We start from the raw sequence: 56,853 nt of genomic DNA, 5'->3' as shown, positions 1-56,853 counted from the left end.
GAGCGCGCGCAGTTCGCCGCCTACCAGGCGTCCTTCGCGGACGGGGAGGTCAAGTAACCATGGCTGTACAGAAACTCCCCCTCGCCAAGGCGCTCAACGAGTCGCTGCGCAAGGCCCTGGAGACCGACCCCAAGGTTCTCGTCATGGGCGAGGACGTCGGCAAGCTCGGCGGTGTGTTCCGGGTGACCGACGGACTGCAGAAGGACTTCGGCGAGGAGCGGGTCATCGACACCCCGCTCGCCGAGTCCGGCATCGTCGGCACCGCGATCGGCCTGGCGCTGCGCGGCTACCGCCCGGTGGTGGAGATCCAGTTCGACGGGTTCGTCTTCCCCGCGTACGACCAGATCGTCACGCAGCTGGCGAAGATGCACGCCCGCGCGCTGGGCAAGATCAAGATGCCGGTCGTCGTCCGCATCCCCTACGGCGGCGGCATCGGCGCGGTGGAGCATCACAGCGAGTCGCCCGAGGCGCTGTTCGCGCACGTCGCGGGCCTCAAGGTGGTCTCGCCGTCGAACTCGTCGGACGCCTACTGGATGCTCCAGCAGGCCATCCAGAGCGACGACCCGGTGATCTTCTTCGAGCCGAAGCGGCGCTACTGGGACAAGGGCGAGGTCGACACCGAGGCCATCCCCGGTGAGCTGCACAAGGCCCGCACGGTGCGCGAGGGCACCGACCTGACCCTCGCCGCCTACGGGCCGATGGTGAAGCTGTGCCTGGAGGCGGCTGCGGTCGCCGCCGAGGAGGGCCGGTCGGTGGAGGTCCTCGACCTGCGGTCGATGTCCCCGATCGATTTCGACGCCGTCCAGGCGTCGGTGGAGAAGACCCGCCGGCTGGTCGTCGTGCACGAGGCGCCGGTCTTCTACGGCTCGGGCGCCGAGATCGCCGCCCGCATCACCGAGCGGTGCTTCTACCACCTGGAGGCACCGGTCCTCCGGGTCGGCGGCTACCACGCCCCGTATCCGCCGGCACGGCTGGAAGAGGAGTACCTGCCGGGCCTGGACCGGGTGCTCGACGCCGTCGACCGCTCGCTCGCGTACTGAGGAGACCCACTGTGATCCGCGATTTCAAGATGCCGGACGTGGGCGAGGGCCTGACCGAGGCCGAGATCCTCAAGTGGTACGTCCAGCCCGGTGACACCGTCAGCGACGGCCAGGTCGTCTGCGAGGTCGAGACGGCCAAGGCGGCCGTCGAGCTGCCCAGCCCGTACGACGGCGTCGTCCACGAGCTGCGCTTCCCCGAGGGCACGACGGTCGACGTCGGCGAGGTGATCATCTCGGTGAACGTCGGCGGTGACGCCGATGAGCAGCCGCAGACCGCCCAGCCCGCCGCCGCCGAACCGGCCGCCAAGGACGCCGCCACCGAGGACGCCCGGCCGGCGGGCCGCCAGCCCGTGCTGGTCGGCTACGGCGTGGCCGAGTCCTCCACGAAGCGCCGCCCCCGCAAGGGCGCCGCGGCCCCCGCGGAGCAGGCGGTCGCCCAGGCCGCCGTCCAGGGCGAGCTGAACGGCCACGCGGGCGCCGCGACCGCGGCCCCCGCCCCTTCCGCTCCCGCCTCCGCGCCGGTCGCCCCCGCCTCCGGCCAGGACCGGCCCCTGGCCAAGCCGCCCGTGCGGAAGCTGGCCAAGGACCTGGGGGTCGACCTGGCGACGGTCGTCCCGACCGGCCCGGACGGGATCATCACCCGCGAGGACGTGCACGCGGCGGTGGACCTGGCCGCCGCCTCGGTCGCCGCGCCCGCCGCCGTACCCGTACAGCCGCAGGCCACGCGGCCGGAGCCGCAGGCCGTGCCGCAGCAGGAGCGGCCGGCCGCCGGCCGCGAGACCCGCGTCCCCATCAAGGGCGTCCGCAAGGCCACCGCCCAGGCGATGATCGGGTCCGCCTTCACCGCGCCGCACGTCACCGAGTTCATCACGGTCGACGTCACCCGCACGATGAAGCTCGTCGAGGAGCTCAAGTCCGACAAGGACATGGCCGGGCTCCGGGTGAACCCGCTGCTGCTCGTCGCGAGGGCGCTGCTCGTCGCCATCAAGCGCAACCCGGAGATCAACGCCTCCTGGGACGAGGCCGCCCAGGAGATCGTGCTCAAGCACTACGTCAACCTGGGCATCGCGGCCGCCACGCCGCGCGGCCTGATCGTGCCGAACATCAAGGACGCGCACGACAAGACGCTGCCGGAACTGGCCGCCTCCCTCGGCGAACTGGTGTCCACGGCCCGTGAGGGGAAGACGACCCCGGCGGCCATGCAGGGCGGCACGGTGACGATCACCAATGTCGGCGTCTTCGGCGTCGACACCGGTACGCCGATCCTCAACCCGGGCGAGTCCGCGATCCTCGCGGTCGGGGCGATCAAGCTCCAGCCGTGGGTCCACAAGGGCAAGGTGAAGCCCCGTCAGGTCACCACGCTGGCCCTGTCGTTCGACCACCGGCTGGTGGACGGGGAGCTGGGCTCCAAGGTGCTGGCGGACATCGCCGCGGTGCTGGAGCAGCCCAAGCGGCTGATCACCTGGGCCTGACGGCCCGGGAGGCACGGGGCCTGACGGCCCGGGGCACGGACAAGGGCCCGGACGCGACGGCGCGTCCGGGCCCTTCACCGTGTCGTGCGGTGCGGCGGTCAGTCGCGCTGGGCGCCCGCCGGGAGGGAGCGCAGCTCCATCGTCCTGGCCGTGGTGGAACCGAAGCCGAAGTCCAGCAGCTTCGCCGCGTCGTTGAAGCGGTCGGGGGCGTTCAGCACGACGCCCACGTAGGTCTTGGTGCCGCGGGTGGCCGCGAAGACCAGGCACGGGCCGGCCGTCGTGCCGGTGCCCGTCTTGATGCCGACGGCGCCGCTGTAGGAGCCGAGCAGCTTGTTGGTGTTGTACCAGGTGTACGTGCGCGTGCCGCCGGTGCTGGTGGTCGCGGTGGTCTTGTACGAGGTCGCCTTGACGACGTCGCGGAACGTGGTGCTGCTGAAGGCGTGGCGCGCGAGCTTCGCGAGGTCCGGCGGGGTCGTGTAGTTGTTGCCGGCCGCCGAGATGCCGTCGAAGGAGTCGAACATCGTGTTCGTCATCCCGAGCTGCTTCGCCTTGGCGTTCATCTTGGCGATGAACGACTTGGTGCGGGCCGCGGTGGTGGTGCCGGTGCCGTAGGCGTCGGCGAGAGCGTAGGCGGCGTCGCAGCCGGAGGGCAGCATCAGGCCGGACAGCAGCTGGCGGACCGTCACCTTGTCGCCGGTCTTCAGGTCGGCGGTGCTCGCGCCGGTCCTGACGACGTAGTCGCGGTACTCCTGCTTGATGGTGATCTTGCGGTTCAGATCGACACCGGGGGTGGTGAGGACCACGATGGCCGTCGCCACCTTGGTGGTGCTGGCCATCTGGCGGCGGGTGGTGTTCGCCTTGCCGTAAATGGCCTTGCCGTCGGCCTGGTCCACCATGAAGCCGCCCTTGGCGCTGATGGACGGGATCGGCGTGGCCGCCGCGGCCGGGGCGGCGAGCGGGGAGGCGGTCAGCAGCAGACCGCCCGCGAGGGCGACCGTGGCGGTGCGGCGGACGGCCGTGTTCATCGATATCAAAGGAAAACGCTCCGAGTTCGAGTCTCGAGTACGTCGAAAACGCCTCAACCTGGCGGGCCGGAAAACCGGTGCCCGTGAAGAGACCAGCGAGAGCCCCGGAAGGATGTACGAGGACGCGCGATCGAGCAAAAAAGGGTGACGCGTGTGGCCCGGGTCACGTGCGGCGGTGTGACGTGCCCCGCGCCGCGTGGGGCATGTGGTGCCACCGGGTTGTGAGTTCCGTCCTACCTCTGCGCCGAACGGCCCCTGACGCATCCCTGTTGTATCTATGCTGTACGCATGCCTTCCGCCCCTCCCGCCGCCGACCGCGTCTACACCCACGTCAAGCAAGCCGTCCTCGACCGCCGCTACCAGGGCGGGACGCTCCTCACCGAAGGGGAGCTCGCCGAGGCCGTCGGGGTGTCCCGTACGCCCGTACGGGAAGCGCTGCTCAAGCTGGAGATGGAAGGCCTGCTGAAGCTGTACCCCAAGAAGGGCGCCCTGGTCCTCGCCGTCTCCGCGCAGGAGATCGCCGACGTCGTCGAAACCCGGCTGCTGGTCGAGGAGTTCGCCGTACGCAGGGCCGTCCCCGCCCCGGCCGCGCTCCTGGAGCGGCTGGAGGAGCTGCTGGACGAGCAGCGGCGGCGCGCCGGCGAGGGCGACCTCGCCGCCGTCGCCGTCACCGACCGCTGCTTCCACGCCGAGATCGTCCGCAACGCGGGCAACGAGATCCTCTCCCGCCTCTACGACCAGATGCGCGACCGGCAACTGCGCATGGGCGTCGCCGTGATGGAGGCCCACCCCGACCGCGTCGCCAAGAACATCGCCGAGCACGCCGAGATCCTCGCCGCCATCCGCGCCGGTGACGCCGAGGGCGCCGCCCGGTGCGTGCACCGCCACGTCAGCCGCGTCAAGGTCCTGGTCAGGGGTGAGGACCGGTGAGCAGCTCCGCCGCCCTGTCCCTGCCCTCCGACCCGCCCGGCGGCCGCCGGGCCGCCCTCGTGTGGGGCGTCGGCGTGTGCGTCTACCTCGTCGCCGTCATCTTCCGCACGTCCCTGGGCGTCGCCGGGCTCGACGCCGCCGACCGCTTCGACGTCAACGCGTCCGCCCTGTCGACCTTCTCCATCCTCCAGCTTCTCGTCTACGCCGGCATGCAGATACCCGTCGGCCTGATGGTCGACCGGCTCGGCACCAAGAAGGTCCTCACCCTCGGCGTGATCCTCTTCACCCTCGGCCAGCTCGGCTTCGCGCTCTCCCCCTCGTACGGCATGGCCCTGGCCTCCCGCGCGCTGCTCGGCTGCGGCGACGCGATGACCTTCATCTCCGTGCTCCGGCTGGGCACACGCTGGTTCCCGGCCCGCCGCGGACCGCTGATCGCGCAGGTCGCCGGGCTCTTCGGGGTCGTCGGGAACCTCGTCTCGACGATGGTGATCGCCCGGACCCTGGACGGGCTCGGCTGGACGGCGACGTTCGCCGGCAGCTCCCTGGCCGGGGTGGTCGTCCTGGTGCTGCTCGTCCTGTTCCTGAAGGACCACCCCGAGGGGTACGAGCCGGAGCCGGCGCGCCACGCGGGCGCGGCGTACGTCCGCCGGCAGATCGCCCGCTCATGGCAGGAGCCCGGCACCCGGCTCGGAATGTGGGTGCACTTCACCACCCAGTTCCCCGCGATGGTGTTCCTGCTGCTGTGGGGGCTGCCCTTCCTCGTCGAGGAGCAGGGCCTGTCCCGGGGAGCGGCCGGCGACATGCTCACCCTGACCGTGCTCTCCAACATGGTCTTCGGCATGACCTACGGCCAGATCATCGCCCGGCACCACGGGGCGCGGGTCCCGCTCGCGCTCGGCACGGTCGCGGCCACCGCCGCCGTGTGGGCGGCCACCCTCGCCCACCCGGGCGGCCACGCCCCGATGTGGGTCCTGGTCACGCTGTGCGTCGTCCTCGGCGCCTGCGGGCCCGCCTCCATGATCGGCTTCGACTTCGCCCGGCCGGCGAACCCGCCGGAGCGGCAGGGCACGGCGTCCGGCATCGTCAACATGGGCGGCTTCACCGCCTCCATCACCACCCTGCTCGCCGTCGGCGTGCTGCTCGACGCCACCGGCGGCGACTACCGCGCCGCCTTCTCGTCGATCTTCGCGCTCCAGGCCCTGGGCGTCGCCCAGATCCTGAGGCTGCGGGCGCGCACGGCCCGGCGCGAGCGGGACAGGCTGGTGGCGAGCCGGGTGGAGACCGTCCACGTCCCGGCGGCGTAGCCGCCCGCGCGGCCCCGTGCTCCGGCCCCGCGCTTTCGGCCCGCGCCCGGTCCCGTACCGCCCGGTCCCGTACCGGACCGTCCCGCACCGGGCGGCCCCGTACCGGACCGTCCCGTGCCTACGGCGTGACCGGGAAGGAGGCCAGGATCGCCGCCGCCAGTTCCTCGTCGCCCTCCACCTTGACCCGGTCGGCGACGGCCGCGGGCCGCACCCGCCCGCAGGCGAGACGCACATACGTCTCCCAGTCCATCGCGATCGTCGCGGCCGGGCCCAGCGACGGCGCCCCGTCGACCGTCCCGCGGCCCTCGGCGTCGACCCGCACCGTCCGCAGGAACTCCACCGGACCGTGGATGTCGAAGACGACGGCCGTGTTCGGCGGGGCGCCCGCGTCCTTGGCGACCACCTTCGGCAGGACGGCCAGGAAGTTGTCCCGGGCGACGTACGCGCCGGGCGAGTCGAGGTTCCCCGGCACCCCGAGCGCGGTGCGCAGGTCCTGCTCGTGGCACCAGACGTCGAAGGCCCGCATCCGGTACGCCAGTTCGAGGGACTGCTCGGCGCCCAGCGGGGCTCGGATCAGCGTGTCGGGGGAGCGGTTCTCGTTGCGCAGCCGGCGGGCGCGGCGGATGAGCGTGTACTCCAGCTCGGCGGTCATCTCCGGCCCGGTGTGGTGCCGGCGCACGTCGACCTGCACCTCCATGTAGCGGGCGAAGTCACCGCGTACGTGGTAGAGATCGCGTGGCAGCGAGTGGATCGGGCGCGGGTCGCCGAGCATCTCGCACTCCATGCCGATGATGTGCGACACGATGTCGCGCACCGACCAGCCGGGGCACGGCGTGGCGCGATTCCACTCCCCTTCGACGAGGGGCTGCACCAGCTCGGATATCGCTTCGATCGAGTGGGTCCAGGCGTCGGCGTATGGCTGGAGGCTGGGATGGACGGTCACGAAACCCCTCGGGCGGTCGTACGCGGGCTGGATGCTGCGGCAGCTGCGGGGTCCGGGGGTGGCCCCCGGAAAGAAACAGTACGCTGCGGGCAGGCACCCCGGCAGTGCTTTCGTGTGACGATCGTAGGCCCGTGTTGACGGCCCGAATGCCAGGACGGTGGTAGTGTGCGCGCCTCGCTGATCCAGATCGCAGTAGACCCGGCCGAATCGCCCAAGTCCCGCAGGGCCCGGGTCGCTTCACTGGTGGCTGAACAGCGTGGGGTCGCCGACCTGGTCGTCCTCCCCGAACTGTGGCCGGTGGGCGCCTTCGCGTACGAGTCGTTCGCGACCGAGGCCGAGCCGCTGCACGGCCCCACGTACGAGGTGATGGCGAAGGCCGCCGCCGAGGCGTCCGTCTGGCTGCACGCCGGTTCCGTCGTGGAACGCGCCCCCGACGGCGCCCTGTACAACACCGCGCTGGTCTTCTCACCCTCCGGCGACCTCGCCGCCACCTACCGCAAGATCCACCGCTTCGGCTTCGACGCGGGCGAGGCCGTGATGATGGCGGCCGGCGACGCGCTCGTCACCGTCCCGGTGCCCGGCCTGCCACTGGGCGTCGCCACCTGCTACGACCTCCGCTTCCCCGAGATGTTCCGCGGCCTGGTCGACGCCGGGGCGCTCGCCCTCGTCGTCTCGGCCGGCTGGCCGGCCCGCCGCCGCGAGCACTGGACCCTGCTGGCCCGCGCCCGCGCGGTGGAGAACCAGGCGTACGTCCTCGCCTGCGGGACCGGCGGCACGCACGCGGGCGTCCCCCAGGCCGGGCACAGCCTCGTCGTCGACCCCTGGGGCGAGGTCCTCGCGGAGGCGGGCGACGGCGAGGAGACCCTCACGGTGGACCTCGACCCGGCGCTCGTGGCCACCACCCGCGACCGGTTCCCCGCCCTCAAGGACCGCCTCCTGGGCCTCGCCCCGCCGCGCCACTGACCCGCCGCGCCGCTGACCCGCCGCGCCGCTGACCCGCCGCGCCGCTGACCCGCCGCGCCGCTGACCCGCCGCGCCACTGACCCGCCGCGCCGCTGACCCGCCGACCTGCCGGGGCCCGCCGGACCGGCCGTACGGCTGCTGGGACGCCGTACGGCAAGGGATCAGTCCTTCTCCGCCATCCGGATGACGCACACCGCCACCGCGATCAGCAGTGCCGTGTCCGCCGCGTCCTCCCGGACGACGTCGACGGCGTACGTGTCACGGACCCGCAGCCACTTGCGGGAGACGCGGGCCAGCAGCTCCCCGTCCCGCTCGACGGCGAACTCGCGGTCTAGGATCCGCCCGCTCACGTCCAGCGCCGGGCCCTCCGCCAGGGTCACCTGGTAGTGGTTGCGCAGCAGCGACAGCCGCTTGCGGGCGACCGTGGCGAGCGTCTGCCCGTCCCGCTCCACGGTCATCGCCCCGCGCAGGCTGAGCACCTTCGCCCGCAGGGTGACCAGCACCCGCCCCGCCGGATCCTTCAGCTCCAGGGTTTCGCGCAGCCGCAGGGCCTTGCCGTCGACGAGGAAGGCCTGCCGGCCGTTCTCGTCCTCGATCCAGTAGTCGTCGCCGATGGCGAAGATCTTGTCGCGTACCAGGTATCTCATGACACATGCGTACCCGGCCGCAGGCGCGTGAGCCGGTGTTCCTACCCGGATGGCAAGCTTGAAGAATGAACGATGCCGTCCCGGCGCCCACCCCCGCGCCCGCGCCCGCGCCCCGCCGTGTCCGTGTCCGTGCCCCCGAGCTGATCGGCAAGGGCGGCTGGCTGAACACCGGTGGCAAAGAGCTGACCCTCGCCGACCTGCGAGGGCGAGTCGTGATTCTCGATTTCTGGACGTTCTGCTGCATCAACTGCCTGCACGTCCTGGACGAGCTGCGCGAGCTGGAGGAGAAGCACCGGGACACCGTCGTGATCATCGGCGTCCACTCGCCGAAGTTCGTGCACGAGGCCGAGCACCGGGCCGTCGTCGACGCCGTCGAGCGGTACGAGGTGCACCACCCCGTTCTCGACGACCCCGAGCTCGCCACCTGGAAGCAGTACGCCGTCCGGGCGTGGCCGACGCTCGTCGTGATCGACCCCGAGGGGTACGTCGTCGCGCAGCACGCCGGGGAGGGGCACGCCCGGGCGATCGAGACCCTCGTCGAGGAGCTGGAGGCCGAGCACGAGGCCAAGGGCACCCTGCGGCGCGGGGACGGGCCGTACGTACCGCCGGAGCCGGTGGCGACGCACCTGCGGTTCCCCGGCAAGGCGCTCCTGCTGGACGGCGGCAACCTCCTCGTGACGGACACCACTCGGCACCAGGTGGTGGAGCTGGACGCCGACGGCGAGACCGTGGTGCGGCGGTACGGGACCGGTGAGCGCGGCCTCGTCGACGGCAAGGCGGACGAGGCGCGGTTCAACGAGCCGCAGGGCCTGTGCGTCCTCCCGGACGGACGGGTCGTGGTCGCCGACACCGTCAACCACGCCCTGCGGGCGCTGGACCTCGCCAGCGGTGAGGTGCGGACGCTCGCCGGGACCGGGGCGCAGTGGTGGCAGGGCTCCCCCACCGCCGGACCCGCCCGCGAGGTCGCGCTGTCGTCGCCGTGGGACGTCGCCTGGTGGCGGGACGAGGTGTGGATCGCCATGGCGGGCGTCCACCAGCTGTGGGCGTACGACCCGGAGAAGGGCACCGTGCGGGTGGCCGCAGGGACGACGAACGAGGGGCTCGTGGACGGGCCGGCCGACGAGGCGTGGTTCGCCCAGCCGTCGGGGCTCGCCGCCACCGAGGAGCGCCTGTGGGTCGCCGACTCCGAGACCAGCGCCCTGCGGTGGGTGGACCCCGAGGGCGCCGTCCACACCGCCGTGGGCACCGGGTTGTTCGACTTCGGCCACCGGGACGGCGAGGCCGGCCAGGCGCTGTTCCAGCACCCGCTGGGTGTCACGGCCCTGCCGGACGGGTCGGTCGCCGTGGCGGACACGTACAACCACGCCCTGCGCCGTTACGACCCGGCGGCCGGTGAGGTGACCACCCTCGCCACCGACCTGCGCGAGCCGAGCGACGCGGTGCTCGTCGGCGACGACATCGTGGTCGTCGAGTCGGCGCGCCACCGGCTGACGCGGCTGCGGCTGCCCGAGGAAGCCGTCCAGGTGGCCGCCGTGGCCCACCGGACGCGGCGGGAGGCGACCGGGATCGCGCCCGGCGCGCTGAGGCTTGACGTCGTGTTCCGGGCGCCGACCGGCCAGAAGCTGGACGAGCGGTACGGGCCGTCGACGCGGCTCCTGGTGTCGTCGACGCCGCCGGAGCTGCTCCTCTCGGGCGAGGGCACGGGCACGGACCTGTCGCGGGAGCTGACGCTGAACCCGGCCGTCACGGAGGGCGTGCTGCACGTGTCCGCGATGGCCGCGTCCTGCGACGACGACCCGGCCAACGAGTACCCCGCCTGCCACGTCCACCAGCAGGACTGGGGCGTCCCGGTGAAGGTCACGGAGTCGGGGGTGTCCCGGCTGCCGCTGATCCTCGCGGGGATGGACGCCGAGTGACGCCCGCAGGGCCGTAGGCCCGTCGGGTCGGACGGGCCGTGGGCCCGTCCGGGTCCGTACCCGAGTCCCTGGTGCCGGGGCGGTCTTCCGGCCGCCCCGTCCAGGCAGCCGGTCACCCACGCCGCCGGGTCGTGGGCGGCCTTGCGGCCGCCCGGTCCCCGGGCCTCCAGCCGGGCGCAGCCGCCCGCCAGGAGTGCCCGGACCCGCTTCCCGGTCCGGCCCGTGGTGCCGGGCGCGGTCGCCCTGGAGGCGGCCCGCCTCATGGGCGATGTCCGTGCCCCACGGGGGCCGTTCGCCGTACGCTCCGATCGCCGTGCCGCCGGCGGCCGTCGCGAGTGCCGCGGCGGCCCCGGTCGGGCTCCGGAGCGTCCGTCGCCGGGGCCCCCGGTGGCGTGCGAGAGCCGTCCGTCGTCCCAGCAGATCCATGCCGACACGGTGTCAGGCGTGGCCTTCCGCGGATGTTTCGCCGGCGACCGGCTCAGTAGCGCCGTTCGTCCGCGGGGTCGATCACCGTCGGGGCCACCGGCGGTACGACCGCCCGGCGCCGCCTGGCGATGCTGGTGAACGTCGCGACGCCGATGATGCCGACCGCCATGAGGATCAGCCCCACCAGGTCCAGATTGACGCCCTGTGCCTCCCAGTCGGTCGCGAAGGTGAGGATCGCCCCGACCGCTATGAGAATGATGCAGCCACCCAGGCCCATGATTCCCGCCTCCTCGTCTGCGTAGGTGTTGCGGGTACCCCGAGCCGCAACACCTACGCGGGGCGGGCTAGTTCAGGAATGCCACCAGGGCGTTGGCCAGCAGGTACGGGTCGTCGGCGGCGCACAGTTCGCGGGCGCTGTGCATCGACAGGATCGCCACGCCGATGTCGACGGTCCGGATCCCGTGGCGGGCGGCGGTGATCGGGCCGATGGTCGTGCCGCACGGCATGTCGTTGTTGGAGACGAACGTCTGCCACGGCACCCCCGCCTTCTCGCACGCCGCCGCGAAGACGGCACGGCCGCTGCCGTCCGTCGCGTAGCGCTGGTTGACGTTCACCTTGAGGATGGGGCCGCCGCCGGCGCGCGGGTGGTGCGTGGGGTCGTGCCGTTCGGCGTAGTTGGGGTGCACCGCGTGGCCGGTGTCCGAGGAGAGGCAGATCGTGCCGGCGAAGGCGCGCGCCCGGTCCTCGTAGCCGCCGCCGCGCGCGAAGACCGACCGTTCCAGGACGCCGCCGAGGAGGGGGCCCTGGGCGCCGGTGTCGGACTCGGAGCCGTTCTCCTCGTGGTCGAAGGCGGCGAGCACCGGGATGAACTCCGGTTCCCCGGCGGCCGATACGGCGGTGAGGGCGGCCACGCCCGCGTGCACCGACAGCAGGTTGTCCATGCGCGGTCCGGCCAGCAGCTCCCGGTCGCGCCCGAGGTAGGCGGGGGCCTCCAGGGCGTGGACCATGAGGTCCCAGCCGGCCACGTCCCCGGCGTCCACCCCCGCCTCGCCGGCGACGAACCGGATCAGGTCGCCCTCGCGGACGTCGTCGCCGAGGCCCCAGATCGGCTGCATGTGCCGCTGGCGGTCCAGCTTGAGGCCCTCGTTGGCCTGCCGGTCCAGGTGGATGGCGAGCTGCGGGACGCGCAGCAGCGGCCGGTCCACGCTCACCAGCCGGTGGCCGCCGTCCCGCAGGGTCAGCCTGCCGGACAACCCCAGGTCGCGGTCGAGCCAGGTGTTGAGCAGGGTTCCGCCGTACGTCTCGACGGCGACCTGCCGCCAGCCGTGCGCGCCCATGTCGGGCTGCGGTTTGACGCGGAGGTTGGGCGAGTCGGTGTGGGCGCCGATGATCCTGAACGGGGTGTGGGGGGCCGCGCCTTCCGGTACGTACCAGGCGATGATCGCGCCGCCGCGGATGACGTACCTGCCGCCGCTCGTACCGTCCCAGGCGGCTGTCTCGTCGAGCTTCCGGAAGCCGGCCTTCTCCAGCCGTTCACCGGCGACGGCCACGGCGTGGTACGGCGTGGGCGAGTCCGCCAGGAAGGTCATGAGGTCGTCGGTGTGGCCGCGGTGGAAGCGGGGGGGTGAGCTGCTCATGGCCCTCACTTTACGGGCGGGTCAGTTGAGAGCGACTGTTGTGAACGGCCCATTGTCAGTGGCGGCTGCGACTATCGGAAGACGTAGCGGGACAGCAGTCCGCTGACTCGCCGGTCGCGACCGGAGGTGCACTGGTGACCACGATGACCACGCCCGTCTCGCCCGTCTGTGCCGCATGCGAAACACCTGGTGCCGAGTGGAGCGTCCCGCTGGGGATGCCGTTGTGCGCGGCGTGCACGACCGCGGCGACGGGCACCCCGGACCGGGACCCGGTGCGCCTGGGGGACATCCTGCCGGTGACGGCCGCGGCGCTGCGCGCCTCGATACCGGCGCCGCGCCCGCCGCGTACCGGCTCGTTGATGACCTGCCGGTTCTGCGGGGCGCAGGCCCGCTGGCACCGGACGGTGCGCGGCCGCTGGGTGGCGATGGAACCGGGTGAGCGTCCGGTCGCGGGCGTTCCGCGCGGTGAGCGGTGGTACGTGGCGGGGGACGGTACGGCGGTGCAGCTGCGCGGGGCGGTGCCGTCGGACGTGTGCCGGGTGAGCCACTTCTCGGTGTGCGCCGCCCGGTGACGGACGACGGCCCGCCCCCGGGATGTCGGGGGCGGGCCGTCAGGGCCGGGTGGCGCGGGCCGGGCCGGTGCTGGCCGGTCGCGGACCGGGATTAGAACGCGGCTTCGTCCAGCTCCATGAGGGAGTTGTCGACGCCCTCGGCTATGGCGCGCTCGGTGGAGACGCCCGGCAGGATGTTGGCGGCGAAGAACTTCGCGGCCTCGATCTTGCCCCGGTAGAAGGCCGTGTCCTTGGTGGAGGCCGTCTCCAGCTTCTCGGCCGCGACGGCGGCACCGCGCAGCAGGAGGTAGCCGACGACCACGTCACCGGACGCCATGAGGAGGCGGGTGGTGTTGAGCCCGACCTTGTAGATGTTCTTGACGTCCTCGCCGGTGGCGGTGAGGTCGGTCAGCATCGTGCCGACGATCGCCTCCAGGTCGACGGCGGCCTTGGCGAGGGCGTCGCGGGCCGGGGCCAGCTCCTCGCCGCCGGTGCCGACCGCCAGGAACTTCTTGATCTCCTCGGCGAGCGCGTTCAGCGAGGCGCCCTGGTCGCGGACGATCTTGCGGAAGAAGTAGTCCTGGCCCTGGATCGCGGTGGTGCCCTCGTAGAGGGTGTCGATCTTGGCGTCCCGGATGTACTGCTCGACCGGGTACTCCTGGAGGTAGCCGGAGCCACCGAAGGTCTGGAGGGACTGGGCGAGCTGCTCGTAGGACTTCTCGGAGCCGTAGCCCTTCACGATCGGCAGGAGCAGGTCGTTGAGCCCGATGAGCGCCTTGGCGTCCTCGCCGGCCGCCTCCTTGACCTGGATCTCGTCCTGGATCGCGGCGGTGTACATGACCAGGGCGCGCATGCCCTCGGCGTACGCCTTCTGCGTCATCAGCGAGCGGCGGACGTCCGGGTGGTGCGTGATGGTGACCTTCGGCGCGGTCTTGTCCATGAAGTTCGCCAGGTCGGGGCCCTGCACGCGCTCCTTGGCGTACTCCAGCGCGTTGAGGTAGCCGGTCGACAGGGTGGCGATGGCCTTCGTGCCGACCATCATCCGGGCGAACTCGATGATGCGGAACATCTGGCGGATGCCGTCGTGCTTGTCGCCGATCAGCCAGCCCTTGGCGGGGTGCTTGTCGCCGAAGGTCATCTCGCACGTGTTGGACGCCTTGAGGCCCATCTTGTGCTCGACGTTCGTGGCGTACACGCCGTTGCGCTCGCCCAGCTCGCCGGTCTCCCAGTCGAAGTGGAACTTCGGTACGAGGAAGAGGGACAGGCCCTTGGTGCCGGGGCCGTGGCCCTCGGGGCGGGCGAGGACGTAGTGGAGGATGTTCTCCGACATGTCGTGCTCACCGGACGTGATGAAGCGCTTCACGCCCTCGATGTGCCAGGAGCCGTCGTCCTGCTGCACGGCCTTGGTGCGGCCGGCGCCCACGTCCGAGCCGGCGTCCGGCTCGGTGAGGACCATGGTGGAGCCCCACTGCTTCTCGACCGCGATGCGGGCGATCTGCTTCTGGACGTCATTGCCCTCCTCGAAGAGGACACCGGCGAAGGCCGGGCCCGAGGAGTACATCCAGACGGCCGGGTTCGAGCCGAGGATCAGCTCCGCGTACGCCCAGATCAGCGAGCGGGGCGAGGTGGTGCCGCCGATCTCCTCGGGCAGGCCGAGGCGCCAGTACTCGGAGTCCATGAAGGCCTTGTAGGACTTCTTGAAGGACTCGGGGATCGGCGCGGTGTTCGTCTCCGGGTCGAAGACCGGCGGGTTCCGGTCGGCGTCCGCGAAGGACTCGGCGAAGTCGTTCTCGGCGAGACGGCGCATCTCGTCCAGGACGCTCTTCGCGGTCTCGACGTCCATCTCCTCGAACGGACCGGTGCCGTAGACCTTGTCGCGCCCGAGGACCTCGAAGAGGTTGAACTCGATGTCGCGGAGATTCGACTTGTAGTGCCCCATGGCGACGGCTCCGTAAGGCTCGGGGAGGCGGAATCCTCTTACACGTACCAGCTAGTAGCTACGATGATGCTACCGGTCGGTAATAAGAGCAACCCCTATGGGGCAATCTGTGACGCGTCACGCCCCGGGCGGCGTGGTCGTGATCGTCACCAGGCGCGGCCGGCCGCTGCCGGATCCCTTCCTCCCGCCCCCGTGGAACCGGCAGCACGCACCACACGGTCCTGCCGTCCGTCCCCGGTCGGCGCCCCACCGCGGCGCCACCGGCGGCGAGTGCCTCGAAGTGGCCGACAACCTGTCCGGCGTCGTCCCCGTCCGTGACTCCGAGGTCCCCGAGGTCCCCGAGGTCCCCGAGGGCCCGGCCGTCGTCGTGCCCGCCCGCGCCTGGGTGCCGTTCGTGGACGCGGCGCGGTGAAGACCGGGCGGTTCGCGGGCTGAACGGCCACGACCCGCGCGCTGCCGCCGGCGGCGGGTGCCGTGACGTGGGGGCGGCCCCACGGTGACCATGCGCCGGGAGGCGGCGGCTCGGTAGGCTTGCGGGCATGTACGGGTACGAGCAGAACCAGGGCGCGTACGCCCAGCCCCAGCAGGGGTACGCGCAGCAGCCGCCGCTGTACCCCGAGCCGTCGCCGCCCTCGCTCGCCGACGCCGTGCGGGCGTTCACCACCGGGTCGTTGTCGGCCGAGGACTTCCAGCAGATCTTCGCGACCTCGAAGGTCTACTGCCCGCGCGGTGACAACCCCGGCTTCCTCGCGCTGCACAACACCCAGCAGCCCGTCATCCCCATGTTCACCTCGCTCAAGGAGCTGCGCCGGTACGCGGGCAAGGAGTCCAAGTACTTCGTGATCACCGGTGCCGAGGTGATCGACCTGCTGCCCACCGGGTACGGCTTCGTCCTCGACATGGAGGGCGACCACCGGATGGTGTTCGACGCGAAGGCCGTGGAGCAGATGGTCGACTTCGCCATGCGGCGGATGTACGGCTGACCACGAGCCGTCGCACGCGGGGGACCCGGACCCGGGCCTGAGTCGCGCCGGGGCGAGCCGCTGTGCCCGGACGCGCGTGCCCGGACGCGCCGTACGAAGACATGTCGCGCCGGTGCGCCGCGTGGCGGGTGGGACGCGGCGCTGCCCTGCGCTGAACAGGGACGACCGCGGCCGGCGCCCACGTCTGATCCGGGTCGGTTCATACTCACGCGGGTCGCCGTGGGGCGCCACTACCGTGGGAATGGCGGGGCGGAAGGAGGTGTTCCCCTGGCAAGAAGTTCAGGATTCAACTAAAGTGGGATCACGCCGCCCCCGAGGAGGACCCGCCATGCCTGCCGTAACCGTCGAGAACCCGCTCACCCTGCCCCGCGTCGACGCGCCCTCGGGCGCCGTACCGCGCCCGGTGCTGGCGGTCACCACCGCGCCCGCCGGATTCGAGGGGGAGGGCTTCCCGGTGCGCCGCGCGTTCGCCGGGATCAACTACCGCCACCTCGACCCGTTCATCATGATGGACCAGATGGGGGAGGTGGAGTACGGCGTCGGCGAGGCGAAGGGCACGCCCTGGCACCCCCACCGCGGCTTCGAGACCGTCACCTACCTGATCGACGGGACCTTCGTCCACCAGGACAGCAACGGCGGCGGGGGCACCATCCGCAACGGCGACACCCAGTGGATGACCGCCGGGTCCGGGCTGCTGCACATCGAGGCCCCGCCGGAACACCTCGTCATGTCGGGCGGCCTCTTCCACGGTCTCCAGCTGTGGGTGAACCTGCCCGCGAAGGACAAGATGATGGACCCCCGCTACCAGGACATCCGCGGCGGCCAGGTCCAGCTCCTCGCCTCCCCCGACGGCGGCGCCCTGCTGCGCGTCATCGCCGGGGAGCTCGACGGGCACGAGGGGCCGGGCATCACCCACACCCCGATCACCATGATCCACGCGACCCTGCGCCCCGGCGCCGAGGTCACGCTCCCATGGCGGCAGGACTTCAACGGCCTCGCCTACGTCCTCGCCGGGCGCGGCTCCGTCGGCACCGAGCGCCGACCCGTCCACCTCGGCCAGACGGCCGTCTTCGGCGACGGCGGGTCGCTCACCGTCCGCGCCGACGACAGGCAGGACGGCCACACCCCCGACCTGGAGGTCGTCCTCCTCGGAGGCAGGCCCATCCGGGAGCCCATGGCGCACTACGGGCCGTTCGTCATGAACAGCGAGGCCGAGCTGAAGCAGGCCTTCGAGGACTTCCAGGCCGGCCGGCTCGGCCGCGTCCCGGCCGTCCACGGCATGCAGGACGGCCAGGGCCCGGACATCACCCCGGGCGCCTGACGGCTCAACGCCGGCGGGGGCGCCCCGCCGGCGCGCCGCCTGTGGTCCCCGCCCCGGGCAGCCGTGGGGTAAGCCCCGGGGCGGGGGGCCGTCCGGGCGGAGACCCGTCCCCGGGCCGTCCTCCGCCGGGCACGGGCCGGCGGTACTCCCCCGGGCGGGGGACGTCCGGGAGCGGGGGCGCGAAGAGCGTGGTGCCGTGGAACGGTGCACACGCTTCCCGAGCCCGTCCGGCGCGTCGCCGCCTGGTGCGTCGTCGTCCTGCTCGTCACCGGTGTGGCGGCGGTCGGCGTATGGCTGTGCGTGACGCTGCGGACCGCCGTCACACCCGTCCTGCTCGCCCTGCTCGGCACCGCGCTGCTGGGGCCGCTGTACCGGCGGCTCGTCGCCATGAAGGTCCAGCGGTCCCTGGCCGCCGGGCTGACCTGCGCGGCCGTGGTCGCCGTCGTCGGAGGCGCCGGCTACATCGTGGCCGCCGCGCTGATCGACACCGGCGACCAGATCGTCACCTCGCTGCGCCGCGCCGCCGCCGACCTCACCCGGCACTTCGGCGCCGCGGGCACCTCGCTGGACGACCTCGCGGGCAACGCCAGGAACCTGCTCGGCAAGTTCGGCGGCACGGCGGCGTCCGGCGTCATCAGCGGGCTCAGCGTCGTCGGCGAGATGATCGCCATGGCCGTCCTCGCGCTGCTGCTGGTCTTCTTCTTCCTCCGCGACTCCGGCCGCGCGATGCGCGGGCTGCGCTCCCTCGTGCCGGGCGGCGGCGCCGACGCCGTCGAGGCCATGGCCCGCCGCGCCTTCGGGGCCGTGGAGGGCTTCATGCGCGGCACCACGTTCATCGCGCTGATCGACGCCCTCCTCATCACGGCCGGCCTGCTGATCCTGCGCGTCCCGGGCGCCGTGGGGCTCGGCGCGCTGGTCTTCGTCGGCGCGTACATCCCGTACCTCGGCGCCTTCATCTCCGGCGCGGTGGCGATCCTCGTGGCGCTCGCCGACCGGGGCGTCGTCATCGCGCTGTGGGCGGTCGGCGTCGTCCTCGCCGTACAGCTCATCGAGGGGCACGTCCTGCAGCCGGTGATCCAGAGCCGTACGGTCCAGATGCACCCGGCCATCGTCATGATCGCCATCACCGCGGGCGCGTCCGTCGCCGGGATCCTCGGCATGCTGCTCGCCGTACCGCTCACGGCCGCCGCGTTCGGCGTCATCGGCGAACTGCGGAGGCTGTACGCCGCCGGCGGGCCGTAGCACCCAGCCGTAGTACCCACCCCGGCCGGTCGACAGCCACGACTGGCACCACCACCCGGGAAACACGGAGGCCGTTGTGCAGGACCCACCCGACCCGCGTCTGCTGAAGAACCGCTCCCGGCTCGGCCACAAGCTGCGGTACGCGCTCGCGCACCCCCGGCGGGTGGGCCCCCACCTGCGGCGGGCGGCCAGGAACGCCCGGCTGCGCCTGCGGCACCGCGGGGATCACGTCGCCTTCTACCGGGCCGTCATGGCCTCCGACACCGCCCGCAGCCCGGAGGCCGCGGTGGGGGGCGTGCCCTCGCACGCGCGCTGGCTCGCCATCGGGCGGATGCAGTACGACTACCTCGTCGCCCACGGCCTGCGGCCCGGGGACCGCATGCTGGAGATCGGCTGCGGCAACCTGCGCGCCGGGTGGCGGTTCATCGACCACCTGGAGCCCGGCCACTACTACGGGATCGACATCTCGCCCGACATCCTCGTCGAGGCCAAGAAGACCGTCGTACGGTACGGGCTCCAGGACAAACTCCCGTACCTGACCCCTGTCGACGACCTCACGCTGGACTTCCTGCCGGACGCCTGGTTCACGGTCGTCCACGCGCACAGCGTCTTCTCCCACTCGCCGCTGGAGGTCGTCGCCGAGTGCATGGCCAACGTCGGGCGGGTGCTGGCACCCGGCGGGTTCTTCGACTTCACCTTCGACCGCACCGAGGGCCACGAGCACCAGGTGCTGGGCGAGGACTTCTACTACCGCACGGAGACGCTCGTGCGCCTGGCGGCGAAGCACGGCCTGGCTGCCCACTTCATGGACGACTGGGAGCGGCTGCCGCACGGCCAGTCCAAGCTGCGCCTCACGCACCACCCGGTGGTGAGCCACTAGAGCGGCCGCGACCGCACGCACGTATCCAGACGTTCCCGGCGGCGCCCTCCGGGCGGACGACGCTGCTTTCGAGCCACCCCCTACGGCTCCCCGTCCCGGTCCTCGCGCAGCTCGAACCAGATCGACTTGCCCTCGCCCCGCGGGTCCACACCCCACTCGTGCGCCAGCATCTCCATGAGGATCAGCCCGCGCCCCGACGACGCCATCTCACCCGGCCGCCGCCGGTGCGGCAGCTCGTCGCTGGCGTCCGCCACCTCCACGCGCAGCCGCCGCTTGCCGTGGTCCCCGGTCGCCTCCGCCACCAGCAGCGCGTCGCCGTCGGTGTGCACCAGCACGTTGGTGAGCATCTCGGACACCATCAGGACCGCCGAGTCGACCTGCTCCGGGTCCGCCCAGTCGTGCAGCAGCTCCCGCACGTGCTGCCGGGCCGCCGCGATCCGCTCCGGCTCCGCCTGCGCGATCGTCATCGCGGTACGCCGGGCCGCGGCCGTCCGCAGCGGCGCGCCCGTCCGCGACAGCAGCAGCACCGCGATGTCGTCCTCGCGGCGGTCGGCGAGCGGACCCGTGGTGTGGTGCGAGCCCGGCCCGTGCACGGCCTGCACCAGGCTGTCGGCCAGCATCTCCAGCGACTCGCCCTCGGCGTCGTGCCGCTCCAGCAGCGTGCGGATCCGGTTCCAGCCCGTCTCCAGGTCGTGCCCGCCGGTCTCCAGCAGCCCGTCCGTGCAGATCATCAGCGTCTCGCCGGGCTCCAGGGTGAGCCGGGTCGTCGGGTAGTCCGTGTCCGGGACGATGCCCAGCGGCAGCCCGCCCGCCGTCGGCCGCAGCATCACCGTGCCGTCGGCCATCCGGATCGCCGGGTCGGGGTGGCCCGCCCGCGCGATGTCGAGCGTCCCCGTCGCCGGGTCCACCTCCAGGTACAGGCACGTCGCGAACCGCGCCGCCCCGTGGTCGCCCTCCGCCCCGTCCGTGATGCCGTACAGGAAGCGGGAGGCCCGGGACAGCACCGCGTCCGGGCGGTGGCCCTCCGAGGCGTACGCGCGCAGGGCGATCCGCAGCTGCCCCATCAGCCCGGCCGCCCGCACGTCGTGCCCCTGGACGTCGCCGATCACCAGCGCGATGCGCCCTCCGGGCAGCTGGATCATGTCGTACCAGTCGCCGCCGACCTGGAGCCCGCCGCCGGTAGGGACGTACCGCGCGGCCACCGCCATGCCGGGGATGGCGGGGCCCAGCACCGGCATCATCGTGCGCTGGAGGCCCAGCGACAGCTCCCGCTCCGACTCGGCGACCCCCGCCCGCGCCAGCGCCTGCGCCAGCATCCGCGCCACGGTCGTCAGGACCGACCGCTCGTCCGGCGTGAACGACACCGGATAGGTGAACGCCGCCATCCAGGCGCCCATCGTGCGCCCCGCGACGATCAGCGGCAGGAACGCCCACGACTCCCTGCCGAAACGTTGCGCCAGGGGCCAGGTCACCGGGAAGCGGGCCCGGTACTCCTCCGGGGTCGGCAGGTAGATCGCCCGCCCGGTCCGCACCACCTCGGCCGCCGGGTAGTCGGTGTCCAGCGGCATGTCCGTGAACGGGCCGTCGTCACCGGCGCTGTGCCCGTGGTGCCCGATGATCGTCAGCCGGTCGCCGGAGACGCCGAAGACCGCCAGCCCGTCCGGCGAGAAGCCGGGCATCGACAGCGACGCCGCCACCCGCAGCACCTCCGCCGTGGACCGCGCCTCCGCCAGCGCCCGCCCCGCGTCCAGCAGGAACGCCTCCCGCGAACGCCGCCAGTCGCCCGTGACGGGCGTACGGGCGGCGGTGCCGGGCTGCGGCTCGGCGACCTCCTGGAGGGTGCCGACCAGCTGGTAGTCGGTGCCCTCGACGAACGGCTTCGACCGGCTGCGTACGGTACGGATCACCCGCCCGCTCTCGTCCATGATCCGCAGCCGGGCCTCGGCGAGGGTGCCCTCCGCCACGGCGAGGTTCACGGTCCCGTCGATCTCGTTCCAGTCGACCGGGTGGAACCGGGAACGCACGGCCGCCTCCGTCAGCTCGACCGGCTCGGCGGGCAGCCCGAGCAGCCGGGCCGCCTCCGCGTCGAGGGTGACGATCCCGGAGGCGTTGTCCCAGCGCCACAGGCCCGTCGCGATGGCGGCCAGGACGTCCTCGGTGCGCATTGCCCCACTCTAAGAAGAGGAACCGATCAGCCGCCACCGAGCTGTGCCCCGGCGATCTTGGCGAGCCCGGTAACCTTGACGCGTCGAGCCAAACCCCCACCCCGAAGACTGGATGAACGACGATGCATCGGTACAGGTCCCACACCTGCGGCGAGCTCCGCGCCTCTGACGTCGGCACCGACGTCCGGCTGAGCGGCTGGCTGCACAATCGGCGCGACCTGGGCGGCATCCTCTTCATCGATCTGCGCGACCACTACGGCATCACGCAGCTCGTCGCCCGTCCCGGCACCGCCGCGTACGAGGCGCTCGACAAGCAGACCAAGGAGTCGGTCGTCCGCATCGACGGCACGGTCGTCTCGCGCGGCGCCGAGAACATCAACGCCGACCTGCCCACCGGCGAGATCGAGGTCGAAGTCGCCGAGGTGGAGGTGCTGGGCTCGGCCGCCCCCCTGCCGTTCACGATCAACACGGACGACGGCGTCAACGAGGAGCGGCGCCTGGAGTACCGCTTCCTCGACCTGCGCCGCGAGCGCATGCACCGCAACATCATGCTGCGCTCGGCGGTCATCGCCTCGATCCGCTCCAAGATGGTGGCCCTCGGCTTCAACGAGATGGCGACCCCGATCCTCACCGCGACCTCCCCCGAGGGCGCCCGTGACTTCGTCGTCCCCTCCCGCCTGAACCCGGGCAAGTTCTACGCCCTGCCGCAGGCCCCGCAGCAGTTCAAGCAGCTGCTGATGATCTCCGGCTTCGACCGGTACTTCCAGATCGCGCCCTGCTTCCGCGACGAGGACGCCCGCGCCGACCGCTCGCCGGGCGAGTTCTACCAGCTCGACGTCGAGATGAGCTTCGTCGAGCAGGAGGACGTCTTCCAGCCGATCGAGAAGCTGATGACCGAGCTGTTCGAGGAGTTCGGCGGCGGCCGCCACGTCACCTCCCCGTTCCCGCGCATCCCGTTCCGCGAGTCGATGCTCAAGTACGGCAACGACAAGCCGGACCTGCGCACCGACCTGGAGCTCGTCGACATCACCGACGTCTTCGAGAACTCCGAGTTCAAGGCCTTCGCGGGCAAGCACGTCCGCGCGCTGGCCGTGCCGGACACCGGTGACCAGCCGCGCAAGTTCTTCGACGGCCTCGGCGACTACGCCGTCTCGCTCGGTGCCAAGGGCCTGGCCTGGGTCCGCGTCGGCGAGGGCAACGCGCTGACCGGCCCGATCGCCAAGTTCCTCACCGAGGAGAACGTCAAGGTCCTCACCGAGCGCCTCGGCCTGGCGCCCGGCCACGCCGTCTTCTTCGGCGCGGGCGAGTTCGACGAGGTCTCCAAGATCATGGGCCCGGTCCGGGTCGAGGCCGCCAAGCGCGCCGGCCGCTTCGAGGAGAACGTCTTCCGCTTCGCCTGGATCGTCGACTTCCCGATGTACGAGAAGGACGAGGAGACCGGCAGGATCGACTTCTCGCACAACCCCTTCTCGATGCCGCAGGGCGGCCTGGAGGCCCTGGAGACCCAGGACCCGCTGGACATCCTCGGCTGGCAGTACGACATCGTCTGCAACGGCATCGAGCTGTCGTCGGGCGCCATCCGGAACCACGAGCCCGACATCATGTTCAAGGCCTTCGAGATCGCCGGCTACTCCCGCGAGACCGTCGAGACCGAGTTCGCCGGCATGCTCCGCGCCTTCCAGTACGGCGCCCCGCCGCACGGCGGCATCGCCCCGGGCGTGGACCGCATCGTGATGCTCCTCGCCGACGAGCCCAACATCCGCGAGACGATCGCCTTCCCGCTCAACGGCAACGCCCAGGACCTGATGATGGGCGCGCCGACGGAGCTGGAGGAGGCCCGCCTCAAGGAGCTGAACATCGCGCTCCGCAAGCCGGTCGCGAAGGAGAAGCCCTCCGACGCCCGCCCGGTGACGGACGCGGTGCACCCGGACGCGGCGCGGTAGGCACGCGCACGACTCGCCGAAAGGCCCGGGATCCACGGATCCCGGGCCTTTCCGGTTCCCTGGCCTTCCGGTTCCCGGGGTCACCGCCCTGGATCGTCGTCCGTCGCGGTTGCCCCGACCGACCCGCCCGGGCCCCCGCTTCCGCCGTTCCCCCCACTCCCCCCACTTCCGCAGGTTCCGCAGGTACCCGGCTCCGGGCCGCGGAAGGCGCGGTCGCAGGTGTCGCAGTTCTGGAGCGGATGCCTGACCGCCGCGGGCGAGTCCGGTGTGCGGAACGCGGGCAGGGGCGGGAGCTGGGCGGCGAGGCGGTGGGCCAGCAGGGCTGCCGGGCGGTGCAGCGGCTCCGGTGGCAGGCCGGTGGTCAGCGCCCGCTGGACGGCCTCGGGGGACAGGTCGCGTTCGAGCCAAGCGGCGACGCCGGGGACGAGGTGGTCGGCGTCCGTGGCGGACAGCAGGAGGCGCGGATCCTCGCGTCGTAGCCCGGACAGGACCCCCAGGGCGGTCCGGAGCAGGTCCGGGGCCGGATACGCGGGCCGCGGTACGGCGGGCAGCGCTCGGCGGCGGGCCGGCTGGTCGGTGCTCGGCCGACGGCGGGGCTTCGGCTCCTCCGCGGCGCCGGTCCGGCCTGGCTGGTTGCAGGACACCGTGCGGGTGACCATGAGGCCCCCGTCGGTGCGTACACGCGTGCGCCGCAGATAGCCGTGGGCCTCCAGCTCGCGCAGGGCGCCCGCGATCCGGATCCTTCCCTCGGGGAAGCGGTCGGCCAGGGTCTCGATGTCGACTTGGGCCCCGGCGGGGAGCGACTGGATGTGGACGGCCAGGCCGATCGCCACGAGCGACAGCTCGGCGTGCTGGGCGAGGTGGTTGCCGATCACCGTGAAGCGGGTGGTGTGGCGGGAGTTGTCGTGGATGACGCCGCCGCGGCGCAAGGCTTTGCGGGCTCCCCGGGAGGGGTGGTTTTTCCCGTCGTTACGGGACTGGGCGCGCGGGCGCACGCTAGTGTTCCGGTTATCCATCGGGAAGCGCTTCTTCCTTGATGGTCAGGCCCCCGCACTGGGATTAGCGGTCCCGGCGGGGGCCGACGTATGTCAGCGGTGATGTGGTGTGTCGCGCTGAGCGTAGATCAAGCAACCCGTCCCAAAGCCAACCGAGTTGGTGTTTTTCACCCGCGTGAGTGAGCGGCTCGGCGAGGGGGAGGAGGGGTGGGGTTCGGTGCGGTTTCTTTCTCTCTCGTTGTTGCTTGGTGGACCGGCCGTCCCACCGAAGTCCCGTTTCCCGTACGCCGGTCAGGACAGCGGAAGGTTGAGTTCCGCCCATACGGTCTTCTGCGGCGCGGGCCCGGCCCCGGCGCCCCAGCGGTCGGCGAGCGCCTCGACGAGGAGCAGCCCACGACCGGACTCCGCGTCGGGCGCCGGCGGGCAGCGGTGGGGGAGGTCGTCGGCCCGGGTGTCCGTCACCTCGACCCGTAGGACACCGCCGTCGCAGAGGAGCGCGAGCCGGAAGCTCCGGCCGGGCACCCGCCCGTGCGTGGCGGCGTTCGCCGCGAGCTCCGCGACGACCTGCGCGGCGGCCTCGGCCACGCGGTACGGCACCTCGTGCCGGGTCCTGAGCCACTCGGCGGCCAGCAGCCGGGCGAGCCGCGCGCCGCGAGGCGTTGGGGACAGCAGGACACCGAAGCGGGCCGTGCACGTACCGAATCGAGGGGCGTTCGTCTGCTTCACCCCACCGAGAGTGGCCGCCCTCGCCCACCGTGAACAGTGACACCATGTATGCGTAGGGTGACTGTCCGGAGCTTGTCCACCGCTGTCCGGTCTGTCCGGACGAGCCGCAGGGGTAGGGACGCCGCGGCACGAGTGCGCGGACGGAAAGGTGCGGGGCATGTCGGTGGACGGCGGAACCGGAACGCGACGGCTCAAGGACGAGGCGGACGAGCCGGGTTGGGAGGTGGACCCGGACGACGACTGGGGCGTGGCCGTCATCGCCACGGTGGGGCGGCAGGTGAAACTGCGGAGGGAAGCGGTCGGCATGCGCGCCCCCGACTTCGGGGTGGCCGTCGGTTACGGCGAGGACCTCGTCTACAAGATCGAGGGCGGGAAACGGATTCCCCGGCCCGAGTTCCTGGACAAGGCGGACGAGGTCCTGGGGGCGGGCGGGCTGCTCTCGGCCATGAAGGAGGACGTGGCGAAGGTCCGGTACCCGAAGAAGGTCCGGGAACTGGCCCAGTCGGAGGCCCGGGCGGTGGAGCTCCAGCTGTACGACCCGCTCAACATCCACGGGCTGCTGCAAACACCGCAGTACGCACGCGGGCTGCTCCTCATGCGGCGGCCGGCGTACTCGCAGGACGAGGTGGAGCGGATGGTGGCCGGTCGGATGGCCCGCAAGTCCGTCTTCGAGCGGGACCCGGCGCCGGAGATGGGCTTCGTCCTGGAGGAGTGGACGCTCCGGCGCCCGCTGGGCGGAAGGCCGCTGCTGCGTACCCAGCTGGCACACCTGCTGGAGGTGGCCGAGATGCGAAACGTCGAGCTACAGGTGATGCCGATGGACCGTGAGGAACACGCAGGGCTGGCGGGCGGTATCGAGATGCTGAAGTTCGGCGATGGTTCGGCCGTCGGACGCTCACCCGCCGTGGCCAACGGCCGACCCGTGACCGAGGGGAAACAGCTCCATATCCTGGAGTTGCGCTACGGCATCATCAGGGCCCAGGCTCTCACTCCCCGCGAGTCGCGAGCCTTCATTGAGCAACTGCTGGGAGAGACATGATCCGCAAGACCTCGTCCGGGGACGGCACCGGACTGGCGTGGTTCAAGAGCAGCTACAGCAGCAGCAGCGAGGGCGACTCCTGCGTCGAGGTCGCCACCACCCCCGGCACGGTCCACATCCGCGACTCCAAGTGCCCGGACGGCCCCCACCTCGCCCTCACCCCGACCGCCTGGTCGAGTTTCGTCCCGTACGCCGCGGGCAACTGACCGCACCTGCACATGCCCCCGCCCCTCCGCGCGGCAGCCGCGCCCGGGCTGGGATCACATAGTCATGTTCCCTGCCGAGCCCCGCATCCGGCGACCAATATCTTCTCGCTTGCATCGGGCACGCTGACCGAGCTGGGGCAGCCCGCCTCTGCGAGCCGAACATCGGCTCCGCGAGGAGGTCGTGGACAAGTGGCTCGTTGCTACTGGCGAAGGGCCGGAATGGTCCGCACGGTCCAAAACGTTCTCCTCCCGTCGACTGGTTTGCCAAGCCAGTACCTCGCCGAGGCTACGCAATGCGAGCTGACTTTCGGAGACGTCGAAATCATTCGTCCATCCCGTCACCTGCCCCGATGCGTGGGTCAAAGTCCTCCATGTATTCGCGGTGTTCCACCTGGATTGCGGAATCCGGGATCTCCTTCAGGGGTGAGAGATCGACGCCTTCCAGCTTCCCACACCCATCGAGGTCACTCAACGCGTGCAGAAGAGCCTCTAGGGCCACTCGGGAATCCTCGTGCGGGGTAAGCATGGCGATCAAGTCCCCCAGTACTCTGGCCTGGGTGCTGTTGAGCAGGTTTACGAAATCCTGAACGCGGTCGCTGGCCTCTGTGCGCACTTCTTCATCTGGACTCAGCAGCTCCCGAAGGAACTCGACGTAGTACTTGCTTTCCATCTGTCCTAGTTCTGGATCAGTGCGGGTACGGTATCGGCAGGTGGCTGGGCCACGGGATGTGGGTATCGTTGATTGCTGTCTCATTATAGTTTGGACTGTTTGGGTTTCCGATCTTGGCGTGGTAGAGGTTGCCTGCCTCGTCTTGAAATTGGTGCCCTATCTGAATCCGGTAGATGGGGCCGCTGCTGGCATTTGGCCCAGCGTGCGGGCCGAGGTCGGGCCCGTGGACACGCATACGCACCGTCTTACCCGTTATATCGTCCGTCCATTTCCACTTGATGCCGTGCTCGACACCGCCAGGTATTGCCTTCCAGGGTTCCTGTACGGCGTCCTTCGGGATGACGTCCAGCGGGTTCACATCGCCGCGAAGATCCCAGCCTCCACCCTCGATCCGGGGCGGACAGGGGCCCAGCCCAAGGGGGTCGCTCCATGTTTGCGGGTTATCGACATAAGTCGCTGAGTTTGGGGCTGGGACGAGGCCCAGTGGATCCTGGCTCAGGTACCGGGCCGATTCCGGGTCGTAGTAGCGGAAGTAGTTGTAGTGGAGGCCCGATTCCGGGTCGTAGTACTGGCCCGGGAAGCGGAGTGGGGTGTACGCCGTGGCGTCGCGGTTCCAGGTCGTCGTGCCCCAGAGCGTCGTGCGGGTGTGCCACGCCAGGTCGCCCGATTCGTCGACGAGTTCCTTCGGGGTGCCGATGAGGTCGGTGACGATGGCGAAGAAGCGTTCGTCGTCCGTATCGGTGCGGCGTTCCGTCTGGGTCAGGGGGCGCAGGCCCGCATGGTCCCAGGTCAGCACGACGTTCGCGGTCGTCTGCTCGCAGAGGGTGCTGCCGTCCCAGGTGAAGTGGACCGTTTCCAGCGCCGATTGCTTGGATATTCGGCGGCCCAGAGGGTCGTACGCGTAGTGCCAGACCGTGCCGTCCGGTGTCGTCACCGACGTCAGGCGGTCCTCCGCGTCCCACGCGTAGCGCCAGGTGTCCGGCTTCCGGGACAGACGGGTCTTCTGGCGCAGGACGATCCGGCCCTGGCTGTCGTGCTCGTAGCGGACGCCGCCCGCGCGGGTGATGCGGGTGCCCTCGTAGTCACGCGGGCCTGTCGCGGCGTGGGCCGGGTGCGCGGAAGGCCAGGCCGCCTCTGTCTGGTTGCCCGCCTCGTCGTACGCGTACCGCTCCGTCCATCGGTCCGCCCGCACCGCCGTGACCCGGCCCGCCCCGTCGAGGTCGAAGTCGCGTGTGCCTGAGAGGCCGTCCGTGACAGAGACCAACCCACCGTCGGGGCGGTAGCCGTACGCCCGGTGCTGGAGACGGCCGCTCCGTGAGGTGACCTCCTGGGCCGTCAGCCGGCTCACCGCGTCATAGGACGACGACAGCGAGACGAAGTCCGAGACCGTACGCTCGACCTCCCGGCCCAGCGCGTCGAAGGTGAAGGCGAGTTCCCGGCCCGACGCGGTAAGTCCGGTCCTGCGCCCCGCCGCGTCGTAGGACCACGTGCTGGCCGATCCGCCCGGTGTTGTCCTCCCCACCCGGCGGCCCGCCTCGTCATACGTGTACGACAGCGTCTGTCCGTTGACCGTCTCCGACCTCAGACGGCCGTAGCGGTCCCGGATGCGCTCCAGCCTCGCATCGGGGTTCGTCGCCACGGCCAGTTCGTCGAAGACGTCGTACTCGAAGGTGGTGACGGCACCCTCGGCGTCCTTGCGGACGATCCGGCCGAGGGCGTCGTGTTCGAGCCGGACCGTCTGCCCGAGCCCGTTCGTGCGGGAGATCAGTCGGCCCGCCGCGTCGTACACGTAGCCCAGCGTCCGGCCGTCGAAGTCCGTTTCGGAGGTGAGACGGCCGGCCGGGTCGTAGGTGTAGTCCCACGTGAGGCCCTGCGGGTTGGTTACCCGGGTCAGCCTCAGGTTCGGGTCGTACGAGAACTCGTAACGCACACCGTCCGGGCCGGTTCGGGCCGTCAGGAGGTCGAAGTCCGTGTACTCGAACCGGGTAACCCCGCCCATCGCGTCCGTGTGCGACAGGCAGTTGCCCTCGCCGTCGTACGTCCACGACTGCTCGGTGCCGTCCGGTTCGGTACGCCGGGCCGGTTTGCCCTCGACGGTCCACTCCAGGCGGGTCACCGAGCCCAGCGGGTCGGTGATGGTGACCGGGCGGCCGAAGGCGTCGCGCTCGTAATGGACGGTCGCACCGAGCGGGTCGGTGACCGCGAGGGGCAGGCCGGCCCGATCGCACCGTACGACGGTCGAGTGGCCGAGCGCGTCGGTGATCGTCGTGAGGTGGCCGGCCGCGTCGTAGACGAACGCGGTGGTGGCGCCCGTCGCGTCGGTGACCGACGTGCGGTTGCCCCTCTCGTCGTACGTCTGGCGTACCACCGTCCCGTCCGTGCGGCGCACCCGTACCGGCAGACCCAGCGTGTTGTACTCGGCCGACATCGGGCGCCCGTCGGGTCTGACCACCTCGGTCAGCCGGCCCTGCTCGTCGTAGGCGAAGCGCGTGAGGTGGCCGAGGGCGTCCGTACGGGAGAGGAGCCGGTTGTAGCGGTCGTACTCGGAGCGGACGACCGCGCCGAGCGGGTCGATCTCGGCGACGACCTGAACCCTGTCGTTGATGAGGTAGCGGGTGGTGTGGCCGAGGGCATCGGTGACGGAGGTCTGCCGCAGGCCGGTCTCGGCGTCCGTGTCGTCCCAGGTGAAGCGGGATTCCAGATGCCCGTTCGAGCCCGAGTGATACACGCAGCGGTGCTGCTCGTCGTAGACGTAGACGAAGTGACTGCCGTTGGTGTCCGTCCACGAGGTGATCCGGCCGTACTCGTCGTAGCCGAAGGTCAGGGGACGGCCCGAGGAGTTCGTGACGGAGGTCAGGTGGCCGTCCGTGTAGCCGTAGCGGAGGATCTCCCGGTCGGTGCCGTCCGGGGCGGCACCGGCGAGGTGGAGGGCGGTGATCCGGCCCTGTTCGGTGGTGAGCTTCAGGTGGTAGCCACCATGATGGACGATCGAGGTCGGGGCGCCGGACTGGTCGTACTCGAAGGTGATCCAGCGGCCGTTGCGGTCGTCGATCTGGGTCAGCAGGGCCAGGTCGGGGTCCTGCTCCGTGAAGTGCCAGACCCGGCCGGAGCCGGGGTCGGTGACGGTGTAGGTGTCCCGATCGCGGTCCAGGGGCCAGCGGCGGCCATGGGTGGGCATGACCGGCACACCGGGCGCGGGGTGCGGGTAGGCCAGCAGACTGCCGTCCTCGCAGAGGAACACGATGCCCTCCGCGTTGATCTCCAGGCGCTGGTCCGCGGTGCTTGCCCAGGTCGGGCCGAACCAGCGTCCCGTGCGGTAGGAGGACTCGAAGGTACGGGTGAAGAGAAGGGGCAGGGAGCCGGGCAGGGAGAGGTCCGTCTGGGGCAGGACCATCCGGCCCGTCGCCATGTCGACGGGGTCCTCGGAGAGTGTTTTGTCGTCCTGCGTGCGGCTCGTGTCGTGCGGGTCGTTCTCCTGGGCGGTCCAGCCCTTGCCGGGCCCGCCCTTCGCGTCGTCCACGCCCCTGCGCGCGAGGGACTTGAGCCCACCGGCACCTTTGGTGCCGACCGCCTCGGGGAGCATCCGGCCCAGGAACTCGTGCGGGTCCTCCTTGAATCCCTCCCACGCGTCCTTCAGCGCCCGGTCGGGATGGGCCACGCCGGACACGACTCCGGCCAGGGTCATGTTGACGTTCTCGTAGAACTCGGCCGGGTGCGTGATGTTGTACCCGTCGAGCGGGTTGAGCGAGCGGACGAAGTTGGTGAGCCCGACCGTGCCTTTGACGGCTCCGCCGACGAAGTGCATCGATTCGACGCCGTTGCCCAGAGCGAGGTCCATCAGGCCGAGCTTGGCGCGCTCCATGGCGGACTTCTCGGCGGGGGCGTGGGCGAGGGCCGCGGTGACGATCTGGTTGGCTCTCTCGGCGGCCTCGTTGCGCTGGCGGCGGGCGTTCTCCAGGATTTCCTGGGCCTGGTCGCGCTGGGCCTGGCCGGGGTCGGTGAACGGGCCGGGTTCGGGCAGCGGGGCGTCACTGGTGCGGGCCTTGTTGTAGGCGTCGACCTTCTTGTTGTGCGCGTCGACGGCCTTCTGGGACGTTTCGATGCCCTGCTTGAACAGGGCTATCGCCTCCTTGGCCATGCCCTGTGCCGCGGTCACCGTCGCGGCGTACGCGGTGAGGGCCGCCGCTGCGGCCTCGAAGGCGTCCGCCGCGTGCAGCCAGTCGGTGGGCAGGAGCTGGAACGTCTCACGGTAGGCGTCGGCGGCCTCGCCCTTCCAGTGCGCGTCGTCCAGTCCCTTCATGCCGGCGCCGACCATGTTGAAGGCCGCGCTGAAGTCGCGCAGGTTCTTCGCACTGGCGGTGATCTTGGACGCCTGCCCGTGGATCAGCTCAGCGGGCTCCTCGCTCTGGCCGAGCTGCTTCTCGCCGACCTCCGCTCCCAGAGCCGACGCCGCACTGTCGCCCCAGTCGGTGACGGTGTCCGCGACACCCTCCGCACCGACGTGGTCCAGCACCTCTCCGAGCACATCGGTGCCCTTGTCGACGCCTACGCCGACGACCTTCTCGCCGGCCTCCCAGGCGTCACCCAGCTTGCCGAGCCAGTCCGTCATCTACTCGTTCCCCCACACCGGTCGCTCGGCACGCTCGACCGCCTCCTGGGAGGGATCGAATCTCTCGCGCGAGTGCTCGTCCATGGCCTCGCGCATCGTCGGGTCGAGGACTCCGCCGTGCTCCAGCGAGTCCAGGGCGGCATCCTCGAGGTCGTAGCCGGTGTCCTTCCACGTCTGCTCGACGTTTTCCTGGGCGGCAGCCATCGACCCCAGGCTGTAGTCCGGGTCGTCGTACATCGTCTGAGACTTGATCTCGTCCCAGCCCTTGGCCTTGACCTCGTCCTCACTGAGGTGCGGATTGCCGTTCAGCCCGTTCACGGCGATCTTCAGGGTGTCCTTGACGTACTGCTCCTGCTCGTGGAAGGCCCCCGCCGACAGACCGATGGCCGCGGCGAAGTTGTTCCCGCGCTGCATGAGCGCCCGGACACCCCACTCCCAGCGCTCGCAGAACGTCGTGAACCCGGCGGCCAGCCCCGCGTGCCCCAACTCCAGCCCCGACAGGGACAGCTCCGAGAAGCCACGGCCGGCGGTCGCCTCGCCGATCATGCCGAGGTCCTTGAGCTCCCCGTGCGCCTTGTCGATGCCAGCCGCGATCAGCCGGAAACCGGCGTTGGACGCCGCGAGATCAGGATCCGTACCGCTCACCGCGTCCCCCCGAGCTCGACAACCGCCGCGTCCGGCACGATGCCCTCGACCGGCGGGAACACCACCCCGTCCTCGCTGCCCGCGTCGAGTGCCACACCCGCCGGCACACCCAGCTTCGGCACCAGCACATCCAGCAGCCGTGCCCCCAGCACCGTCCGGTAGGTCCACTCGCGCCCGGCCTCACCACGGGCGTGCGCGAACCGTGCCAGGGCCTCCTGGTGCGAGAACGCGCAGATCCAGCGGACCCCGCCGTGTTCGGTGGTCCAGAGGCTGCCGTACGGATCGATCGGCACCAGCACCGCGCTGCGCCGGAACTCGCCGAGCAGAGACGCGAATTCACGCCGTCCTGCCGCCGGGTCGATGTCGCTGGAGAGAGGCGGCGTTACTTTCGGTACGGGGGGAACGCCCTGCGCGCCGTCCAGTTCAGCCAGGCTCGAAGGCGGATCGAGCTGCGGCTCATCCGTCCCGTACCCCTCCCCCTTCACGGTCATGGAGAGATCATCACATGGTGGGATTTTCGACTGCAATGACATGCCCAGGAAACGGCTGAATGACGGGCGGTCCGGGCCTGTCCGGGCGCGTCTTTCGCGCTCTTTACGCGGCGAGCGTGGGGTAGTCGGTGTAGCCGTTCTCGCCGCCCGTGTACATCCAGCCTTCGTCCCGGAGCGGGTTGAGCGGGGCGCCGGTCCGCAGCCGGTCGACCAGGTCGGGGTTGGAGATGAAGGCCCGGCCGAGGGCGATCAGGTCGGCACCGGCGGCCAGCAGCCGTTCGCCCGCCCGCCTGCCGCCGTCGGCGGGGAGCGGGCCGCCCCAGCCGAGCGCCGGATTGGCGATCAGCGTACCGGGCCAGGTCTTGCGGAGCTGCTGCCACAGCGGTTCTTCGGGATCGGCGAACACGGTGTGCAGGTAGGCGAGGCGGTCGTCCGCCAGAGCTTCGAGGAGCGCCGGGTAGAGGGCCTGGGTTTCGCCCTCCTCGATGCCGTTGACGGTGTTCCCCGGGGATATCCGCAGGCCGACCCGGTCCGGACCGATCGCCGCGGCGACCGCCCGCACCACCTCCCGCACGAACCGGATCCGGCCGGCGACCGAACCGCCGTAGCCATCGGTGCGGTGGTTGGTGTTCCGGGCCATGAACTGGTGCAGGAGGTGCCCGTTGGCCGCGTGCACCTCCACCCCGGCGAAGCCGGCGTCGACGGCGTTGCGGGCCGCGGTGGCGAAATCGGCCACGGTGGACCGGATGTCGTCGACGGACATCTCCCTGGGCACCACGGCGTCCTGGCGCCCGCTCGGGGTGTGGATGGACTCGGGGAGCGGCACCGGGGACGGCGCGACCGGCACCAGCGCGCTGGTGTCCGGGTGGCCGACCCGGCCGCCGTGCTGGAGCTGGAGGAACATCGTGCCGCCCGCGGCACGCACCGTGTCGGTGACCTGCCTCCAGCCGGCCACCTGTGCGGGGCTGTGGATGCCGGGGATATTGGGATACGTCTGGCCCACGGCGTTGGGCGTGGTCGCCTCGGCGATGATCAGCCCGGCTGACGCGCGCTGCGCGTAGTACGCCGCCATGAGCGGCTGAGGCACCCCGTCGGCACCGGCGCGGTTACGGGTCAACGGCGCCATGACCAGGCGGTTCGGCAATTCCAGAGGGCCGAGCCGGGAGGGCTGGAACAGGCGGGATTCCTGAGGCGTGTTCGTCATGCGGGTACGGTAGGAGTTGACATCAGTGTCAGGTTCAAGTCCTCTTCGCGGCACCGAGGTGGGTTATGAGGATCGGTGAACTGTCCCGTCGCACCGGCGTCAGCGAGCGGTCGCTCCGCTACTACGAGACGCAGGGCCTCTTGACGGCCGACCGCACTCCGGGCGGCCAGCGGATCTATGGCGACTGGGCCGTGGACCGCGTCATCCGCATCCAGGCGCTCTACGCGGCGGGCCTCCACAGCAAGAAGATCGCCCAGCTGCTCCCGTGCATGCGCGACACGGACGGCGGCCCCTCCGAGGTCGCCACGCCCCGCCTGGTCGCCGACCTCACCCGCGAACGCGCCCGCATCGACCGCCTCATCACCGACCTGACCCGCTCCCGCGAGGTCCTGGACGAAGCGATCGCGACGGCGTCGGGTGCGTCCGCCTCCGCACTGCGACCCCAGTAGTTCCGCCCCCATCGCGCGCCCGAGCGGCTTCCGGACCCGATGCCGGTAGATGCGGTCCATGAAAGAGCCCGACGGGACCCGAGGAGCCAGGATCAATCAGAGGACCGACGTGGTGCCGCGCCCTTGTCCATCCGGAAGCCCAACCACTGACAGGCGGCGACGGCAACCGAGACGAGCACGTTGTGCTGAACGGACGGCACGCGGAAATCCTGCTCCCGAACGAACCTCAAGAACGAGGCGGGGAGGGTGATCGCGTAGCTCGCCACATAGAAGGAGAGGTCCGTTCGCCAGACACGCAGCCCATCGGTGAGAAGGGATGAGCCCCAGGCACCACGAATGAGCCGTTCACTACATCGTGTGTACCCTCCATGATATCCAGCACAGGGTGTCCGAATTGTAGATATCCAGCTACTTGGACTGCTGGTTATTGTTCGCCGGCCTCAAGATGGTCATGAATTGATGCACAAGATGATGCAGAAGGTTCGGGTTTCATCTCTCGGAAAAAGCCAACCGGCCTCATTTGTTGCCTCTCCATGGAAAGAAAGTCGCGCCAACAATCGTCTTGTGTGCTGTGTGGGGATGCCCCGGATCGAAGACCGTCCGTGCCTCCCATGGGCGTGTGCAGGCCGCACCGGTCGGACTTGTGCGGCCGGAGGCTCCCGAGGGCGTGCGCGAGTGGCCCGGGCACGGTCATGGACTGAGGTCGGGCGTCAATTTCCCTGCTGCTCGTCCTCTTGTGCATCGATCAGCTCGTGCAGGGTTCGCAGTATCGCGTTGAGATTGCCAGGGCCCGAATGCAGAAGTCCTGGTCCTGCATCGCCAGTCTGACGCGCTCGTCAAAGCCGGGAGAGGCGGCTCTATAGCCAGACGATAAGGGTCGACATCGGATCAGGCCTTCCTGTCTTCGAGTGACCGTGCCGTTCTCGGTGTTCTGCGAGATCGTCACGCTTCGGCCTAGCTGCCGAGCTGTTCCGTTCCGCGAGGGCCTGGATACCGTGCTCGTGACGGCGTCGTATGACAGGACCGCCGCCCTCCGGGGAGGGCGGCGGTCCGGGTCGTGCGGGAGGAAGGAGGTCAGTCCTTCTTCGGCTCCTCCAGGCGGGGGAAGAGCACCGCGCCCTTGGTGACCGTGGCGCCGGTGGGGAGCAGGCCCCAGGTGGCGGCGGAGTCGACCGTCTGGGCTGCGAGCGGGCCCAGGACGGGCTCGGCGCCGAGGGAGTCCCAGAGCTTCTGGGAGGTGTCCGGCATGATCGGGTTCAGCAGGACGGCGACCGCGCGGAGCGACTCGGCGGCTGTGTAGAGGATCGTCGCCAGCCGCGCGCGGCCCTCGTCGCTGTCGTCCTTCGCGACCTTCCAGGGCTCCTGCTCCGTGATGTAGCCGTTGACCTGCTTCACGAAGTCGAAGATCGCCAGGATGCCGCCCTGGAAGTCCAGCTCCTCGCCGATCTTCCGGTCGGCCTCGGCGACCGCCTTGGTCAGGCCGTCCCGGACCGCCTGCTCGGCGGCACCGGCGGCCGTGGCCTCCGGGAGGGCGCCCTCGAAGTACTTGCCGACCATCGCCGCGACGCGCGAGGCGAGGTTGCCGTAGTCGTTGGCCAGCTCGGAGGTGTAGCGGGCGGTGAAGTCCTCCCACGAGAACGAGCCGTCGCTGCCGAAGGCGATCGCGCGCAGGAAGTACCAGCGGTAGGCGTCCACGCCGAAGTGCGAGGTGAGGTCCTGCGGCTTGATGCCCGTCAGGTTCGACTTCGACATCTTCTCGCCGCCGACCATCAGCCAGCCGTTGGCCGCCACCTTGCCGGGTACCGGCAGGCCCTGCGCCATCAGCATGGCCGGCCAGATCACCGCGTGGAAGCGCAGGATGTCCTTGCCGACGAGGTGGACGTTCGCCGGGAACGTCTCGTCGAACTTCGCCTGGTTCGATCCGTAGCCGACGGCCGTCGCGTAGTTCAGGAGCGCGTCGACCCACACGTAGATGACGTGCTTGTCGTCCCACGGGATCGGGATGCCCCAGTCGAAGGTGGACCGGGAGATGGAGAGGTCCTGAAGGCCCTGCTTCACGAAGTTCAGGACCTCGTTGCGGGCCGACTCCGGCTGGATGAAGTCCGGGTTCGCCGCGTAGAACTCCAGCAGCTTCGGACCGTACTCGCTGAGCTTGAAGAAGTAGTTCTCCTCCTTGAGGATCTCCACCGGCTTCTTGTGGACGGGGCAGAGCTTGGTGCCCTGCTCGTCCTCGATCAGGTCCCCGGGGAGCTTGTACTCCTCGCAGCCGACGCAGTACGGGCCTTCGTACCCGCCCTTGTAGATCTCGCCCTTGTCGTACAGGTCCTGCACGAACTCCTGCACACGGTCCGTGTGCCGCTTCTCCGTCGTACGGATGAAGTCGTCGTTCGCGATGTCCAGGTGCTCCCAGAGGGGCTTCCACGCCTCCTCGACGAGCTTGTCGCACCACTCCTGCGGGGTCACCCCGTTCGCGTCGGCCGTGCGCATGATCTTCTGACCGTGCTCGTCCGTGCCGGTGAGGTACCACACCTTCTCGCCGCGCTGACGGTGCCAGCGGGTGAGCACGTCGCCTGCGACGGTCGTGTAGGCGTGGCCCAGGTGAGGAGCGTCGTTGACGTAGTAGATGGGGGTCGTGACGTAGAACGCCTTCGCCCCCTGCTTCTCGGATCCAGTGGCCGCCATGGTCGAAATCCTATCCGTCCCCGGAAGCTCCCCTCACCTTCGTTTCGCGGGGGGACGGAGGGGGAGGGGGAGACGTCACTGGGACGAGGTCACGCGGCGGCTGGTGGCCGACGGGTCACGGACACGTGACCTCGGCCTGTGGCCGAAGGGGCTCGCGGTGTTCCAGATCCTGGTGGAGGCCGATGGCGCCGTCGTCTCGGCGGAGGAGCCGCTGTGGCGGAGGAGTGCGCGGCACGGCGTGGAGGTGTCGAGGACGGGCGGGGTGGTGCCGGGCAACCGGGTGCTGCCGGCGCGGAACCCGGTCGCCAACGCGGTCGCGTCCAACGTGCCGGGCGGGTGGGTCCGGGTGACCGTGGACGGGGGCGTGCTGGCGGTCGACAACACCGGGCCGGTGCTCGCGGAAGCGGACGTACTGGGCCTTTTCGGGCCCTTCAGGCGGGGTGCGGGGGCGGGACCGGACGGCCCGGGCGCGGTACTCGGGCTGTCCATCGTGCGGTCGTCGCGGACGCGCACGGCGGCACGGTGACGGCGACCGGCCGGGACGGCGGGGGCCTGGTCGTGACCGTCCGCCTGCCGGTGTCGGCGCGGGCGGAGCGGGGCGACCAGGCCCCGGGGGGCGTGGGCTAGACGGACCAGTCCGCCAGCACCTCGCGGTAGAACGTGGCGTGCGGGACGTCGCGCGGCGCCGGGCCCGCGTGGAAGAACCCGGCGTTGGGCGCCTCCAGCTTGCGCAGGTAGTCGAACGCCTTGGCGTCCTCCTCGCCGAACGCCACGAACCGCCAGTACAGGTCGGCGTGGCTCGCCGCCGCGTCGGCCAGCGCCTCGGTGGCGGCCGTCCTGGACTCGGGCGCGCCGTCCGTCTGGAACAGTACGAGCGCGGGGCGGCCGGAGGCGTCCGACTTCCCGTGCAGGTCCAGCACCTCGCGGATGGCCCGGTCGTAGTTGGTCCGCCCCATGCGGCCGAGCGAGTCGTGCAGGGCCTCGATCCTGCCCTCGACGTCGTCGAGCGTGACCTCGCCGGTGCCGTCGATCTCGGTCGAGAAGAAGACGACCGGGACGGTGGCCCTGTCGTCGAGGTGCGCGGCGAGCGCGAGCGCCTGTTCGGCGAGGTGCTGCGCGCTGCCGTCCTTGTAGTACGGACGCATCGACCCCGACCGGTCGAGGACCAGGTACACGGTGGCCCGTGCGCCCATGAGCCCGCGCTTGCGCAGCGCGGCACCGGCCGCCTTGTACGCCTCGGCAAGCTGGGGCGCCCGGCTCCTGACCCGCGCGGCCGAGTACGCGGACTTGCCGGTCCCCGGCTGCCCGGCGCCCGGCTCCGCCGACTGGGGTTCTGCCGCTTCCTCCGCTGCGGCCTCGGCTGCCTGGAGCTCCGCCGCCTCTTCCGCTTCCGCTTCCGCTTCGGCCTCGGTTTCGGCCTCGGGCTCCGCGGGGGCCTCTGTGGCTTCCTGCTCGGCGGTGGCCGGGGTGGGGTCTTCGGCGGTGGTCGGTTCGACCTCGGGCTCGGGCTCGGCTTCGGCGGCTTCCGCCTCGGCGGGCGCCGGCTCCTGCGGGGCTTCGGCTTCCGGCTCGGCTTCGGCCTTCGGCTCGGTCTCCGGTTCCGTGGCGGCTTCCGGTTCCGGGGTCGGCTCGGGCTCGGTGGGTGCCTCGGCGGGGGTCGGCTCGACCTCGGGCTCGGGCTCGACTTCCGCCTCGGCGGGTGCCTCTGTGGCGGCCGGGGCGGGGTCCTCGGCGGTGACCGCCTCGGCCTCGGGCTTCGCCGGGGCCTCGGTGGTGGCCGGCTCCGGGTCGGTGGCCGGTTCGGTTCCCTGGGCCGCGGCGGGCTCGGGTTCCGGTTCGGCCGGGGCGTCCGGTTCCGGGGACCCGGTCTCCGGTGCGGCGGCGTGCTCCGCCTCGCGGGCGGCCGGGACCGAGGCGCGGGGGGACGGGGGGTTGTCGAACGACGCCGCGACCAGGTCCGCCGCCGTCTGCTCCGGCGACGTCGTGGGGGAAGGCGACGGGGACGACGACGTCTGCGACGGAACCGTCGCCGTGGGCTCCTCCTGGGGCACCGCACGTTCCGTCTGGGACGGGACGGAGGCGGTCGCCATCTCGTCGCGCTCCGCACGGTCGCGTCCAAACACCTTGCGCAGCAAGCTCCGAATGCCCATGGGCGAGGCCTTTCGCATGTGGGGTGCCGTGTATGTCCGTACTGAGGGGAATCATCCCTGGCCAGGGCGGACACGTAAGGTTAGCCGCCCCGAGTGGCGTGGAAAGGCAAGGGGCATTCGCGTCAACCCCACCCCTGACGCGCCGGATTCATCCACCGTTCACCCCGCCGCCGCCGACCTGCACATCTACGCGCCTAACGTCGCCGCGGAACCGATTCCCGACACCATGTCGGCGCAGGCTGCGCCGGAGGAGGACGAAGTGCGCAAGCTGCTGCCGCTGCTGAGCACCAACCCGCACGGAGGCGGCCGTTCCGCCCTCACCTGCCGTTACCGGTGCGGCGACGCCTGCTTCCACGAGGTGCCCAACACCAGCGACAACGAGTACGTCGGCGACGTCATAGCCGGTGCCCTGTCGCGCCGTTCCATGATGCGGGCCGCCGCCGTCGTCACCGTCGCAGCCACGGCCGGCGGTGCCGTCGTCGCCCAGGCCGCGGCGGCCCAGGAGGCGGCCGCCGCCACGCCCCGCACGGCGGGCGGGAGCGCCGGCGCCAGGGGCCTGCGCTTCACGCCCGTCGCGCCCAACACGGACGACAAGGTCACCGTGCCGGACGGGTACGCCCAGAGCGTCGTGATCCGCTGGGGCGAACCGATCCTGCGTGGCGCGCCCGCCTTCGACCCGGACAAGCAGACCGCCAGGGCCCAGGCCGGGCAGTTCGGGTACAACAACGACTTCCTGTCGCTGCTGCCGCTCCGGGGCGAGCACGGCCGCCAGGTCCTCGTGGCGAACCACGAGTACACCGACGAAGTCCTGATGTTCCGGGGCTACGACCCCGAGAACCCGACCCGCGAGCAGGCCGAGATCGCCTGGGCCGCCCACGGGCTCTCCGTGGTCGTCGTCCAGGAACAGCACCGCGACGGCCGGCTGACCCCGGTCACGCGCCACCCGCTCAACCGCCGCCTCACCGCGACCAGCGAGTTCCGGCTCACCGGCCCGGCGGCGGGCGGCGCCCTGCTGCGTACCAGCGCCGACCCGGCCGGCCGCACGGTCCTCGGCACGCTCAACAACTGCGCCGGCGGCACCACCCCGTGGGGCACCACGCTGCACGGCGAGGAGAACTTCAACCAGTACTTCGCCAACGGCTCGTCCGCCACGGACAAGCGTTACGGCATCGGCTCCGGCGCCACCGAGCGCAAGTGGGAGCGGTTCGACAGGCGCTTCGACGTCAAGCAGGAGCCCAACGAGCCGCACCGCTTCGGCTGGGTCGTCGAGCTGGACCCGTACGACCCCGACTCCACGCCCCGCAAGCGCACCGCGCTCGGCCGCTTCAAGCACGAGGCCGCGCAGCCCCGCCTGACCGCCGACGGCCGCCCGGTCGTCTACATGGGCGACGACGAGCGCTTCGACTACTTCTACAAGTTCGTCTCGTCGAAGCGGATGATGAAGGGCCACTCCCGCAAGGCCCGCGAGCACAACCTCACCCTCCTCGACGAGGGCACCCTGTACGTCGCCAAGCTCACCGGCGACAGCCCGCAGGACGTCGACGGCACCGGCAAGCTCCCGAACGACGGCGAGTTCGACGGCAGCGGCCACTGGATCCCGCTCGCCACCGGCGACGTCTCCCACGTCCCGGGCATGACCGCCGAGGAGGTGTACGTCTTCACCCGCCTCGCCGGTGACAAGGTCGGCGCCACCAAGATGGACCGCCCCGAGGACGTCGAGCCGTCCCCGCGCACCGGCCGGGTGTACGTCGCCCTCACCAACAACAAGGACCGCGGCGCGGCGGGCAAGGCCGCCGCGGACGAGGCCAACCCCCGCAACAACAACAAGCACGGCCAGATCCTGGAGCTCGCCGAGCACTGGGACGACCCGGCGTCCGACGGCTTCGCCTGGCGGCTGTTCCTCGTCGCGGGCGACCCGGAGGACCCGGCGACGTACTTCGCGGGCTACCCCAAGGAGAAGGTCAGCCCCATCTCCTGCCCCGACAACGTGGCCTTCGACCCGTACGGCAACCTGTGGATCTCCACGGACGGCAACCAGCTCGGCTCGCACGACGGCCTGTTCGGGGTCGCGACGCAGGGCGAGCGGCGCGGTGAGCTGAAGCAGTTCCTGACCGTGCCGACCGGCGCCGAGACCTGCGGCCCAATCATCCAGCAGCGCCGCGTCCTCGTCGCCGTGCAGCACCCCGGCGAGGTCGACGGGGCGACGGTCGACACGCCGGCGTCGCACTGGCCCGACGGCCCGGGCCGGATCGTGCGCCCGTCGGTGGTCGCCGTCTACCGCAAGGACGGCCGCGACATCGGCGTCTGACGCGCGCGGTCACGAGGTGGCGCGGCCGTCCCCGCGCCACCTCGCGAACTGTTCCGCCGGCTCGCCCGTGAACGACCACGGCACCCAGGACGCGCGCGCCCCCAGCAGCCCGAACAGTTCCCCGTACACCTCGCGCAGCCCGGCGTGACACGCGGCGTGCGTCAGGTAGTTCAGCGGCTCGACCTCCTCCGGCCGGGCCTGTCCCGGCGACCGGTCGCCAACCCACCGCTCCCACGTCCGGCGCACCTCCGTCGCCGCCAGCTCGTGCTTCCAGTGCTGGTCGAAGCCCCGCACCGGACCCCGGCCCCGCGCCGCGTCCGCGATGTACCGGTACTCCTCCACCCGCGCGATCTGCACCAGCACCGGCAGCGGCGAACCGGGCGGCGCCGCCCCCGCCGCGTCCCGCGCGAAGTCGTACATCGAGCCGTGCGTGCCGTGCCACCGGGCCGACCAGTACCGCAGCAGCTGCACATGGCCCTCCAGGTTGTGCGGGTCGCGCCGCCGCAGCTCGTCCCACCAGCGGCGCAGCTCCGCACGCCCCACGCCGCCCTCGTACAGCCGCGCCACCGTCAGCAGCGACACCCACGGCATGGGGTCGGCCGGCCGCGCGTCGGCGGCGCCCAGGCAGGCCATGACCGCGACGTCCAGCCGTCCCCGGTCCACCGCCGCGCCCCGGCCGGCCGCGATGGCCTGGTTGAACACCCGCACCACCTCGGTCGCCGCCCGCAGTACCGCCGCGTCCGGATGGTCCGGCTCCGCGGCCCGCCACGCCTCGACGGCGGAGCTGCCGGCCGCAGCGTGGGCCAGCAGCCGCAGCCGGTGGGTGCGGCAGGGCCAGTCGTCGCCGGTGTCGCGCAGCAGGTCGCGGACACCCTGCCAGCGGCCGATGACGATGTCGTGCCGGGCGTCGGTCAGCGCCCGGTCCCCGAAGTCCGGGTCGAAGTCCGGTGCGAAACGTGTGGAGCGGCGGTTGCGGCGGCGTACGGCCAATTCCCTGTCCCCCGTCGGAGCGCGGCGTGTGAACCCGTCGTGCTGTCAGAAGTCGGTCGCCAGCGTTTCGTTCCCCTCGGCCCGGTCCTCCTGACGCGGTGGGTCGTACGGTCCGGCCGCGGCCATCGCGCGTGCCGCGTCCAGCCGGGCGGGCCGGTAGTAGCAACTGCCCTTGCGCCAGTACCAGAGCATCGGTACGACACCGGCGCCCAGCCCGCCCAGGCCGATCGCGACCGTCGTGCCGGTCAGCCCGCCCAGCGACTCGAAGAAGATCCAGAACATGAACGCCGCGCCGGCCAGCGGCCAGGCGCCGCCCAGGACGAAGTCGCGCACGGACCGCAGCAGCAGGCCCCGGTAGGCCACCACGGCCGCGATGCCCGCCAGGCCGTAGTAGAAGGCGATCTGGAGCCCCATCGCGCTGACGGCGCTGTCCAGGATGTCGCCCACCGAGCCGAGCGCCGTCGCCGCCACGAACATCGCCAGCGCCACCGCCCCCACCGCGGCGATCGCCACGTGCGGGGTGTTCCAGCGGCGGTGCACCGTGCCCAGGGCGGCCGGCAACGTCCGGTCCCGGCCCATCGCGAACAGCGAGCGGGTCACCTGGATCAGCGTGGTCTCCAGGGTGGCGACGCTGGAGAGCATCACCGCGACGATCAGCAGCTTGCCGCCGACTCCCGGCCAGACGGCTTCACCCAGCAGCGCCAGGACGTTCGCCCCGCCGGCGGTACCGATCTGCCCGGCCGACAGCACGACGTTGACGGCGATGGTGAACGCCTCGAAGAGGAGGAAGACGACCCCGATGCCGACGAGCGCCGCGAACCCGGCGGTGCGGCGGCTGTCGCGGGTCTCCTCGCTCAGGTTGCTGGTGACGTCCCAGCCCCAGTAGTAGAAGGCGGCGATGAGTGCCCCGGAGGCGAAGCCGGACGCGCCGTCGAAGTGACCGAATCCGAGCCAGGACCAGTCGAACGCGGTGGCGGCGCCCCGGTGCAGGACGACGCCGGCGATGAACAGCAGCAGGATCAGCAACTCGACGCCGGTCATCAGCAGTTGGGCCCGTACGGTGAGCCGGGCGCCGCCCATCACCACCAGCAGCATCATCAGGAACCAGCCGGCGCCGACGGCGGTGGCGAGCGCGGTGTGGCCGGCCAGGTCCGGGGCGACGAGCGCCAGGGTCAGCTGCCCGGCCGGCAGGGACCCGGCCACCATGAAGATCGTCGCGGCGACGATCAGCGCCCAGCCGGAGAGGAAACCCAGCGCCGGGTGGAGGGTCCGGCCGACCCAGGAGTAGCTGGCACCCGCGTTGACGTCGATCCGGCCGAGCCGGCTGAACGCCAGCACGATGCCGAGCATCGGGATTGCGCAGTACAGCAGCGCGGCGGGCGCGGCGAAGCCGACGGCTCCGACGAGGACGGCGGTGGTGGCGGCCAGTGAGTAGGCGGGCGCGCTGCCCGCGACCGCCATCACGACGGTGTCGAACGTGCCGAGGACATTGGGCTGGAGCCCCCGCCCGGGAGGCCTGCGGGAAGCTGTGCTTGAGCTGCGGCGCATGGCGAATGTCCTTGTGTGGCACGGCTTATGGCGGTGGGGCGTGAGGGGGCCGCGCATGTCGCGGCTCGGGCGGCACGTGTGGGTCGTGCGCATCGTAGTCGGGCGGACGCGGTGCGGTGACGGCACCCGGAAGGATGACGTCCGGAATGTATCGGGGGTGATCGCCGGGCGGGGCGGGCGTAGCCGCCCGGGGGGCGTACGGCCGGGGGCTTGCGGTGGCCGGGGGCTTGCGGTGGCGGGGGCTTGCGGTGGCCGGAGGCTTACGGCGGCGGGGGCTTAGGGCCGGGCGCGCAGGTCGAGGTCGACGAGGAGCGCGCGGTGATCGCTGCGGGGCAGGTCGAGGAAGCGGACGCCGCGTACCGAGAAGTCGGCGCTGACCAGGACATGGTCGATCTGCGCGTACGGCGGCAGCGTGGCACCGTGCGGCCAGGAACCGGTCCGGGCGGCGCCGCCGAGGCGGGCGGCGTCGTGCAGGGCGCCGGCGTCGAGGACGGAGCGGAACGCGGCGTGGTCCTGGGTGGCGTTGAAGTCGCCGGCGAGCACGAGCGGGCGGTCCCCGTGGGCGGCGGCGAAGTCGCGCAGCAGGCCCAGCTCGTGCTTCCAGAGGCCGACCCGGCCGGGCAGCGGCGGCATCGGGTGGGCGAGCCGGAGCGTGACGTCCCGCCCGCCGACGCGGACCGTGGCGCCGGGCATGCCCAAGGTGGTGCCGGGCAGGGCGGGTTGCGCGGTCAGGGGCAGGGTGCCGAGGACGGCGGACCCCGCGGACCCGGCGGCGGCGACCTGGGTGCCGTAGCCGAAGTGGGCGGCGAGGGTACGGGCGCAGGTGGGGTCGCACTCGGAGACGAAGAGCACCTCGGGGCGCTCGCGCCGGACGACGGCGAGCAGTTCGGAGGTCGCGTCGCCGAACCGGACGTTGGCGGCGAGCACGCGCAGCCGCCCGTCGACCGGGCCCCGGGCGGGCGTGCCGTCCGGGCCGTACGGCTGGGCGAACCAGAGCGTCATGGCGAGGACCGCGCCCGCCCAGACGGCCGGCACCGGACGGCGGGCCGGGAGGGCGACCAGGAGCGCCAGCCCGGCCGGGACGGCGAGCCACGGCAGCAGGGCAAGGAGCTGCGGTACGGGCGTGACGGCGTCGGTGCCGAAGAGCCGGCAGCCGGTGACCACGGTGGGCGCGACGAGCAGCAGCCCGGCGGCCCACGCGGCGGCCCGGCGGAGCAGAGGGGAGTGGTGGTTGACGGCCAAGCGGACACCCTCTCACGGCTTCCCCGCCGGAGTCCCCGGCCCCCGCTGATCCACTTGCCGGGAGCCGGTCGGGGGTGTGCCCTGGAGGGAGGTCAGCGGAAGGAGCGCGCCATGGCCTCACACGTCACGCTGCCCGGACGGCACCGCCGCACCGAGGAACGCCGGGCCCGTCCCGTACACCGGTCCAGCACGGCCGTACTCGCGGTGTGCGCCGTGCTGTACGGCCTCTATGCCGAGGTCATCGTCCGTCGCGGCGAGGGCCCCTTCACCGGTGGGCAGGTCGTGCTCGCCGTGGTGAGCGCCGTGGTCTTCGGCGCCCTGTGGTACGGCTACCTCCGCGTCCGCCACGCCCTGCCACGCGAGGCTCGGGCGGCCGGATTCGGTCTCCTCTGCGGCCTCAGCGTCGGTTTCCTCTACGGCCTGTCGGGCAACAGCGTCCTCACGGTGGCGGTGGTCTCCCTGATAGTGGCAATGTCCTCGGCCCTGGCGGCGTTCTACATCATCTACACGCACGAATGAGCCGGGTGCGCCGGACGTCATCCCCCCAGCCGGGCCAGTTGCTGGGCGAAGGGCACGACGTCCGGTACGCCGTTCCTGCCGGTCGCCCCGGCAGTTGCCCGTGCGGGGCGGGCCGTCATCAGGGTGGCCAGCTCCCCGGCGCCCGGTCGATCCGGGCGGTCAGGCCGTTGTCGGTCCGGCCCGGTGAGCCCCAGTCCTCGGACGCCGCGTACACGGCCGTGGGCACGGCCTGCGCCCGCAGGTGGGCGAAGAGCGGCCGCAGCGCGTGGTCCAGGACCAGCGAGTGGCGGGCGGTGCCGCCGGTGGCCGCCAGGAGGACCGGCGTGCCGGTCAGCGCGTCGGGGTCGAGCAGGTCGAAGAAGGACTTGAACAGGCCGCTGTACGAGGCGTTGAACACGGGCGTCACCGCGATCAGGCCGTCCGCGCCGGTCACCGTGTCGATCGCGTGGTCCAGTGCGGGCGGCGGGAAGCCGGTGACCAGGTGCTTGGCGATGTCGAGCGCCAGGCCGCGCAGTTCGACGACCTCCACCTCGGCGTCCCGGAGCCGTCCGGCCGCCGACGCGGTGAGCCGGTCGGCCAGCAGACGGGTGGACGAGGGGCTGCTCAGGCCGGCGGACACGGCGACGAGCTTCACGGGGTCTCCTTCCGGGTCGTGGCGGGGTGCGCAGGGGCGGTCTCGGGCACACCGGCCGGCCGCAGGCTCGCGAACTCCTTGCGCAGCACCGGTACGACCTCCTCGCCGAGGATGTCGAGCTGCTCCAGCACGGTCTTCAGCGGCAGACCGGCGTGGTCCATCAGGAAGAGCTGGCGCTGGTAGTCCCCCACGGAATCGCGGAAGCTCAGTGTCCGCTCGATGACCTCCTGCGGGGAGCCGACGGTCAGCGGGGTCTGCTCGGTGAACTCCTCCAGGGACGGACCGTGCCCGTACACGGGCGCGTTGTCGAAGTACGGGCGGAACTCCCGTACTGCGTCCTGGGAGTTCTGGCGCATGAAGACCTGGCCGCCGAGCCCGACGATGGCCTGCTCGGGCGTGCCGTGGCCGTAGTGCGCGTACCGCTGCCGGTAGAGGTCGACCATCTTCTTGGTGTGCTCCTTGGGCCAGAAGATGTTGTTGTGGAAGAAGCCGTCCCCGTAGTAGGCGGCCTGTTCGGCGATCTCGGGGGAGCGGATCGAGCCGTGCCAGACGAACGGCGGTACGCCGTCCAGCGGGCGCGGGGTGGAGGTGAAGCCCTGGAGGGGGGTGCGGAAGCGGCCCTCCCAGTCGACTACCTCGGTCCTCCACAGTTCGTGGAGGAGGCCGTAGTTCTCGATGGCGAGCGGGATGCCCTGCCGGATGTCCTGGCCGAACCAGGGATAGACCGGGCCGGTGTTGCCGCGCCCCATCATCAGGTCGACGCGCCCGTCGGCCAGGTGCTGGAGCATCGCGTAGTCCTCGGCGATCTTCACCGGGTCGTTGGTGGTGATCAGGGTCGTCGAGGTGGACAGGACCAGGCGCTCGGTGCGTGCGGCGATGTACCCAAGCATGGTGGTGGGGGAGGACGGGACGAACGGCGGGTTGTGGTGCTCGCCCGTCGCGAAGACATCCAGGCCGACCTCCTCGGCCTTGAGCGCGAGGGTCACCATGGCCTTGATCCGCTCGTGCTCGCTCGGCGTACGGCCGTTGGTCGGGTCGGGCGTCACGTCGCCGACGGTGAAGATCCCGAACTGCATCGCGCTCACCTCTCGCAGTCGCCCGGAGCGTTCGTCGTTCCGGCGTTTGGTTGAATATTAAACCGTCGGTGTCAACGGACGACCCGCCCCGCCTATTCCGCCCCGTACGCCGCCTCGCGGGCCCCCGCCTCCCGGGTCCCCCGCGAACCGGGGACGTACCGGAGCCACGGAGCCGCCCGTCACGGCGTCACCAGCCGCGCGCCTCGCGCAGCAGCAGGTCGCGAACCAGCGTCAGGTGCGGGTGGTCCACCGCTCCCGGCCGCCGGACCAGGTACGCCGTGTTGATCGGCGGGTCCTCCGGCGACAGCAGCGGTACGAGCGTCCCCGCCGCCAGCTCCTCCAGGCACAGGTAGCGCGGCAGCACGCCGATCCCCGCGCCCGCCGCCACCGCCTCCCGCACGCCCCGCAGGTCCGGCACCGTCACCGCCGCCCGGCCGGTCAGCCGGGTGCCGAAGACGTGCCGCCAGTAGCGGCGGGTGATCGGCAGATCCTCCGCGTACGCCACCAGCGGCACGCCCCGCAGCGCCGCCGCGCCCTCGGCCGCCACCCGGCCCGCCCCGATCCTGGCCTCCCACGCCGGCGCGGCGACCAGCACGAACTCCTCGTCCATCAACGGCGTCGCCACCAGCGCCCGGCCCCGTGGCCGGTACGTCGCGATCACCAGGTCGTGGTGGCCCGCCCGCAGCCCCTCCAGCAGCTCGTCGGTCAGCCCCGTCGCCACCCGCAGCACCACGCCCCGCTCCGCCACCGGCGCCGCCAGCGCGGGCAGCACCCGTACGCACAGCAGCTCGGCCGGCCCCGCCAGCCGTACGGGCTCGACATCGCCCGCCGCCGACCGGCCGGTCACCGCCTCCAGTGCGTCCAGCGGCTCGGCGACCCGGGCGGCCAGCCCGTCCGCCACGGCGGTCGGGGCCACCCCCCGGGGCAGGCGGGTGAACAGCTCCCGGCCCAGCCGCCGCTCCAGCGCCCGGACCTGCGCGGTGACCGTCGGCTGCGACAGGCCCACCAGCCGCGCGGCGGCCGTGAACGACCCGGAGCGGTGCACGGCCAGGAACGTGCGCAGCAGCGTCAGATCCAGCGGCGGCCCACCGAACTCCGGACCGGGCCGCCCGCCGGGCGCGGCGCCGGGCTCGCGGTCCGGCGCCGAGCCGGGGAGGGCGCCGGGCCGGGGACCGCGCTCCGCGCCGGGCCGTCCGCCGGGCTTCGCGCCGGGTGCACTGTCGGTCATGACCCCGACCCTAGGGCCCGGCGACCGGCCGGTAGGGTTCCAGCCCGTGAGCAGCCCCGCCCCCGTACCCGCCGCCCCGCCGGCCGTGACCGTCGTCGGCATCGGCGCGGACGGCTGGGCCGGGCTCCCCGACGCTTCCCGCACGGCGCTGCGCGACGCCGACGTCGTCCTCGGCGGCGACCGGCAGCTCGCCCTCCTGCCGGAGAGCTGCGGAGGCGAGCGGGTCGCCTGGCCGTCCCCGCTGCGCCCCGCCGTTCCCGCCCTGCTGGCCGAGCACACCCGCGACGGCCGCCGGGTCGCCGTGCTGGCCAGCGGCGACCCCATGTTCTACGGGATCGGCCGCGCCCTCGCCGAGACGGCCGGCCCCGAGCGGCTGCGCGTCCTGCCCCACCCGTCCTCCGTCTCGTACGCCTGCGCCCGCCTCGGCTGGCCGCTGGAGGACACCGAGACCGTCACGCTCGTCGGGCGGCCCCTGGCGTCCCTGGCCGCCGCGCTGCACCACGGGCGCCGGCTGCTGGTGCTCAGCGCGGGTGCGGCGACCCCCGGCGAGGTCGCGGGGCTGCTCCGCGACCGGGGCTTCGGCCCCAGCCGCCTCACCGTCCTCGAACAGCTCGGCTCCGACCGCGAGCACCACCTGACCGGGACCGCCGACGACTGGGACCACCCGCCCGGCGACCCGCTGAACGTCATCGCCGTCTCGTGCGCGCGCTCCACCGGGGCGCTGCGCCTCGGGGCCGTGCCCGGCCTGCCGGACGCGGCGTACGAGAACGACGGCCAGCTCACCAAGCGGCACGTGCGCGCCGCGACGCTCGCCGCGCTGGCGCCCGCGCCCGGCGAGCTGCTGTGGGACATCGGCGGCGGTTCCGGCTCGATCGGCATCGAGTGGATGCGTACGCACCGCACCTGCCGCGCGGTGAGCGTGGAGCGCTCCCCCGAACGGGCCGCCCGCATCGCCCGCAACGCCGCCGCCCTCGGCGTACCCGCCCTTCGGGTCGTCACCGCCGCCGCCCCCGCCGGACTCGCGGAGCTGGCCGCCCCCGACGCGGTGTTCATCGGCGGCGGGCTGACCGTCCCCGGGCTGCTCGACGCCTGCTGGGCCGCCCTCGGGCCGGGCGGGCGGCTGGTCGCCAACACCGTGACCCTCGAATCCGAGGCGCTGCTCGCCGACCGGTACCGGCGCCACGGCGGCGAACTGGTCCGGCTCGCGGTCGCGCACGCCGTCCCGGTGGGCGGCTTCACCGGCTGGCGCCAGGCCATGCCGGTCACCCAGTGGTCCGTAACCAAGCAGGAGTCAGAAGAATGACCGTCTACTTCATCGGTGCGGGTCCCGGCGCCGCAGACCTGATCACCGTGCGTGGCGCCCGCACCCTCGCCTCCTGCCGGGTGTGCCTGTACGCCGGGTCCCTCGTCCCGCGTGAGCTGCTCGCCGAGTGCCCGCCGGACGCCCGGCTCGTCGACACCGCCCGCCTGGACCTGGACGCCATCACCGCCGAGCTGGTCCGCGCCCACGAGGAGGGCCATGACGTGGCCCGCCTCCACTCGGGCGACCCGTCCGTGTTCAGCGCGGTCGCCGAGCAGATGCGGCGGCTGGACGCGGCGGGCATCCCCTACGAGGTGGTGCCGGGCGTCCCGGCGTTCGCCGCCGCCGCCGCCGCGCTCAAGCGGGAGCTCACCGTCCCGACGGTGGGCCAGACGGTGATCCTCACCCGGATCGCCGAGCAGGCCACCGCCATGCCGGAGGGCGAGGACCTGGCGACGCTGGGCCGCAGCGGCGCCCTGCTGGTGCTGCACCTCGCGGCCCGGTACGTCGACCGGGTCGTCGCCGAGCTGACGCCGCACTACGGCGCCGACTGCCCGGCCGCCGTGGTCGCGATGGCCAGCCGCCCCGACGAGGTGATCCTGCGCGGCACGCTCGCCGACATCGCCGCCGCCACCAAGGACGCCGGCATCACCCGCACGGCCGTCATCCTGGTGGGCCGCACCCTGGCGGCGACCCAGTTCCGCGACAGCCACCTGTACTCGCCGGAGCGCGACCGTCACCTCTGCTGAGGGCCCCTGGGCTCGCTGCGCCCCACCACGGTGCCCGCGCGGTCGACGCACACCACGTCGACCGTGACGGGCGCCCCGCGCAGCACCCCGAGCGCCTGGTCGCGGGCGGTCGCGGCCACCAGGTCGCCCAGCGGCACGCCCCGCGCGGCGCACAGCTGGAGCGCGGCCAGCCCGGTGTTGGCGGCCGCCACCCGCCGGGCCAGCTCCTCGTCGGCGCCGCCCCGCCGGGCCAGCTCCGCCAGGAACCCCTTGTCCACCTGGGACCGCGCCGAGTGCAGATCCAGGTGTCCCGCCGCGAGCTTGGACAGCTTCGCGAAGCCGCCGCAGATCGTGAGCCGGTCCACCGGGTGCCGGGCTACGTACTTCAGGACGGCGCCCGCGAAGTCGCCCATGTCCAGCAGGGCGTCCTCCGGCAGCCCGTACAGCGACGTGACCGTCCGCTCCGACGTCGAGCCCGTGCACCCGGCGACGTGGGTACGGCCCGCCGCGCGGGCCACGTCCACCCCGCGCCGGATGGAGTCGATCCAGGCGGAGCACGAGTACGGCACGACGATCCCGGTGGTGCCCAGGATCGACAGCCCGCCCAGGATCCCGAGGCGCGGGTTCCACGTGGAACGGGCGATCTCCTCGCCGTGGTCGACCGAGACGGTGATCTCGACGTCCCCGGTGCCGCCGTGCGCCGCCGCGACCCGCGCGACGTGCTCGCGCATCAGCTGCCGGGGCACCGGGTTGATCGCCGGCTCGCCCACCTCCAGCGGCAGGCCGGGCCGGGTGACGGTGCCGACACCCGGACCCGCCCGGAAGACCACGCCCGCACCGGCCGGAAGGAGCCGGACACCGGCCCGGACCAGGGCCCCGTGGGTCACGTCCGGGTCGTCACCGGCGTCCTTGACGATCCCCGCCGTCGCGTACGCGTCCGTCAGCTCCTCCGCCGCCAGCGCGAACGCCGGGGTGTGCCCCTTCGGCAGGGTGATCGTCACCGGGTCGGGGAAGTCCCCGGTCAGCAGAGCGGTGTACGCGGCGGTCGTCGCCGCCGTCGCGCACGCCCCGGTCGTCCATCCGGACCGCAGACCGGTGTGCTTGAGTTGGGCGCTGCGCCCGCCGCCACCTGGGCCCGCACCCGGGTCCTCGTGCGCACTCGCACCCGTACTCGCACTCGTACTCATGGACGGACCTCGATGCACGTACTGATCCTCGGTGGAACGACCGAGGCCCGCCGCCTCGCGGAGATCCTCCACGGGACGGTCCGGACCACGTCCTCGCTGGCGGGCCGGGTCGCCGCCCCGAAGCTGCCGCCGGGCGAGGTCCGCGTCGGCGGGTTCGGCGGGGCCGAGGGCCTGGCGCGCTGGCTGCGCGAGCACCAGGTGGACGCGGTCATCGACGCCACCCATCCTTTCGCGGACACGATGAGTTTCCACGCGGCCCGGGCGGCCGCCGACGCCCATGTTCCCCTGCTCGCCCTCCGGCGTCCCGGCTGGGCCCCGGTCGACGGCGACGACTGGCACCCGGTGGGCACCCTGGAGGAGGCGGCGGACACGGCGCGCGCCCTGGGCCGCCGCGTCTTCCTCACCACGGGCCGGATGGGCCTCGCCTCCTTCGCGCACGTCACCGACGTCTGGTTCCTGCTCCGTTCGGTGGACGCCCCCGAGCCCCCGTACCCGCCGCGGATGGAGGTGCTCCTCGACCGGGGGCCCTTCACCCTGGACGGAGAGCGGGAGCTGCTGCGCCGCCACGCAGTCGACGTCCTGGTCACCAAGGACAGCGGCGGCGCGGCGACGGCACCGAAGCTCACCGCCGCCCGCGAGGCGGGCGTCCCGGTCGTCGTGGTCCGCCGCCCACCGGCCCCCGGCGGGGTGCCGGTCGCCCCGACGCCCGAGGAGGCGGCCGCGTGGCTCTCAGCCCTGGCCGGGGGGCACTGACGGGCACCCCGCCCGTGCCGGGTCAGCCCCGCAGGAGCTGGGAGGCCGGCACCCACCACCCCCGCACGTCGCCGTCGGCCGCGCGCAGCATCGTGCGGCCGTCGACGAGGGCCCGGCGGTCGTACCGCACCGGGGTCTCCTCCGGGTAGGTCACCGTCCGCTCCTCGGCGCCCCGGCGGCACACGACGCTCACCCCGGCCCGGAACCGCGCCCGCCGCGCGGGCCGGTAGTCGGAGGCGCACCACTCGCCCCGCAGGTACGCGGCCGGGTACCGCTCGGCCACGTACCAGCCGGCCCCCGGACCGTCCGTGAGGAGGTAGTGCACGTCCTGCCCCCGGATCCGGGTCCGGTGCGAGGCGCCGGCCTCGGCGGGGCGCGCCGACTCCAGGGTGCGGGTGCCGGTGACGGTGCCGTCGTCGTCGAACCGCAGCAGCGTGTGGGTCCCCTCCGCGAGGTGCACCCGCCCGCCGTCCTTCCCGAGCGACGGTGCCGGGTAGTCGTCCATCAGCAGGTCCGACTGCGCGGCGAGCAGCTCGCTGCCCGACAGCCAGGACAACTGGCGCAGCAGCGTGACGTGCACCGGGTGGTAGGACTTCGTCGGTACGGCGTGCGTACGGCAGTAGTGCGACAGCCAGCCCGGGTTGCGCAGGCTGCGGAAGTTCGCGGCGAGGGTGGTCAGCGAGCCGTCGAAGAGGTCGGCGGCGAGCGGGCTGCGGGTCAGCGCGTAGTAGTCCCACAGCCCGAGCGCGGCGAACATGAAGCCGTTGTACGTGTGGTCGGAGGTGCCCGGAGCGTCGACCGGGTACTCGTGGATCCACAGGTGGTCCGTCTCGTCCCGGGCGACCACCCACGGCTGCTCGCCGGCCCCGGCCAGCAGCGACCGGAACGCCCCGTCGGCCGCCCGGCGGTACCGCTCCCGCGCCGCCGCCGGGACGGCCGGGAGCTGCGCCAGCTGGGCGAACAGGCTCAGCGCCTCACCCTGCGCCATGCCGGAGTACCAGGGCGCTGCGTAGGCGATCCCGGTGTGCACGTCGTGCGTGAAGTCGAAGGGGTAGGGGAAGAACCACGCCCCGCGCCGCTCGTGCCGCCGCGCCACCACCCGCTCCGCCTGGGCCCGCGCCCGTACGAGGAAGAAGGCGTCCCCGGTGCGCCGGTAGGCGGCCAGGTTCTCCAGGCCGTACTGGATCTGCCCGACCGGGTGGTCGTGGAGCCCCCCGTTCCACCGGAACATCCGCACGCCGTCCCCGTCGTGCGTCCCCGCGTCCTCGCGGGGGGCCACCCGGTCCCGCCACGGCCGCATCGCGTCGGGCACGTCCAGCACGCACCGGAACCCCCCGACCGCGAACGTGAACGGCAGCCCGCCGGGCACCGTCACCTCTCCGGAACTCTGCCGTCCCACCAGGAACCCACCTCCGGCCAACGCCACCGCCGCCGCACTGCCTCCGACGGCCTGCAGAAACCACCTGCGGCTCTCCACCACGCATCCCCCCAACAGGTCACACAGTCACCTGCCGTTCCCCGGAGGAGGGATCGTGGTTCATACGCGGCGCGGCCGCCTCGGGCCCGCCCCGAGGCAGAGGCCGGGGCGCTGGAAGCCTTGCACCCTCACGACGTTGTCAGGACCGTCGGCGGCGGATGCTGGTCTGGGCCGCGTGCGGTGCGGTGACGGTGCAGTCGTCCGGGATGGTCCGTATGGCCAGGGTCGCGCCGCTGGTGATCCGGCACCGTCGGCCGATCGCGGCACCGGGGCCGATGCTGATGGCGTTGCCGGTCTGGGTGTCGTCGCCGATGACGGCGCCGAACTGGGGCGTGCCGCACCGGTACAGGCCAGTCGGGGTGCGCATGATGACTTCCCGGTCGGGGGTGCGCATGTCGGTGGTCATGTTGATGGCGGCGACGGTGACGCCTGCGGAGAGGTGGGTCCGGGCGCCGAGGATGGTCCGGTTGATGCCGATGCGGTGGCCCAGGACGGCGTCTTCTCCGACGAAGGCGGCGGTGACCTCGCAGTTGAAGCCGACCCGGGCACCGGCGCACAGGATGCTGCCCTTGCGGACGGTGGTGAACTCGTGGACCTTGACGTCCGGCCCAATGATCACATCGTCCCCGATGATCGCTGAGGGGTGGATGTAGGCGGAGGGGTGGATGCGCTGGTCTTCTCCCAGCAGGACCAGGGCCTCACGCTGGAGGCCGGGCCACTGGGCGAGGAAGTCGGCCAGCTCGAACGTCTCCAGAGCCTGGTAGGTGGTCGTCGCGATGGCTCCGCGGGTGGGGGCGGTGACGTAGTCGCCGAGGATGATCCGCGCCATGACGGTGGCCTTTCTCTCGGGCCGGAACCGGTGTTCGCGGGCGGTAGGCTCGCCGTTCACCTGGCCCCGGAAGAAAGTGGTGGTGGTCGTGTCCCGGCCGCGTGTGGGCGTCGCCGTGCTGACAATGGGCGACCGGATGCCTGAGCTGCTGGCCCTGCTGGACTCCGTGGCCAAGCAGGACGAGGCGGCGGTCCGTGTCGTGGTCGTCGGCAACGGCACGGACCTGCCGGGCCTGCCCGAAGGCGTGACCGGGGTGGAGCTGGAGGAGAACCTGGGGGTGTCCGGCGGCCGGAACGTCGCCTGGCACCGGCTGCGGGAGTTCGGCGACGTGGACGTCCTGGTGGACCTGGACGACGACGGCCTGCTGGTTGAGGCTGACGTGTTCCGGCGGATCGCGGACCTGTACGCGCAGGATCCCCGGCTGGGCATCGTCTCCTTCCGGATCGCGGATGAGACCGGCGCCACCCAGCGCCGTCACGTGCCACGCCTGCGGGCCGGTGACCCGATGCGGCGGGGCCTGGTGACCACGTTCCTGGGCGGCGGGCACGTCCTGTCGATGCCGATGCTGGAGGAGACGGGCGGCTGGCCGGACGCCTTCTTCTTCACCCACGAGGAGACCGATCTGGCCTGGCGGGCCATCGACCGGGGCTGGAAAGTCCTGTATGAGCCGCAGCTGGTGCTCCAGCATCCGAGGACGTCTCCGGCCCGGCACGCGGTCTACTTCCGGATGACGGCACGCAACCGGGTCTGGCTGGCCAAGCGGCATCTGCCGGCGCCGCTCGTTCCTCTCTACCTCGGGGTGTGGGTGGGCCTGACGGTGGCCCGCACGCGGTCCTTGGCCGGTCTGCGGGCCTGGTTCGGCGGGTTTGCCGAGGGTGTCAGGACGTCCTGTGGCCCGCGCCGCCCCATGCGGTGGCGGACGGTGTGGCGGCTGACCCGGCTGGGCAGGCCCCCGGTCATCTAGACCGCGGTGGCCTGCCGGAGCCAGTCCGGGGCTGCGGCAGGAGTGGTCCGGAGCCACGTCACGTAGCGGTCGACGCCTTCCGCGATGGTGACCTTCGGTTTCCAGCCGAGGATGTTCTCCATCTTGCGGACCGCTGCGTACCCGCCCAGCGGGTCACCGGCCGGTAGCGGGGTGTCGAGGAAGGCCGTGTGCGGGTAGTGGCCCTGGACCAGCTCGGCGACCTTGCGCACGGTGGTGGGCACGCCGGTGCCGATGTTCACCGTCTCGGTGTGGGCCCTGGGGCTGATCAGGGCGCGCAGGGTGCCCTCGGCGATGTCGTCGACGTGGACCAGGTCCCGTACCTGGCGGCCGCCGCCGTTGAGGTGCAGGGGCAGGCCCAGGTGGGCGCGGGCGGCGAACCAGGCCACGACCCAGGAGTGGGAGTGCGGCTTGATGGTCTGGGGTTCGCCGTAGACGGAGAAGTAGCGGACGATCGTGTACGACGTGCCGACCTGCCCGAGAACCAGGGCGGTCTGTTCCTCGCCCCAGGCCTTGGTGTTGCCGTAGACGGACTTGGGCCGCACGCGGGTGAACTCGTGGAACCGGGGCGGAATGCGTCCGTATACGGACTCCAGCAACTGCCGCATGGTCAGCAGGTCGGGGCTGTCGGTCTCCTCGGGGTTGCCGTCGCCGTAGACGCTGGCGGAGGAGACGAAGACCATGCGGCGAACGCGGTCCGTCGTGGCCACGGCATCGAAAACGGTCTGGGTGCCGGCCACGTTGGTGCCGATCGCCGCGAGCGGATCGCGGGTGCACGCGGCGACGTCCGCCAGGGCGGCGGCGTGGATGACGTAGTCCGCCTCGCCGACGAGCTTGCGGACCAGGTCTGCGTCCCGGA

49 protein-coding genes and 1 pseudogene (2 of these 50 only partly in view) are annotated in these 56,853 nt (G+C 72.0%); 24 read left to right on the top strand and 26 right to left on the bottom strand.

Annotated features, from left to right (window positions below; all coding sequences use genetic code 11):
• The 3 genes in view from pdhA to AC07DW_RS05145 are tightly spaced (at most 29 nt apart) and all read left to right on the top strand, a layout consistent with a single transcriptional unit that may run on beyond the window.
• Positions 1–57, top strand: the 3' end of a protein-coding gene (pdhA, locus tag AC07DW_RS05155) for a pyruvate dehydrogenase (acetyl-transferring) E1 component subunit alpha (protein WP_478856239.1). It extends 1,107 nt beyond the left edge of the window; the window shows 57 of its 1,164 coding nt (coding positions 1,108–1,164); its start codon lies off the left edge, out of view; the stop codon is at positions 55–57.
• 2 nt (positions 58–59) lie between these two features.
• Positions 60–1,040, top strand: a complete 981-nt coding sequence (locus tag AC07DW_RS05150) for an alpha-ketoacid dehydrogenase subunit beta (RefSeq protein WP_478856238.1) — start codon at positions 60–62, stop codon at positions 1,038–1,040.
• Between the two features lie 29 nt (positions 1,041–1,069).
• Positions 1,070–2,512 (top strand): dihydrolipoamide acetyltransferase family protein, encoded by a 1,443-nt coding sequence (locus AC07DW_RS05145; protein WP_478856383.1) that lies wholly within the window; start codon positions 1,070–1,072, stop codon positions 2,510–2,512.
• 98 nt (positions 2,513–2,610) lie between these two features.
• On the opposite strand, the gene AC07DW_RS05140 is transcribed toward AC07DW_RS05145, so the two are convergent.
• Entirely contained in the window at positions 2,611–3,537 is a 927-nt protein-coding gene (locus AC07DW_RS05140; RefSeq protein ID WP_478856237.1) for a D-alanyl-D-alanine carboxypeptidase family protein, read from the bottom strand.
• A gap of 288 nt (positions 3,538–3,825) precedes the next feature.
• Here AC07DW_RS05140 and AC07DW_RS05135 point away from each other — a divergent pair, with 288 nt between their 5' ends.
• Both AC07DW_RS05135 and AC07DW_RS05130 read left to right on the top strand, forming a co-directional pair.
• A complete protein-coding gene (locus AC07DW_RS05135; RefSeq protein WP_478856236.1) occupies positions 3,826–4,467 on the top strand; it encodes a GntR family transcriptional regulator in 642 nt (213 codons plus the stop codon).
• Positions 4,464–5,771, top strand: coding sequence for an MFS transporter (locus tag AC07DW_RS05130; RefSeq protein WP_478856235.1), 1,308 nt, complete (start codon positions 4,464–4,466; stop codon positions 5,769–5,771). Before AC07DW_RS05135 ends, AC07DW_RS05130 begins: the two co-directional genes overlap by 4 nt.
• A gap of 118 nt (positions 5,772–5,889) precedes the next feature.
• Here AC07DW_RS05130 and AC07DW_RS05125 read toward each other — a convergent pair whose 3' ends face one another.
• Positions 5,890–6,714, bottom strand: a complete 825-nt coding sequence (locus AC07DW_RS05125; RefSeq protein ID WP_478856234.1) for a maleylpyruvate isomerase family mycothiol-dependent enzyme — start codon at positions 6,712–6,714, stop codon at positions 5,890–5,892.
• Positions 6,715–6,879: 165 nt separating this feature from the next.
• Between AC07DW_RS05125 and AC07DW_RS05120 the strand changes: the two genes are divergently transcribed.
• Entirely contained in the window at positions 6,880–7,677 is a 798-nt protein-coding gene (locus AC07DW_RS05120; RefSeq protein WP_478856233.1) for a carbon-nitrogen family hydrolase, read from the top strand.
• Positions 7,678–7,838: 161 nt separating this feature from the next.
• Here the strand turns inward: AC07DW_RS05120 and AC07DW_RS05115 are convergent, their stop codons facing one another.
• Complete coding sequence (locus tag AC07DW_RS05115) at positions 7,839–8,324, bottom strand: LURP-one-related/scramblase family protein (protein ID WP_478856232.1); 486 nt, start codon at positions 8,322–8,324, stop codon at positions 7,839–7,841.
• Positions 8,325–8,389: 65 nt separating this feature from the next.
• Between AC07DW_RS05115 and AC07DW_RS05110 the strand changes: the two genes are divergently transcribed.
• Positions 8,390–10,240: an NHL domain-containing thioredoxin family protein gene (locus tag AC07DW_RS05110; protein ID WP_478856231.1), complete on the top strand. Its 1,851-nt coding sequence runs from the start codon at positions 8,390–8,392 to the stop codon at positions 10,238–10,240.
• 478 nt (positions 10,241–10,718) lie between these two features.
• Here the strand turns inward: AC07DW_RS05110 and AC07DW_RS05105 are convergent, their stop codons facing one another.
• Positions 10,719–10,943, bottom strand: coding sequence for a DUF6458 family protein (locus AC07DW_RS05105; RefSeq protein WP_189549823.1), 225 nt, complete (start codon positions 10,941–10,943; stop codon positions 10,719–10,721).
• A gap of 67 nt (positions 10,944–11,010) precedes the next feature.
• Positions 11,011–12,303, bottom strand: coding sequence for a M18 family aminopeptidase (locus AC07DW_RS05100; RefSeq protein WP_478856230.1), 1,293 nt, complete (start codon positions 12,301–12,303; stop codon positions 11,011–11,013).
• Between the two features lie 143 nt (positions 12,304–12,446).
• On the opposite strand from AC07DW_RS05100, the gene AC07DW_RS05095 reads away from it, so the two are divergent.
• Positions 12,447–12,875 carry a DUF6083 domain-containing protein gene (locus AC07DW_RS05095; RefSeq protein ID WP_478856382.1) on the top strand — a complete coding sequence of 143 codons (429 nt, stop codon included), beginning with the start codon at positions 12,447–12,449 and terminating at the stop codon, positions 12,873–12,875.
• A 91-nt stretch (positions 12,876–12,966) separates the two neighbouring features.
• On the opposite strand, the gene AC07DW_RS05090 is transcribed toward AC07DW_RS05095, so the two are convergent.
• Entirely contained in the window at positions 12,967–14,793 is a 1,827-nt protein-coding gene (locus tag AC07DW_RS05090; protein ID WP_478856229.1) for an acyl-CoA dehydrogenase, read from the bottom strand.
• Positions 14,794–14,902: 109 nt separating this feature from the next.
• On the opposite strand from AC07DW_RS05090, the gene AC07DW_RS05085 reads away from it, so the two are divergent.
• The 5 genes from AC07DW_RS05085 (at position 14,903) to AC07DW_RS05065 (ending at position 19,219) form a co-directional block, all read left to right on the top strand.
• Positions 14,903–15,205, top strand: coding sequence for a DUF397 domain-containing protein (locus AC07DW_RS05085; RefSeq protein ID WP_478856228.1), 303 nt, complete (start codon positions 14,903–14,905; stop codon positions 15,203–15,205).
• A 127-nt stretch (positions 15,206–15,332) separates the two neighbouring features.
• Positions 15,333–15,776, top strand: a complete 444-nt coding sequence (locus tag AC07DW_RS05080; protein WP_468337796.1) for an SseB family protein — start codon at positions 15,333–15,335, stop codon at positions 15,774–15,776.
• 328 nt (positions 15,777–16,104) lie between these two features.
• Entirely contained in the window at positions 16,105–17,097 is a 993-nt protein-coding gene (locus AC07DW_RS05075) for a pirin family protein (protein WP_478856227.1), read from the top strand.
• A 204-nt stretch (positions 17,098–17,301) separates the two neighbouring features.
• Positions 17,302–18,339 carry an AI-2E family transporter gene (locus AC07DW_RS05070; RefSeq protein WP_478856226.1) on the top strand — a complete coding sequence of 346 codons (1,038 nt, stop codon included), beginning with the start codon at positions 17,302–17,304 and terminating at the stop codon, positions 18,337–18,339.
• Positions 18,340–18,415: 76 nt separating this feature from the next.
• The gene (locus tag AC07DW_RS05065; RefSeq protein ID WP_189549828.1) at positions 18,416–19,219 is read left to right on the top strand and encodes a class I SAM-dependent methyltransferase; all 804 of its coding nucleotides are present in this window, start codon (positions 18,416–18,418) and stop codon (positions 19,217–19,219) included.
• Positions 19,220–19,299: 80 nt separating this feature from the next.
• Here the strand turns inward: AC07DW_RS05065 and AC07DW_RS05060 are convergent, their stop codons facing one another.
• A complete protein-coding gene (locus AC07DW_RS05060; protein ID WP_478856225.1) occupies positions 19,300–21,384 on the bottom strand; it encodes a SpoIIE family protein phosphatase in 2,085 nt (694 codons plus the stop codon).
• Positions 21,385–21,506: 122 nt separating this feature from the next.
• Here AC07DW_RS05060 and aspS point away from each other — a divergent pair, with 122 nt between their 5' ends.
• Entirely contained in the window at positions 21,507–23,327 is a 1,821-nt protein-coding gene (gene aspS / locus AC07DW_RS05055; protein ID WP_478856224.1) for an aspartate--tRNA ligase, read from the top strand.
• Between the two features lie 80 nt (positions 23,328–23,407).
• On the opposite strand, the gene AC07DW_RS05050 is transcribed toward aspS, so the two are convergent.
• Both AC07DW_RS05050 and AC07DW_RS05045 read right to left on the bottom strand, forming a co-directional pair.
• On the bottom strand, positions 23,408–24,343 hold the full coding sequence (locus tag AC07DW_RS05050) for a helix-turn-helix domain-containing protein (RefSeq protein WP_478856223.1): 936 nt from the start codon (positions 24,341–24,343) through the stop codon (positions 23,408–23,410).
• A 270-nt stretch (positions 24,344–24,613) separates the two neighbouring features.
• Entirely contained in the window at positions 24,614–25,048 is a 435-nt protein-coding gene (locus AC07DW_RS05045) for an ATP-binding protein (RefSeq protein WP_478856222.1), read from the bottom strand.
• Positions 25,049–25,205: 157 nt separating this feature from the next.
• On the opposite strand from AC07DW_RS05045, the gene AC07DW_RS05040 reads away from it, so the two are divergent.
• Together AC07DW_RS05040 and AC07DW_RS05035 are read left to right on the top strand one after the other, a co-directional pair.
• Positions 25,206–26,087, top strand: a complete 882-nt coding sequence (locus AC07DW_RS05040; RefSeq protein ID WP_478856221.1) for a helix-turn-helix domain-containing protein — start codon at positions 25,206–25,208, stop codon at positions 26,085–26,087.
• Positions 26,084–26,293 carry a DUF397 domain-containing protein gene (locus AC07DW_RS05035; protein ID WP_478856220.1) on the top strand — a complete coding sequence of 70 codons (210 nt, stop codon included), beginning with the start codon at positions 26,084–26,086 and terminating at the stop codon, positions 26,291–26,293. Before AC07DW_RS05040 ends, AC07DW_RS05035 begins: the two co-directional genes overlap by 4 nt.
• 322 nt (positions 26,294–26,615) lie before the next feature.
• Here the strand turns inward: AC07DW_RS05035 and AC07DW_RS05030 are convergent, their stop codons facing one another.
• From AC07DW_RS05030 to AC07DW_RS05010, 5 genes are all read right to left on the bottom strand, one after another.
• On the bottom strand, positions 26,616–26,963 hold the full coding sequence (locus AC07DW_RS05030; protein ID WP_472028988.1) for a hypothetical protein: 348 nt from the start codon (positions 26,961–26,963) through the stop codon (positions 26,616–26,618).
• A 16-nt stretch (positions 26,964–26,979) separates the two neighbouring features.
• Positions 26,980–31,572: a putative T7SS-secreted protein gene (locus AC07DW_RS05025; protein WP_478856219.1), complete on the bottom strand. Its 4,593-nt coding sequence runs from the start codon at positions 31,570–31,572 to the stop codon at positions 26,980–26,982.
• Positions 31,573–32,217 (bottom strand): hypothetical protein, encoded by a 645-nt coding sequence (locus AC07DW_RS05020; RefSeq protein WP_478856218.1) that lies wholly within the window; start codon positions 32,215–32,217, stop codon positions 31,573–31,575.
• Positions 32,214–32,708 carry an SseB family protein gene (locus AC07DW_RS05015; RefSeq protein WP_478856217.1) on the bottom strand — a complete coding sequence of 165 codons (495 nt, stop codon included), beginning with the start codon at positions 32,706–32,708 and terminating at the stop codon, positions 32,214–32,216. The genes AC07DW_RS05020 and AC07DW_RS05015 overlap by 4 nt, the downstream gene beginning before the upstream one ends.
• Positions 32,709–32,811: 103 nt before the next feature.
• Positions 32,812–33,912 (bottom strand): alkene reductase, encoded by a 1,101-nt coding sequence (locus tag AC07DW_RS05010; protein WP_478856216.1) that lies wholly within the window; start codon positions 33,910–33,912, stop codon positions 32,812–32,814.
• Between the two features lie 65 nt (positions 33,913–33,977).
• Between AC07DW_RS05010 and AC07DW_RS05005 the strand changes: the two genes are divergently transcribed.
• Positions 33,978–34,361, top strand: coding sequence for a MerR family transcriptional regulator (locus AC07DW_RS05005; RefSeq protein ID WP_478856215.1), 384 nt, complete (start codon positions 33,978–33,980; stop codon positions 34,359–34,361).
• Positions 34,362–35,435: 1,074 nt separating this feature from the next.
• On the opposite strand, the gene metG is transcribed toward AC07DW_RS05005, so the two are convergent.
• Positions 35,436–37,043, bottom strand: a complete 1,608-nt coding sequence (gene metG / locus AC07DW_RS05000) for a methionine--tRNA ligase (protein WP_478856214.1) — start codon at positions 37,041–37,043, stop codon at positions 35,436–35,438.
• A 157-nt stretch (positions 37,044–37,200) separates the two neighbouring features.
• Between metG and AC07DW_RS04995 the strand changes: the two genes are divergently transcribed.
• Positions 37,201–37,569, top strand: a complete 369-nt coding sequence (locus AC07DW_RS04995; RefSeq protein WP_478856213.1) for an ATP-binding protein — start codon at positions 37,201–37,203, stop codon at positions 37,567–37,569.
• Between the two features lie 97 nt (positions 37,570–37,666).
• On the opposite strand, the gene AC07DW_RS04990 is transcribed toward AC07DW_RS04995, so the two are convergent.
• Positions 37,667–39,193 carry a VWA domain-containing protein gene (locus AC07DW_RS04990; RefSeq protein ID WP_478856212.1) on the bottom strand — a complete coding sequence of 509 codons (1,527 nt, stop codon included), beginning with the start codon at positions 39,191–39,193 and terminating at the stop codon, positions 37,667–37,669.
• Between the two features lie 259 nt (positions 39,194–39,452).
• On the opposite strand from AC07DW_RS04990, the gene AC07DW_RS04985 reads away from it, so the two are divergent.
• A complete protein-coding gene (locus AC07DW_RS04985; protein WP_478856381.1) occupies positions 39,453–41,501 on the top strand; it encodes a PhoX family protein in 2,049 nt (682 codons plus the stop codon).
• Between the two features lie 9 nt (positions 41,502–41,510).
• Here the strand turns inward: AC07DW_RS04985 and AC07DW_RS04980 are convergent, their stop codons facing one another.
• From AC07DW_RS04980 to AC07DW_RS04970, 3 genes are all read right to left on the bottom strand, one after another.
• Complete coding sequence (locus AC07DW_RS04980; RefSeq protein WP_478856211.1) at positions 41,511–42,491, bottom strand: hypothetical protein; 981 nt, start codon at positions 42,489–42,491, stop codon at positions 41,511–41,513.
• 45 nt (positions 42,492–42,536) lie between these two features.
• Entirely contained in the window at positions 42,537–44,039 is a 1,503-nt protein-coding gene (locus tag AC07DW_RS04975; RefSeq protein ID WP_478856210.1) for an APC family permease, read from the bottom strand.
• Between the two features lie 276 nt (positions 44,040–44,315).
• Complete coding sequence (locus AC07DW_RS04970) at positions 44,316–45,281, bottom strand: endonuclease/exonuclease/phosphatase family protein (protein ID WP_478856209.1); 966 nt, start codon at positions 45,279–45,281, stop codon at positions 44,316–44,318.
• A 111-nt stretch (positions 45,282–45,392) separates the two neighbouring features.
• Between AC07DW_RS04970 and AC07DW_RS04965 the strand changes: the two genes are divergently transcribed.
• Positions 45,393–45,800 (top strand): hypothetical protein, encoded by a 408-nt coding sequence (locus tag AC07DW_RS04965; protein WP_478856208.1) that lies wholly within the window; start codon positions 45,393–45,395, stop codon positions 45,798–45,800.
• Between the two features lie 17 nt (positions 45,801–45,817).
• On the opposite strand, the pseudogene AC07DW_RS04960 reads toward AC07DW_RS04965, so the two are convergent.
• The 3 genes and pseudogenes from AC07DW_RS04960 to AC07DW_RS04950 all read right to left on the bottom strand — a co-directional run bounded on the left by AC07DW_RS04960 (position 45,818) and on the right by AC07DW_RS04950 (position 48,738).
• A pseudogene (locus AC07DW_RS04960) lies at positions 45,818–46,434 on the bottom strand (FMN reductase).
• A complete protein-coding gene (locus AC07DW_RS04955; RefSeq protein WP_478856207.1) occupies positions 46,431–47,510 on the bottom strand; it encodes an LLM class flavin-dependent oxidoreductase in 1,080 nt (359 codons plus the stop codon). The pseudogene AC07DW_RS04960 and the gene AC07DW_RS04955 overlap by 4 nt, the downstream one beginning before the upstream one ends.
• A 187-nt stretch (positions 47,511–47,697) precedes the next feature.
• The gene (locus AC07DW_RS04950; RefSeq protein ID WP_478856206.1) at positions 47,698–48,738 is read right to left on the bottom strand and encodes a LysR family transcriptional regulator; all 1,041 of its coding nucleotides are present in this window, start codon (positions 48,736–48,738) and stop codon (positions 47,698–47,700) included.
• Positions 48,739–48,784: 46 nt separating this feature from the next.
• Here AC07DW_RS04950 and cbiE point away from each other — a divergent pair, with 46 nt between their 5' ends.
• Positions 48,785–50,041, top strand: coding sequence for a precorrin-6y C5,15-methyltransferase (decarboxylating) subunit CbiE (cbiE, locus tag AC07DW_RS04945; RefSeq protein WP_478856205.1), 1,257 nt, complete (start codon positions 48,785–48,787; stop codon positions 50,039–50,041).
• The gene (cobM, locus tag AC07DW_RS04940) at positions 50,038–50,787 is read left to right on the top strand and encodes a precorrin-4 C(11)-methyltransferase (protein WP_478856204.1); all 750 of its coding nucleotides are present in this window, start codon (positions 50,038–50,040) and stop codon (positions 50,785–50,787) included. The genes cbiE and cobM overlap by 4 nt, the downstream gene beginning before the upstream one ends.
• Here the strand turns inward: cobM and AC07DW_RS04935 are convergent.
• On the bottom strand, positions 50,775–51,953 hold the full coding sequence (locus tag AC07DW_RS04935; RefSeq protein WP_478856203.1) for a cobalt-precorrin-5B (C(1))-methyltransferase: 1,179 nt from the start codon (positions 51,951–51,953) through the stop codon (positions 50,775–50,777). The two genes, cobM and AC07DW_RS04935, sit on opposite strands and share 13 nt — an antisense overlap.
• A gap of 12 nt (positions 51,954–51,965) precedes the next feature.
• On the opposite strand from AC07DW_RS04935, the gene AC07DW_RS04930 reads away from it, so the two are divergent.
• Positions 51,966–52,706, top strand: a complete 741-nt coding sequence (locus AC07DW_RS04930; RefSeq protein ID WP_478856202.1) for a cobalt-precorrin-6A reductase — start codon at positions 51,966–51,968, stop codon at positions 52,704–52,706.
• A gap of 22 nt (positions 52,707–52,728) precedes the next feature.
• On the opposite strand, the gene AC07DW_RS04925 is transcribed toward AC07DW_RS04930, so the two are convergent.
• The gene (locus AC07DW_RS04925; protein WP_478856201.1) at positions 52,729–54,105 is read right to left on the bottom strand and encodes a D-glucuronyl C5-epimerase family protein; all 1,377 of its coding nucleotides are present in this window, start codon (positions 54,103–54,105) and stop codon (positions 52,729–52,731) included.
• A gap of 217 nt (positions 54,106–54,322) precedes the next feature.
• Entirely contained in the window at positions 54,323–55,012 is a 690-nt protein-coding gene (locus AC07DW_RS04920; protein ID WP_478856200.1) for an LbetaH domain-containing protein, read from the bottom strand.
• 88 nt (positions 55,013–55,100) lie between these two features.
• On the opposite strand from AC07DW_RS04920, the gene AC07DW_RS04915 reads away from it, so the two are divergent.
• Positions 55,101–55,976, top strand: coding sequence for a glycosyltransferase family 2 protein (locus AC07DW_RS04915; protein WP_478856199.1), 876 nt, complete (start codon positions 55,101–55,103; stop codon positions 55,974–55,976).
• Here AC07DW_RS04915 and AC07DW_RS04910 read toward each other — a convergent pair.
• Positions 55,973–56,853, bottom strand: partial view of an NAD-dependent epimerase/dehydratase family protein gene (locus AC07DW_RS04910; protein ID WP_478856198.1) — the 3' portion only. Its footprint extends 211 nt past the window's final position; 881 of the gene's 1,092 nt are visible here — the last part of the coding sequence; the start codon falls outside the window, past its right edge — the gene reads right to left on this strand; it ends in the stop codon at positions 55,973–55,975. The two genes, AC07DW_RS04915 and AC07DW_RS04910, sit on opposite strands and share 4 nt — an antisense overlap.

The organism is Streptomyces sp. NPDC045701 (genome assembly GCF_056432045.1).
The sequence above is the reverse complement of the archived record's forward strand: the minus strand, read 5'-3'. Positions and strand labels throughout refer to the sequence as shown.

Bases quoted from the DNA above. Each gene is read 5' to 3' on its own strand.
- metG (WP_478856214.1), bottom strand. From the start codon at position 37,043: ATGGCGGCCACTGGATCCGAGAAGCAGGGGGCGAAGGCGTTCTACGTC.
- AC07DW_RS05090 (WP_478856229.1), bottom strand. From the start codon at position 14,793: ATGGGGCACTACAAGTCGAATCTCCGCGACATCGAGTTCAACCTCTTC.
- AC07DW_RS05100 (WP_478856230.1), bottom strand. From the start codon at position 12,303: ATGAGCAGCTCACCCCCCCGCTTCCACCGCGGCCACACCGACGACCTC.
- AC07DW_RS05005 (WP_478856215.1), top strand. From the start codon at position 33,978: ATGAGGATCGGTGAACTGTCCCGTCGCACCGGCGTCAGCGAGCGGTCG.
- AC07DW_RS05150 (WP_478856238.1), top strand. From the start codon at position 60: ATGGCTGTACAGAAACTCCCCCTCGCCAAGGCGCTCAACGAGTCGCTG.
- AC07DW_RS05050 (WP_478856223.1), bottom strand. From the start codon at position 24,343: ATGGATAACCGGAACACTAGCGTGCGCCCGCGCGCCCAGTCCCGTAAC.
- AC07DW_RS05040 (WP_478856221.1), top strand. From the start codon at position 25,206: ATGTCGGTGGACGGCGGAACCGGAACGCGACGGCTCAAGGACGAGGCG.
- aspS (WP_478856224.1), top strand. From the start codon at position 21,507: ATGCATCGGTACAGGTCCCACACCTGCGGCGAGCTCCGCGCCTCTGAC.
- AC07DW_RS05115 (WP_478856232.1), bottom strand. From the start codon at position 8,324: ATGAGATACCTGGTACGCGACAAGATCTTCGCCATCGGCGACGACTAC.
- AC07DW_RS05080 (WP_468337796.1), top strand. From the start codon at position 15,333: ATGTACGGGTACGAGCAGAACCAGGGCGCGTACGCCCAGCCCCAGCAG.
- AC07DW_RS04935 (WP_478856203.1), bottom strand. From the start codon at position 51,953: ATGAGTACGAGTGCGAGTACGGGTGCGAGTGCGCACGAGGACCCGGGT.
- AC07DW_RS05095 (WP_478856382.1), top strand. From the start codon at position 12,447: ATGACCACGCCCGTCTCGCCCGTCTGTGCCGCATGCGAAACACCTGGT.
- AC07DW_RS05060 (WP_478856225.1), bottom strand. From the start codon at position 21,384: ATGCGCACCGAGGACGTCCTGGCCGCCATCGCGACGGGCCTGTGGCGC.
- AC07DW_RS05140 (WP_478856237.1), bottom strand. From the start codon at position 3,537: ATGAACACGGCCGTCCGCCGCACCGCCACGGTCGCCCTCGCGGGCGGT.
- AC07DW_RS04965 (WP_478856208.1), top strand. From the start codon at position 45,393: ATGGCCTCACACGTCACGCTGCCCGGACGGCACCGCCGCACCGAGGAA.
- AC07DW_RS05030 (WP_472028988.1), bottom strand. From the start codon at position 26,963: ATGGAAAGCAAGTACTACGTCGAGTTCCTTCGGGAGCTGCTGAGTCCA.
- AC07DW_RS05105 (WP_189549823.1), bottom strand. From the start codon at position 10,943: ATGGGCCTGGGTGGCTGCATCATTCTCATAGCGGTCGGGGCGATCCTC.
- cobM (WP_478856204.1), top strand. From the start codon at position 50,038: ATGACCGTCTACTTCATCGGTGCGGGTCCCGGCGCCGCAGACCTGATC.
- AC07DW_RS05015 (WP_478856217.1), bottom strand. From the start codon at position 32,708: ATGACCGTGAAGGGGGAGGGGTACGGGACGGATGAGCCGCAGCTCGAT.
- AC07DW_RS05110 (WP_478856231.1), top strand. From the start codon at position 8,390: ATGAACGATGCCGTCCCGGCGCCCACCCCCGCGCCCGCGCCCGCGCCC.
- AC07DW_RS04920 (WP_478856200.1), bottom strand. From the start codon at position 55,012: ATGGCGCGGATCATCCTCGGCGACTACGTCACCGCCCCCACCCGCGGA.
- AC07DW_RS05025 (WP_478856219.1), bottom strand. From the start codon at position 31,572: ATGACGGACTGGCTCGGCAAGCTGGGTGACGCCTGGGAGGCCGGCGAG.
- AC07DW_RS05145 (WP_478856383.1), top strand. From the start codon at position 1,070: ATGCCGGACGTGGGCGAGGGCCTGACCGAGGCCGAGATCCTCAAGTGG.
- AC07DW_RS05010 (WP_478856216.1), bottom strand. From the start codon at position 33,912: ATGACGAACACGCCTCAGGAATCCCGCCTGTTCCAGCCCTCCCGGCTC.
- AC07DW_RS04975 (WP_478856210.1), bottom strand. From the start codon at position 44,039: ATGCGCCGCAGCTCAAGCACAGCTTCCCGCAGGCCTCCCGGGCGGGGG.
- AC07DW_RS04950 (WP_478856206.1), bottom strand. From the start codon at position 48,738: ATGACCGACAGTGCACCCGGCGCGAAGCCCGGCGGACGGCCCGGCGCG.
- AC07DW_RS05035 (WP_478856220.1), top strand. From the start codon at position 26,084: ATGATCCGCAAGACCTCGTCCGGGGACGGCACCGGACTGGCGTGGTTC.
- AC07DW_RS04930 (WP_478856202.1), top strand. From the start codon at position 51,966: ATGCACGTACTGATCCTCGGTGGAACGACCGAGGCCCGCCGCCTCGCG.
- AC07DW_RS04955 (WP_478856207.1), bottom strand. From the start codon at position 47,510: ATGCAGTTCGGGATCTTCACCGTCGGCGACGTGACGCCCGACCCGACC.
- AC07DW_RS05075 (WP_478856227.1), top strand. From the start codon at position 16,105: ATGCCTGCCGTAACCGTCGAGAACCCGCTCACCCTGCCCCGCGTCGAC.
- AC07DW_RS05135 (WP_478856236.1), top strand. From the start codon at position 3,826: ATGCCTTCCGCCCCTCCCGCCGCCGACCGCGTCTACACCCACGTCAAG.
- AC07DW_RS04990 (WP_478856212.1), bottom strand. From the start codon at position 39,193: ATGGGCATTCGGAGCTTGCTGCGCAAGGTGTTTGGACGCGACCGTGCG.